The sequence below is a fragment of the Kosakonia sp. N21 genome (genome assembly GCF_050587465.1).
Lineage (GTDB): Bacteria > Pseudomonadota > Gammaproteobacteria > Enterobacterales > Enterobacteriaceae.
Window position 1 is genome coordinate 173,015 of sequence record NZ_JBOBHR010000003.1, and the last position, 56,475, is coordinate 229,489.

Below are 56,475 nucleotides of genomic sequence, written 5' to 3' on the forward strand. Positions count from 1 at the left end.
CCGTCGATTTTGCCGTTAGCACCGGTGCGACGATAGCGGTTGTTCGGGGGATCAGCGATATAAACGGCAAAGCCATGGCAAAAGCGACCAGTCTGCATGCCGGGATCTATACGGTGACGGCGACTGTTGCCGGAACCTCTGCCAGCAAGACGATGCACTTTGTCGGCGATGTGGCGACGGCCTCGCTGGTCTCGGTCTATCTGGAGGGGGCTGACGTTGATAAAGTGGCCAATTCAACAGATGCTTTTACGTTTAAAGCCGTCGTTAAAGACGTTCACGATAATCCGGTCCCTGGCGCAACAGTGAAATGGCGACACGATAACGGTGTGGCGGCAACCATCAGCAATCTGAGCGTGACGGACGCCGACGGAATTGCCAGCGCTATGCTCCAAAGCACACAGATGGAGGCAACGGCGATCCGCGTTTCTGCCTCACTGGATGGCGTCACGCAACTCAACGCCGACAAGACCGTGAGTTTTAATACGCCGCTGGTGAATCTTAGCGGGGTATCCTGGGCGCTCAAATCGGAATGGGGAAGTGCCAGGCAGGTGCTCCTTTCCGGCGTTGTGGTGAAGCTATTCAATGCAAAAGGCGATGCGCAACCGGTCTATTCGACCACAACGAGCAGCAACGGCAGCTACCGACTTAATGTCAGGCCGGGAAGGTATTATGTTGAGGCGACGTCAAAAGCATATCTCGCGCAGAGTCTGACGCTGGATGTGCCCAATGTGGCGAGCTATGCCCTGGATGTGACGTTAACGCACCGTCTGGAGGGAGCATCGGCGCGTATCTCCCTGACGTGGGATGCCACCCCCAGAAATCTGGATGCGCATATCGTGGTTCCTCCGCCCTCTACCAATCCCGGCGGGCAGCGGATTCATGTGTATAACGCAAGCAAGGCGCCCGCCAATGCAGACGCCTTTCTGAATCAGGATGTCGAAAAGGGGTATGGTCCTGAAATCATGATCATCAAGCGTATGCATCCGGGCGCATATTGTTATTCGGTCAATAACCACCGTCCGGATTTGGGGCCGTTAATGGTCGGGGCAAAAGTAAAAGTCGAGCTCCCGGATGGCAGAGCCTACACTTGGGCGGTGGAGAGCGCATCCGGGGCACCGTCGGACCTGCTCTGGCATGTTTTTAAAATCAATGTCGATCAGAATGGCGACGCTGCAATACAGCCGGTCAACAAAATCGTTCCCGGTTCGACATTCAATTACGACGGATGTTAACCCTCATGTAACCCTGCCGCTCGCGGTGGGGTTTCCCGCCTTATTTTTCCTGATTTGTGCGACCTGCGATGACGGCGTGTTTCTTTTGGTCATCTTTTTAGTATAAGGTTTACACACGGGCGACATGCGTCCAGCTCATTGATTATGGGGAATAACATGTACGTAAAACATTTAGCAGGGATCGTGGGTGCCGCGATACTGTTGGCCGGATGTAGCAGTAGCAACGATTTGAGCGCTGGCGGGCAGAGCGTGCGCTTTGTTGAAGAGAAGCCGGGCGCACAGTGCCAGTATCTCGGCACCGCCACCGGTAAACAGAGCAACTGGCTTTCCGGGCAACACGGTGAAGAGGGTGGTTCCATGCGCGGTGCGGCAAATGCCCTGCGCAACCAGGCGGCAGCAATGGGCGGCAACGTACTTTATAGCGTAAACAGTCCGACTCAGGGCTTTTTGTCCAGTTTTGTTCCGACCGCCAGTGAAATGAGCGGTCAGGTTTATAAATGCCCGAATTGATCTTATTTTTGTACTCCCGTCAGTGATGGCGGGAGTTGCTCGGTTTACTCTTTTCTCTGTTATTTTTTTTATGATTTAAAATTCATGCAATCTATATTTCCGCTGCGTTAATAAAACCCCTGAATATAAATTATCGCGAAATATTGACCTGCGTCGTTATATTGTTCTCTTTGCGTTTTTTTATAGCGTAAAGCGTAAAGCATTATCGCTGCGTGCCGATAGTCCCGACAGGATTCATTGCAAGATGGATTTTACGGCGTGTTATTTTAATTATGATGGCGTTGGGAGCTTGTCATGAATATTACAAAGCGATTGTTGCTTGCTTTTTCGTTACTAATAGCCAGCCTGATTGGTACGAACCTCATTGCTATGATGTCGTTATCAGAAATAGGAAGTTCGCAAAAAGTCTTCCAGGAAAATACGTTACCCAGTCTCGATGAGATAAATGCTGAGATGCTGAAGGTGACGAGTGTCCGCGCTCAGCTCTTTTTGCATGCCCTGACGGAGGATGCAACACAAATGGCGGAAATAAAACAGAATGCGTTGAAAATTTTCGATGAGCTGTACAGTATGCACCAACATTATACTCAGCAGCTTACCGTGGATCAGAAAGATCTCGAGCAGTCTAAAAAAACACTTGCCGACCTGGAAAAATTCCGTGTGGTAATGGACAGCTATTTTAAATTATCTGAAGCGAACGATCGTATGGCTGCATCTAATGCTATGCGTAGTGGCGGTATGGTAGCGGATAATATTACGACACTGATTAAGGACTTTTCCGATCAGGTCGCTTATAACACCTGGTTAGTCGACGAGGCGCAAAATAAGAGTGACAGCTTAATTTCCCGTTCAATGGTGTTGTCTATTTCTGCAACGTTGGTTGCGACAATATTATTGGGCCTGTTTGGTTTAATAACGGTGCTGAATATTCGACGCCGCCTGAATGAAATGAAAGATGGCATGGTGAATATCAGTGAAAACCTGGATCTCAGCTATGCCATTCCCATCGGGCGTATGGACGAAATCGGCCAGGCCGCCAATGCGTTTAATCAGTTAATAGGACGCATGGCGGAGTCCCTGAAAATGGTGCGTTCTGCCTCCTCTTCCGTGAATACAGCCGCCAATGAGATAGCATTGGGTAACAACGAACTTTCCGCCCGCACGGAACAGCAATCGGCTGCAGTTGTTGAAACAGCTGCCAGCATGGAGGAACTCAACTCCACGGTGAAACAGAATGCGAGCAACGCGCACCAGGCCAGCCAACTCTCTATCGCTGCTTCTCAGGCAGCAACACAGGGCGGCGAGGTGGTTAGTGCAACGGTTAATCGCATGAAAGACATTATCGGAAGTTCGAATAAAATTTCCGAAATAACCTCGGTGATCAACGGCATTGCTTTCCAGACGAATATCCTGGCGCTTAATGCCGCGGTAGAGGCTGCAAGAGCGGGGGATCAGGGGAGAGGCTTTGCTGTTGTAGCGGGGGAAGTCCGTTCGCTGGCCCAGCGCAGTGCGCAAGCGGCAAAAGAGATCGAAACCCTGATCAATGAGTCCGTTAACTATGTTGAAGACGGTGCCCGCCAGGTTGATCTGGCAGGCGAAGCCATGAGTGGCATTGTGCATTCTGTTATGCAGGTAAAAGATCTGATGCAGGAAATTGCCGCAGCGTCAGACGAGCAGGACCGCGGGATCACGCAAATCGCTCAGGCGATGTCTGAACTGGATACCACAACACAACAGAATGCGGCTTTAGTTCAGGAATCTTCGGCTGCCGCAGGCAGTCTTGAAGACCAGGCGACGAAACTGCAGCAACTGGTTGATGTTTTTCGTCTGCCGGGGCAAAACGTTGCACATAAACCCGCGCCAGCCGCTAAGCACACCCAGATGAATCCGACAGTCGTCAGTGAAGATGATGGTTGGGAAAAATTCTAAACAGTAGTTTGAGTCTGCTGTCATCAGACTCGCAGATTTTCACGGCTATGCTCTGTCTCGTGGCATAGCCGTGTTTTTTAGCTCTGACGTAATTGCAGATCTAACGGCGTCTTGCTGGGTTCACCGCCAATTTCACGAGCCAGTTTCGGCACCATATAGCCTGAAACCTGCTTCAGCAATTCGCGCATGATATTCCGCGCTTCCTCATCGCTCACCATAAAATGCGCAGCGCCCTGAACTTTATCCAGCACGTGCAGGTAATAAGGCATCACTCCCGCGTCGAACAGTGCATTGCTCAGGTCCGCCAGCGTTTGTGCGTTATCATTCACTCCGCGCAGCAACACACTTTGGTTCAGCAGCGTTACGCCGGCCTGACGTAGTCTGGCCATCGCCGCGCAGAAATCATCATCGATCTCCCTGGCGTGGTTAATATGATTAACCAGCAGGATCTGCAACGACGAGCGCGCGAAACGGGCCGTCAGCGTGTCGGTGATACGCGCCGGGATCACTATTGGCAGACGGCTATGGATGCGCAAACGCTTGATATGGGGGATTGCTTCCAGTTGTTCAATCAGCCAGTCCAGCTCATGATCTTTCGCCATCAGCGGATCGCCGCCGGAAAAAATAATCTCATCCAGCTCCGTGTGCGTGGCGATATAGTCCAGCGCACCTTGCCAGTTGCGTTTGTTGCCCTGGTTATCGGCGTACGGAAAGTGGCGGCGGAAGCAGTAACGGCAATTTACGGCGCAACCGCCTTTTACCAGCAGCAGGGCGCGGTTGCGGTATTTGTGCAGTAACCCCGGCACCACACTGTGTTGTTCTTCCAGCGGATCGGCGCTGAAGCCTGGCGCTGCAATAAACTCTTCGGCAGCGGTAAGTACCTGACGTAGCAGAGGATCGTTCGGGTTCCCTTTCTCCATTCTCGCCACAAAAGCCCGTGGTACGCGCAAGGGAAAAAGGCGTTTTGCTTCGCGTCCGGCCAGCATTTGCGCATCCGGGTCTACATTTAAAATACGTAACAGTTCATCGGGATCGGTTATTACATCGGCAAGTTGCAATAACCAATCTTCTCTGGAAGGGGTTTTTAGGGTTACAATGTGTGCCATTTTTTTGGCTAAGCTACCAGTTAACAATTTCAGAGGGCCTTATGGCGACTTACTATAGCAACGATTTTCGTGCCGGTCTTAAAATCATGATGGACGGCGAACCGTACGCGGTTGAAGCCAGTGAATTCGTGAAACCAGGTAAAGGCCAGGCATTTGCGCGCGTTAAGCTGCGTCGCCTGCTGACCGGTACCCGCGTAGAGAAAACCTTCAAGTCTACTGACTCTGCTGAAGGCGCGGACGTTGTCGATATGAACCTGACTTACCTGTACAACGACGGTGAGTTCTGGCACTTCATGAACAACGAAACTTTCGAGCAACTGTCCGCAGACGCGAAAGCGATTGGCGACAGCGAAAAATGGCTGCTGGACCAGGCTGAGTGCATCGTGACCCTGTGGAACGGTCAGCCGATCTCCGTGACTCCGCCGAACTTCGTGGAACTGGAAATCATTGAAACCGATCCGGGTCTGAAAGGTGATACTGCGGGTACTGGCGGCAAACCGGCAACCCTGAGCACTGGCGCAGTGGTTAAAGTTCCGCTGTTCGTGCAGATCGGTGAAGTGATTAAAGTGGATACCCGCTCTGGCGAATATGTATCTCGCGTGAAATAATCCTCACGACTTCGGCGTAGCGCCGTGCTACGCCGCTGAATTTCTCAGGGCCGGGATGATGAAACGTTTTGCGAAACTTGTCTCACTGATACTTCTTGGTTGTGCTCTTCTGTCTGGCTGCAATACCGCGCGCGGCGTCGGTGAAGATATCCAGAGTCTTGGTCATGTTATTTCCCGCGCGGCCAACTAAAACTTCACATCTTCTTAAAAATGCCTCTGTTCCGGTAACGTTCCGGAATCTTGTCTATGCTTAAGTGGCTAACAATATTGGTCACAAAAGGAAGATATTATGGTTAAGAAGACAATTGCTGCGATCTTTTCTGTACTGCTCCTTTCCTCTGCTCTGACGGCCTGTAATACCACTCGAGGTGTAGGTCAGGATATCTCTGAAGGCGGTAGCGCGATCTCTGGCGCGGCAACCAAAGCACAGCAGTAACCTCTATCGGTACGGCGTTCGTCGTACCGTTAATTTGAGCTTTCTGGTAGCGACAGGAACGGTGTAAATCGGTTCCCCATGCCCAGTTTCATTCTGATATTGCGCTTATAGGTGTAGACGGTTTTGCCGTTGATACTCAGTTTGGCGGCAATCGTCTGATTGCTTCTGCCTTCCATCCACAGCGTTAATACTTTCTCTTCCTGCTTTGTCAGTAAAGGCGTGGCAACATGCGGTATTGCGCGCACAGGACGGGCGAGCACGAGGGCATCAATGGCTTGCGCTAACGTGTCCAGTGGTGCTGTTTTCAGCAACGTTGTTTTAACCCTGAATTGCGCATAGATTTCTGAGAGTTGCGCATCTTCGCCGGATTCCAGCAGCATCACCTGAGTATCTTCACCGCAGGCAGAAAAAAGAGAGGCAAGTTGTTGACTATGATGGATTTCATTCTTAAAACCGTGAAGGTCGGCGATCACTAAATCTGGCTGCCATTGCACAATATGCTCTCTCGCCAGCATCAAATTATGCAGTGCGGTTACAAGGAATGATGCGGGGAACAAATCATTTTGATTGAGCCAGGATTCCATCCCTGAACGGGTGAAGTAACAACGGTCAATCACGAGAATCTTGAACATATTTTTCTTCGCAGTCAGGAGGTGGCGCACAACTTCCTGTATTCAGGAAAGCGATTCATCATAGGGTGTATATATGCTGAATAAATGACTGAATTCCGCTGCGAACAGTGGCTATTTCTTGCTTTAACCTCCTAAAATTAGGTAAGCACAAAAATGTTGAAATAATAAACTGAAATGGTCAGAATCGACCCTCTTCAAACGCCTGACGGGACGACCCGCCAGTGTGCATGTTCAACGGGGACGGCCCCGCACCGGAGCCAATAATGTCCTGGTTTATTCTTCTTGTTGCAGGTCTTCTGGAAGTGGTTTGGGCCGTCGGCCTGAAATACACTCATGGATTCACACGCTTAACCCCCAGCATTGTCACCGTCACGGCCATGGTCGCCAGTATTGTGCTGCTCTCATGGGCAATGAAAACCCTGCCGGTTGGTACAGCATATGCCATCTGGACCGGGATTGGCGCCGTCGGCGCGGCGATTGCCGGCATTGTATTGCTTGGCGAATCCGCAAGTCTGGCGCGCGTTTTCAGTCTGTGTCTGATCGTTGCGGGGATTGTTGGTCTGAAACTCAGCGCCCATTAAGGCGCTTGTTTAATCCAGAGTAATTTTTCCACGGCGAAACCCTGTCGCGACGCGATCTCCAGCATCTGTTGTTTAACATTTGCGGGGAGGGATGGCGTGCGCGACAGGATCCACAGGTAGTCACGATCCGGCCCGCAGACCAGCGCATAGCGGTAATTATCATCCAGCGCGATAACATTGTATCCACCGTAGAAGGGACCGAAAAACGAGACTTTCAGCGCCGCAGTGCGGGGGTTTCCGGTGAAATACGCTTCACCCGTTGATTGCTGCCACATACCGCGATCCGGGTTATAGCCACGGTTTATCACGTTTAATCCCCCGTCATCGCGCAGGCTGTAAGTGGCGGTGACCTGCTCCAGACCGCTCTCGAAGCGGTGATCAAAACGGGCAATCTCGTACCATTTTCCCAGGTAGCGTTGCGCATCAAAATTTTGAACAACCTGAACGCCGTCGGGAGGTGTGGGGGAACTACAGGCAGAAAGTAAAAACGCGGCTGCAACAGCGAGGAGAAAACGCATAAGATTTTCCTTCCAGCATTTTCTTTCAGGTATAGACGCTGGGGGAAAATTTGCTCTCCCGCTTGCGCAGGAGAGCGACAGGTATCAAATAAAAATCACGCCGACCAGTGTCACCACGGTCAGAATGGCGGCAAGGCCGTAGAATACCCATTTACCGCTAGGCACGTGGATTTTTAAGTCATGCATCATATGGTGGATACGGTGCAAGCCGCACCACACCGGCAATACAATCATCAAAAAGATAAAGGCGCGGCCAATAAAGCTTTGCGCAAACGCCAGTACGCGCTCATAGCTGAGTGCTTCTGCGGGGTAGAGCCCCAGCGGCAGCAACACACCCACCAGCAGGATAATCACCGGAGCAACAATTGCGCTCCACATACCGCCTGCGCCAAACAAGCCCCAGAATACGGGTTCGTCGGAACGTTTTGGATTCGGGTTAATCACCTTGGCCTCCTTACCAGAACAGTGCGACAAACAGGATCACGACAGTGACCACCGCTGTAACCGCCCAGAGCGCTTTCAGCACTGGCTCTGGCCCCATTTTTTCATCTTTCACGATGATGATCGTCGCTTTCGGCGCCAGTTCGAACCAGGTTTTCGTGTGCAGCAGTGCTGCCGCCAGCGAAATCAGGTTAAGAACTACCACAATCGGGTTTTGCAGGAAGTCTACAAAACCGGTCCAGCTTTCCGGGCCGTGTTTGAGGGCAAAGAGCCCGTAAATCAGCACGATGCTGAACCAGACTGCTGGCACCGCCGTTCCTTCACGCAGCATATAGAAGCGATAAAACGGCAGTTGTTTCCACCAGCTTGCGGGTACAGGACGAACCCAGGCTTTGCGTTTAGTCGTCATAATGCACTCCTTAGCGTGGTTTCAGAGTGGCGATAAGAAAGTCTTTCGAGCTTTCCACCTTGCTCTGCTGAATAGCGGCAGCGGGATCGACATGCTTCGGACACACTTCCGAGCAATAGCCGACAAAAGTGCAGCTCCACACGCCGTTCTGGCCGTTCAGTTGCCCCATACGCTCTGCTTTACCCTTATCGCGGTTGTCCAGATTGTAACGATGCGCCAGCGTGATCGCCGCCGGGCCAATGAACTCAGGGTTCAGGCCAAACTGAGGACACGCGGCATAGCACAAACCACAGTTGATGCAGCCGGAGAACTGGTGATATTTCGCCATTTGCGCCGGTGTCTGTTTCCCCGGCCCCTGATCGGGTGTACGCGTATTGCCGATGACATAAGGCTTAATCGCCTCGAGGCTCTCGATAAAGTGGGTCATGTCGACCACCAGATCGCGCTCGATCGGGAAGTTCGCCAGCGCTTCCACCTTCATCCCTTTCTCATAGTCACGCAGGAAGGTCTTACAGGCCAGTTTGGGCACCTTGTTGATCATCATCCCGCATGAGCCGCAAATCGCCATACGGCACGACCAGCGATAGCTCAGGTCAGGCGCAAGGTTGTCTTTGATATAGCTCAGCGCGTCGAGCAGCGAGGTTGCTTCGTCGTAGGGCACATCGTAAAAGGCGCTGTGCGGTGCGTTGTCAACTTCCGGGTTATAGCGCACGATCTCGACTTTCAGATTTTTCATCTCAGCCATTGTTCGTCTCCTTCTTCTCGGTCGCTTCCGCCTCTGCACCGTAAACGCGTTTTGCCGGTGGCAGCGTGGTGATTTTCACGTCGCTGTATTCCAGCCGTGTTGCGCCGTCAGCGTCGCGGAAGGCAAGGGTATGCTTGAGGAAGTTGACGTCATCGCGTTCGGTACAGCCTTCGTCCAGACGTTGATGGGCACCGCGGGACTCTTTACGCGCCAGCGCGGAGTGCGCCATACATTCCGCCACGTTCAGGCCATGACCCAGTTCAATGGTGTAGAGCACATCCGTGTTGAACACGCTGGAGGTATCGGTGATACGCACGCGTTTAAAGCGCTCCTGCAGCTCCGCCAGTTTATCCACGGTTTTCTGCATCAGTTCCGGCGTACGGTAAATACCGCAGCCTTCTTCCATGGATTCGCCCATTTCATCACGGATTTTCGCCCAGCTTTCGTTACCTTGCTGGTTAACCAGCTTTTTCAGACGCTGTTCGACATCCGCCGCCTGCGCATTCAGCGCATCGTCATTGGCGTGGCTTGCGGTGGCAGAACGCTCCATCGCGCGTTCACCGGCCAGGCGACCAAACACCACCAGTTCCGCCAGTGAGTTCGAACCAAGGCGGTTGGCGCCGTGCAGGCCGACAGAAGAGCACTCGCCCACGGCAAACAGCCCGGTGATGCGGGATTCGCAGTTCTGATCGGTTTCGATACCGCCCATGGTGTAGTGTGCAGTCGGGCGCACCGGGATCGGTTCTTTGATCGGATCGACCCCAACGTAGGCTTTCGCCAGTTCGCAGATAAACGGCAGACGTTCCTTGATCTTTTTCTCGCCAAGATGACGCAAGTCGAGGTGCACCACATCGCCGCGCGGCGTGGAGATGGTGTTGCCTTTGCGCCACTCATGCCAGAACGCCTGCGATACTTTATCGCGCGGACCCAGCTCCATATATTTGTTTTTCGGTTCTCCCAGGGGCGTTTCCGGTCCCATGCCGTAATCCTGCAAATAGCGATAGCCATTTTTGTTGACGAGGATCCCGCCTTCACCACGGCAGCCTTCCGTCATCAGAATGCCGGAACCGGGCAGACCGGTCGGGTGATACTGCACAAATTCCATATCACGCAGCGGTATACCGTGCGCCAGCGCCATGCCCATACCGTCGCCGGTGACAATGCCACCATTGGTGTTGTAACGGTAAACGCGACCCGCGCCGCCCGTTGCCATTACCACGGCATTCGCACGGATTTGCACCAGTGTGCCTTCCATCATGTTCATCGCCACCAGGCCACGAGCATGGTTGTCGTCGACCAGAATATCCAGCACAAAATGTTCATCGAAGCGTTGGATTTGCGGAAACTGAAGGGAGGTTTGAAACAGCGTATGCAACATGTGGAAGCCGGTTTTATCGGCCGCGAACCAGGTACGTTCGATCTTCATCCCGCCGAAGCGGCGCACGTTGACCGAACCGTCGGGTCGGCGACTCCACGGACAACCCCACTGTTCAAGTTGGGTCATCTCTGTCGGGCAATGGTGCACAAAATAGTCGACGACATCCTGTTCGCAAAGCCAGTCACCGCCAGCAACGGTATCGTGGAAATGGTACTCGAAGCTGTCATGATCCTGGGCGACGGCGGCAGAACCGCCTTCTGCAGCAACCGTATGGCTGCGCATGGGATAGACTTTTGAAATCAGTGCGATTTTAGCGTTAGGGTTGGCTTGCGCCGCAGCGATCGCGGTGCGTAATCCTGCTCCGCCTGCGCCAATCACAGCGATATCGGCTTGAAAGGTTTGCACGACATTCCTCCAGATTATTGTTGTTCCGCAACGATAAGCCTGAAGCGCTTGAGGTAGTTGCGGAAATGTTCCACTGCTCCTTTTTGGGTAAGCGCAGTATAACCGTAGGGATGGAAGGGAAATTTGATGTGTTCGATTTTTTTGCCGTTCTTTAGTGTGATGCATCATCGATATTGACAGATATCAGCACATAAATGCCCCTCATTATTTATAGACGACATAAGTGAAAATTTTTTGTGCAAAATTTGTCTCTGTGGATCGATGCGGGTAGACTTCGTGCCCTTGTCTGAATTCGGAGAAAGCACCATGAGCGAGACGGCAACCTGGCAGCCGAGCGCATCCATCCCTAATCTATTGAAACGAGCAGCCATTATGGCTGAGATCCGTCGTTTCTTCGCCGATCGCGGCGTGCTCGAGGTGGAAACGCCCTGTATGAGCCAGGCAACGGTAACAGACATTCATCTGTTCCCGTTTGAGACCCGTTTTGTCGGGCCGGGCCACTCTCAGGGGCTTAATCTCTATCTGATGACCAGCCCGGAATACCATATGAAGCGCTTGCTGGCTGCGGGTTGCGGGCCAGTATTCCAGTTGTGCAGAAGCTTTCGTAACGAAGAGATGGGGCGTCATCACAACCCGGAATTCACCATGCTTGAGTGGTATCGTCCGCATTACGATATGTACCGCTTAATGAATGAAGTGGATGATTTATTGCAGCAGGTGCTGGAGTGCCCGGCAGCGGAATCGATCTCTTACCAACAAGCGTTCCAGCGTTACCTGGAGGTGGATCCGCTCTCTGCCGATAAAACCCAACTGCGCGAAGTGGCGGCAAAGCTTGATCTGAGCAATATTGCCGACACCGAAGAAGATCGCGATACGCTGCTGCAACTGCTGTTTACGATGGGCGTGGAGCCGCAGATCGGTAAAGATCGTCCGACTTTTGTTTACCACTTCCCGGCAAGCCAGGCCGCGCTGGCGCAGATCAGCACCGAAGATCACCGCGTTGCTGAGCGTTTTGAGGTGTACTTCAAGGGGATCGAGCTGGCGAATGGTTTCCATGAACTCACCGACGCTCGCGAGCAGCAGCAGCGTTTCGAGCAGGACAACCGCAAACGCGCGGCGCGCGGTCTGCCGCAGCAGCCGGTGGATGTGAACCTGCTGGAAGCTCTGAAAGCGGGCCTGCCGGACTGCTCCGGCGTGGCGCTGGGCGTTGATCGTCTGGTGATGCTGGCATTGCAGGCAGAAAGCCTGGCGGATGTTATTGCCTTTACCGTCGACCGGGCTTGAATATCATCTTTGCCGGGAGGCAGTTGCGCCGACCCGGCTCACAACCCCCTGTTCTGATGAATCCACAAGTCTGATAAGCATAGCGCCATCAGGCGCTGAATATTCTGCTCTACAAACTTCCCGCTGGCCTGCTGTTTTTGCCTGCTGATGTCAGCGTTCGCGCTGTGCGTTTACCGTCGAGACTTTCAAGGCGCATCTGGAACGGTGGGAACGGCAAATCGATACCGTGCTCACGGAAGCCTGCCAGAATTAACTGGTGGATTTCGTGGCGCAGCGGCATACGGTGTCCCATCTCCGCAGCGTAAATACGCAGCTCAAACAGTTGCAGCCCTTGTTGCAGATCGACCAGGAACACTTCCGGCGCCGGGTTATCAATCACCAGCGAGCAGCGTGCGGCTGCAGTGTAAAGGATCTGTGTGACCTCTTCGCTGTTAGCGTCTGCTGGCGCCGGAACCGTCAGCACCACACGGGTCACGGAGTCCGACAGCGACCAGTTGATAAACTGCTCGGTGATAAAGGCCTTGTTCGGCACGATGATCTCTTTGCGATCCCAGTCGCTGATGGTGGTGGCGCGGGTGTTGATCTTTGTGATGCTGCCGGTCAGATCGCGGATCGTCACGGTGTCGCCGATGCGGATCGGTTTTTCAAACAAAATGATCAAACCGGAGATAAAGTTGGCGAAGATCTCCTGCAAACCAAAGCCGAGACCGACGCCCAGAGCAGCCACCAGCCACTGCAGTTTTGCCCACTCAATACCGATCATCGAGAACCCCACCAGCCCGCCAAACAGCATCAGCAGATATTTGGTAATGGTGGTAATGGCATAACCGGTGCCTGGCGCGAGTTCAAGGTGCTGCAACAGCGCCAGCTCCAGTAACGCCGGGAGGTTGCGTACCAGCTGCGTGGTGATGATAAACACCAGAATGGCAATCAGCACCGCGCCCAGCGTAATCGGCTCCAGACTTTCCACGCCCTGCACAGTCGAGGTGACGTCCCACAGGGTGATATTTTCAAGGAAGCCGAAAGCGGAATGAATTTCTGACCACAGCACAATGACCGACAGTAACGCGATCAGCATCAGAATAGAGCGCACCAGCCGCAAGGACTGCACGCTGATGGCATCAAGATCGACTTCTGCCTCATCGACGTCGGCAACCCCTTCGGTGCTGGTTTGATGCGGCGGCTCATCTTCGCCGCGTGCACGTTGGGCGAGGATTTCCGCGCGGCGGTGGCGGGCGCGTTCGAAGGCCAGACGGCGGCGCTGAATCAGCATCCAGCGGCGGATGATGTGATAAACCACCAGCAACAGGAACCAGATGGCGACGGAGGTTTCCAGCCTGGCCAGCAGCGCCTGCGACGTGGCCAGATAGCCGACAGATGCTGCGAGAATGGCAATCAACGGCGCGCTCATCAGCAGGTTCCACAGCAGGCGGTTTGGCATATTGTCGCTGTTGCCGGCTTTATCCACGTACAGTGGGATCCCGGCGCGTTTCAGACTCAGCGTCACCAGCGCCAGTGCACCGCAGATAAGGATAAAACAGAGTCTGCCCAGCGATCCGGAGAACTCCCGATCGTTGAGGTTATCAAACATGATCAACGCCATGATCAACGGTACGATCAGGCCAATGCTCATCAGGTAGTAACGCATACCGCGCGCGACGCGATTGCGCGGCCAGCCAAAGTGCGCGACGAACAACCCGGTAGGTCGGGCAAAGGTGGCGCAAATCATCACCACCCACAGTAGCGGCACTGTGGCAGTCACACCGTCGCCAACGGCGACCGCCAGGGGATAAGGCCAGGCTTCCTGTAAACCATAACCCAGCGTTGCCCATAGCACCGGTAAAGGAGAGGCGACGAGAATGGACCAGAACACCGTGCGCATAGTGAGCCAGAAGTGATCCTGGGTGACTTTACCGACACGGGCGCTGGAACGCTCCAGAAAGCGGGTAAAGTGCCGGCGCGAGTAAATGCTGAATCCCACCAGAATCAAGGCGCCAAACAGCGGGAATAACGTCTCTTTGCTGGTGAGCATCATGGCGCTGGCCTTGCCCAACTGGCTGGCAGTATCCAGAGACAGCAGACGGCGCAGATCCTGGACGATTTCAATCGGCCATGCGAAGGTGACAGGGCTGACATCTGCCGTCCAGAACAGATAGCGGTGGGTCGCCTCATTCACCTCTTTCAGCGCATCTTCCAACTGGCTATTGGAAACTTTCAACTTGGTCAGCTCAAGGATCAGCGTATCGCCGCCCTGTAATAACGAGTTCAGTAACTCGCGCTGAGTGCGCAGCTGTGCTTCCAGAATACGGTTCTGCTCGTTTGTGAGCGGCTGGCCGTCCGCCTGGCGTATTTGCCGTAGTTGCGGTTGCTTGTTCAGCAGATCTTCGTAACGCATGCGGTGCACGCGCAACTGCGCCATTTCGGTGTCCAGTTGCTGCGGTTTGGGCATTTCCGGTAAACGGGCAACCTGTGCGCGCAACGCTTCACCGAGCATATTTGATGCGCCCAGCCACTGGGATTGTTCACGCAGCGTATTGAGCGCCTGGCGCACCTGCAACGTCTGCCCGGTAGCCTGGCGCTGCTGAGATGCCACCAGATCCATACGCTGCGCCTGTTGGTTAAGCGCCTGCGACAGCTCGCGGTTGATTCGGAACTGTTCAACAATACCGACAGGGAGATTATCGCTGTTCTCCGCCAGAAGTTCGGTGCTTTCCAGCGCCTGCTCGGCTTCACGCTGACGCTGACTATTAAGCTGATTGCGCAAGGCTTGCAGGTAGGCATCCAGTTGCTGGCTCTGCTTTTGCGCCAGTTCGGAACGCATGCGCGACAATTCCTGGCGGTTATTGGCCGACAGTTGCGCCAGCTCCAGTTCATCCACCAGCGCTTTCAGTTTCGCCGATTCTGCCTGTGCGCTGAGATTTTGCGCCTGCGCCAGCGGTGTTGTCGCATTTTGCGCCCCCAGGCGGCGTTCCACTTCGGTTACCTGGCGACGCGCGTCGGTTTGCTGCTGTGGAAGCTGGTTTAAGGAATCACTGATTTCCCGTGCGCGCTCTTGTTCCTGTTGCGCCTGGCGGGTCTTCTCCAGTAACTGGCTGCTGACTTGCAGGATTTCCTGGTTCAGCGCGTCGCTGCTCATGCCCGCCGGGACGGATTTGGGGTCGTCGCGCAGGTTGTCCAGTTGAGAACGCAGGGTGCGGGAAAGTTTAGGGAAATTATCAATGACTTGTTGGTACTGCTGAGCGCGCTCAAGTGAACCTTTACGTTCTTCAAGCGCGTTGAGCGCAGCCTGGAGCAGCTCGACAGTTTCCGCCTGGTCAGGCGTGTTCTTCGCCGCTTTGGCTTGCTCCAGTTCCTGCGTAATTTGTCTGGCATCGGGGGCCGATGCCGCCATGGCCCCCAGGCTGAGGCACCAGGCCATCAGAAATGTGATAATCAGGCGCACATCAGTCTTCCTGTTTTGGGGATTAACCTTCGTCTTTCCTGGCGTCCACCAGCGGGCTGGCGTCGTGTTCGGCGTTGATTTCCGCTTCCGGCAAAGACGCCTGTTCAGTTTCGACAGGGGCGAACGTTTCGGTGGACACTGCCAGCGGTTGACCAATTTTGGTGACCGACAGACTTTGCAGCTGTTCCGCCAGCGTCACTTTGCCCGGTGCAAACAGGTTAATCACGGTGGAGCCCAGCTTGAAGCGGCCCATTTCCTGACCTTTCAGCAATGCAACCGCGCCTTCGCTTTCGCCAGCAGGCCAGGTCCAGCGCTTGATGATCCCTTCGCGCGGCGGCGTAATGGTTCCTGCCCAGACGGTCTCGATACTGCCGACAATGGTCGCGCCGACGAGAATTTGCGCCATCGGGCCGAACTCTGTATCAAACAGACAGATCACGCGTTCGTTACGGGCAAACAGGTTCGGCACGTTTTGCGCTGTCAGGTGGTTAACGGAGAAGAGATCGCCCGGCACGTAAATCATTTCACGCAGAATGCCGTTACACGGCATATGAACACGATGATAGTCACGCGGAGAGAGATAGGTGGTGACAAAACTGCCGTTGCGGAACAGATCGGCCATCAGGTAGTTGCCTGCCAGCAGGGCTTCAAGGCTGTAGTTATGGCCTTTGGCCTGCAGGATCTTATCTTCTTCGATAGCGCCAAGCTGGCTCACCACGCCGTCTGCCGGCATCACCAGCACATTAGGGTCGGTATTCAGCGGGCGAACGTCGTCGCGCAGCGGGCGTACAAAAAAGTCATTAAAGGTGCGGTAGCTGGCGGTATCGGGCTTCTGCGCCTCTTTCATATCGACCTTGTAGTATTTCACAAACAGATCGATAACCAGTTTGGTCAGCCAGCCCGCGCGTTTGCTTGCGCCCCAGCCCGCCAGGCGAGTGAGCCACAGTTTCGGCAGAATGTATTGAAGCGAAAGTTTAAATGCGTTTAACAAGGTAGCCTCCAGGCCATTGTTTTTGTCGTTCCTGATCCGCCGCCGGGCGTCGGATCCTTTTCTAAAAAGGGGACGATTCTAGCGATGCTTAGCTTAGTTGTCAGTCATCTGATTCAGAAAAGCTTTTACGCGTTTTTACTTGCGACATGCTTTCCAGGATGCGGTGATAATTTTCGAAACGGCTTTCAGCAATTTCGCCTTTATCGACCGCTTCGCGAATGGCGCAACCCGGGTCCGTGTCGTGTTTGCAATCCCGGTATTTGCACTGGCCCAGATAGTCATGGAATTCGACAAAACCGTTGAAGATTTGTTCCGGTTCAAGGTGCCAGAGGCCAAATTCGCGAACGCCAGGAGAATCAATCACATCGCCGCCGTGCGGGAAGTGATAAAGGCGAGCGGCGGTGGTGGTGTGCTGCCCGAGACCGGAGACGTCGGAAACGTCGTTGGTGAGGATCTGCTCCTCTTGCAACCCGAGCAACGTGTTAAGCAGGCTCGATTTCCCCACGCCGGACTGCCCGGCAAAGATACTGATGCGGTTGGTCAGCGCCTCAATCAGCGGATTAAGGCCATTCTGTGCATGACTGGAAACCATGAGCACGCGATAGCCGATATTGCGGTAGATATCCATCTGCTCATTGACGAAATTCATACCGTCATCGTCCAGCAGATCGATTTTGTTCAGCACGATCAGTGGCTCAACCTGCAAGGCTTCGCAGGCGACAAGGTATCGATCGATAATGTTCAGCGACAACTCTGGCAGGATCGCCGACACCACCACAATTTGATCGATATTGGCGGCGATGGGTTTTACGCCATCATAAAAATCGGGGCGCGTAAGTACCGTGGTGCGTTCGTGTACGGCTTCGACAATGCCTTTTACCGTGACGCCTTCTGCCGCTTCTTTGCCAGGACGCCAGACCACCCGGTCGCCGGTGACCAGCGAACGGATCGTGCGACGAATATTACAGCGATGCACTTCGCCGTCGGCGGATTCCACATCGGCATGCATGCCAAAGCGGCTGATCACAACGCCTTCGGACGGATCGCCGAACAGGTTGTCATCATAGTCAGCTTTCTCCGTAGAGGTTTTCAACCGGCGCTGGTGGTTCTCTTTGACGCGGCGCTGCTGCCCTTTGGAGAGTTTATTTTTACTCAATCGTGCTGGCTCCTGGTCGCCCTGGATGGGCAAAACAACTATGATACACGCAATTCTAGATGAATATAGTTACGCGAGAAGGGTGGAAAATAGCATGAGCGCAAATGAAAACAACCTCATTTGGATCGATCTGGAAATGACGGGGTTAGATCCCGAGCGCGATCGCATTATTGAGATCGCGACGCTGGTGACCGATGCAAACCTGAACATTCTGGCGGAAGGGCCGGTCATCGCCGTGCATCAAACCGACGCACAACTGGCGTTAATGGATGACTGGAACGTGCGTACGCATACCGGCAGCGGGCTGGTGGATCGCGTGAAGGCCAGTCAACTGGATGATCGCGCCGCGGAGCTGGCTACCCTCGCGTTCTTAAAAGAGTGGGTGCCGGAGGGGAAATCGCCCATTTGCGGCAACAGCATCGGTCAGGACCGCCGTTTTCTGTTTAAGTACATGCCGGAACTGGAGGCTTACTTCCATTATCGCTACCTGGACGTCAGCACGCTGAAAGAGCTGGCTCGCCGCTGGAAACCGGAAGTGCTGGAAGGACTGAAAAAACAGAATACGCATCAGGCGCTGGATGACATTCGCGAATCCGTGGCTGAGCTGGCCTGGTATCGCGAACATTTTATTAAGTTGTAATGTTCATGCGCGCAGGGTCGGTTTTTTTCTGGCCCTGTAAGCCAGTGCTGGCGTGGGTTTGCTGTAAAAATGTGCACTTTGTCGATTAAATCGGCATTTAAACAAAAAAAGCGAAAATTTGCTTTCAGGGGCTTGCAGCAGGAAGGATTTCTCGTATAATGCGCCTCCCGTGAAGACACAGAAATGTGAAACACGGCATCACGAAATTTCAGTAAAAAGTAGTTCTAACTTACTGAAAAATCGATGATAAGCGGGAATAGCTCAGTTGGTAGAGCACGACCTTGCCAAGGTCGGGGTCGCGAGTTCGAGTCTCGTTTCCCGCTCCAAAATTTGAAATGCACCATCCAAATTTACTGGCGTCGGCAATGAAGCTGAAACCAGATAAATATGCGGGAATAGCTCAGTTGGTAGAGCACGACCTTGCCAAGGTCGGGGTCGCGAGTTCGAGTCTCGTTTCCCGCTCCAAATTTGAAATGCCGAAAGGCACGCACCATCCAGATTTACTGGCCCCGGCAAGCAAGCTGGTCCAGATAAGTATGCGGGAATAGCTCAGTTGGTAGAGCACGACCTTGCCAAGGTCGGGGTCGCGAGTTCGAGTCTCGTTTCCCGCTCCAAATTTTCACATCAAAAAATTATCCACAGCGGAATGCTTCGCTGGGGACGTTTTTTATTTCCTTCAGGAAAGTGTTGTAAACAGACTTATCCACAGGCCAGTCTTTCATTCGCAACATAATGATTACTTTGAAGGGTGAATAATATTTTTTTAACTGCCTGTAAAATAAAAACAAAATAACATATCAAATTGTTAATGTGATCACTTGACGAATTTGTGGTCATTGAATCGCAATGTGTTTTTTATTTTATTCACAAGCTGTGGATGGCTCAGGCGTCGCGCGGCAGACCTTTTTCCACCACCCTGACCAGCCGCTGCTGTTTCGGCATCTGTACCTCAACGCGGCAGGCGTTTCGCTTCTCTTTTTGCTGCGCAATCGCCCACTGTATGTGTTCATCGAGAAGTGGGTGCTCACCAAGACGCTGCTCCAGCGCCTGAATAGTGGCTTCTTCCCACGGGGCATTGCCCAGGGCGACGGCAATATTACGCAGCCAGCGTAAATGACCAATGCGGCGAATCGCCGACCCTTCTGTCACTTTCAGAAAATGCGCCTCGTTCCAGGCGAACAGATCGATCAACGCGGGCGCATGCAGCGCTTTACGTGGGCTGAAATCGTCCTCGTTGGTCAGTTGCGAGTAGCGATTCCATGGGCAAATGAGTTGGCAATCATCGCAACCATAGATACGGTTGCCGATCAGGGGGCGCAACGCTTCCGGAATAGCGCCTTCAAGCTCAATCGTGAGATAAGAGATACAGCGGCGGGCATCGACAGTATACGGCTCGACAATCGCGCCGGTAGGGCAAATCGTCATGCAAGCCACGCAACGCCCACAGCCTTCTTCCACCGGCTTATCGACAGGCAGGGGCAAATCAATCAGCAATTCGCCCAGAAAGAAAAATGAGCCCGCATCGCGGCTTAAGATAAGTGAGTGCTTACCTGTCCAGCCAAGCCCGGCTTTTTCTGCCAGTGGGCGCTCAAGAATAGGCGCGGAATCCACAAAAGGTCTAAAATTCAGCGAAGCACATTGCTGCGAAATAATCTCGCCGAGCTTTTTAAGCCGGTTACGCAGCAGCTTATGATAATCGCGGCCCAGCGCATAACGGCTGACATAGCCGAGCGTTGGGTTTTTCAGCGTGCTGGCGAAAGCGGCCTGCGCAGGAAGGTAATTCATGCGCACACTGATCACGCGCAGCGTGCCGGGGAGAAGCTCGTGGGGACGGGCGCGCATCATACCGTGACGCGCCATCCACTCCATCTCGCCATGATATTGTTTATCCAGCCACGCCTGCAGCTTCGGTTCGCTGGCGCTGAGATCGGTATCGGTAATACCGACATGCTGAAAACCCAGTTCAGAGCCCCACTGTTTGATTTGTTGCGCTAACTGATTGAGATCGAGGGGCTGTGACATGACGGACCATAAAAATGAAGAAAATCGCAGCAAGTATACCACACTCCATCTGGCCTGCTGATGACCTTAAACGCGCTGAAAAAGAGGCGGCGGACAGCTTCGGCATTACGCTTTACGAGCTGATGTTACGTGCAGGCGAAGCCGCTTTTACTGTGGCGCGGGAGCAGTTTCCCGACGCGCGTTGCTGGCTGGTGCTCTGTGGGCACGGCAATAACGGCGGCGATGGTTATGTGGTTGCCAGGCTTGCCGCCGCAGCGGGAATACAGGTGACATTGCTGGCGCTGGAGAGCAACAAACCGCTGCCGGAAGAGGCTGCGCAGGCGCGGGATGCCTGGCTTAACGCGGGTGGCGTGATCCATGCCCCTGACATTCTCTGGCCGGAACAGGTGGATTTGATTATCGATGGCCTGCTGGGCACCGGGCTCGCCAGTGCGCCGCGCGACAATGTCGCACAATTGATCGACCACGCTAACGCCCATCCGGCTCCGGTATTGGCGCTGGACATTCCTTCCGGTCTTAATGCACAAACGGGCGCCGCGCCGGGCGCTGTTATTCAGGCTCATCACACCATCACCTTTATCGCCCTTAAACCTGGCTTGTTGACAGGCAAGGCGCGGGATGTCGTAGGGCAGCTTCATCATCATGCGCTGGGACTGGAATCCTGGTTAAGCGGGCAAGAGACAGCACTGACCCGGTTTGATGCCAGCCAGCTTTGCCGCTGGTTTACGCCGCGTCGCCCGACGTCACATAAAGGCGATCATGGCCGCCTGCTGATCATTGGCGGCGATCACGGTACCGCCGGGGCGATTCGCATGGCTGGCGAGGCAGCACTGCGCGCAGGCGCTGGCCTGGTGCGTGTGCTGACGCGCAGCGAGAATATCGCGCCGCTGCTTACCGCCCGCCCGGAATTGATGGTTCATGAGCTGACCAGCGCCTCGCTGGATGAGAGCCTTGAATGGGCGGATGTAGTGGTGATCGGCCCGGGACTTGGGCAGCAGGAGTGGGGCAAAAAAGCGCTGCAAAAGGTAGAGAATTTCCGTAAACCGATGCTATGGGATGCGGATGCGTTGAACCTTCTGGCAATCAATCCCGATAAACGTCACAATCGCGTACTGACGCCGCACCCTGGCGAGGCTGCGCGCATGCTGAATTGCAGCGTGGCGGAGATCGAAAGCGATCGCCTGCTCGCCGCGCAGCGCCTGGTAAAACGGTACGCCGGTGTGGTTGTGCTGAAAGGCGCGGGTACTGTCGTTGCCAGTGCAGAGGGCGAAATGGCCATTGTTGATGCCGGTAACGCCGGTATGGCGAGCGGCGGCATGGGGGATGTTTTGTCAGGCATTATTGGCGCGCTACTCGGGCAGAAATTGACGCCCTGGGATGCGGCCTGCGCGGGATGTGTTGCTCATGGCGCTGCGGCAGACAGGCTGGCGGCGCAATTCGGTATGCGCGGTATGCTGGCTACCGATCTATTTACGGCGCTTTGGCGTGTTGTTAACCCGGATGTAGTTGATACAAAAGATGATTAATCGAGTTATTCCTTTACCTGACGAGCAAGCAACACTGGATCTCGGCACGCGTGTGGCGCAGGCTTGCGTCGGTGCGACGGTGATTTATCTGTATGGCGATCTCGGCGCGGGTAAAACCACCTTCAGCCGGGGATTTTTACAGGCCCTGGGTCATCACGGGAATGTCAAAAGCCCGACCTATACCCTCGTTGAACCGTACACTCTCGACTCGCTGACGGTGTATCACTTCGACCTGTATCGTCTTGTGGATCCTGAGGAGCTGGAATTTATGGGCATCCGCGATTATTTTGCCAATGATGCCATTTGCCTGGTTGAGTGGCCGCAACAAGGTGCGGGTGTACTGCCTGACCCGGATGTCGAAATCCATTTAGATTACCAGGCTCAGGGGCGTGAGGCGCGCATTCGCGCGGTATCCTCATCTGGCGATTCGTTACTGGCGCGTATGGCCGGTTGACAGGAAGGATAACGTGATGATCTCTCGCGTTAAAGGTTGGTTGGCGGCTGCGTTCTTACTGCTTTGTACGCAGGCGGGGGCGGCAAGCCTGGCGGATATTCAGGTCTCCAATGGCGACAGCCAGGCGCGTATCACTTTCAGCTTTATGGGCGATCCTGAATATGCGTTTACGCAGCAGGATAAGCGTAGCGTCGCGCTGGATATCAAACAGACCGGCATTATCCAGGGCCTGCCGCTGCAGTTTAGCGGCAACAATCTGGTCAAAAGTATCCGTGCCGGGACGGCAAAAGATAATCAGTCGATCCGTCTGGTGGTGGATTTAACGCAAAATGGCAAAACCCGGGCGGTGAAGCAGCAAAGCGGCGCGGGTTACAACGTGGTCTTTACGATTGATGCCGATGTGCCGCCACCACCACCTAAAGCAGTGGTGCAGCGTAACGATACGCCTGTTTTTACCTCTCGTCCTGCACAGCCTTCAACGCCTGCGCGCAATCCGTTTAAAGCGGATAACGATCGCATTACCAGCGTGACCAGCAGTAATACGGTGACTCGCCCGGCGGTGCAGACACGCGCTGTATCCGGTGACAAAGTGGTTATCGCCATTGATGCCGGACACGGTGGTCAGGATCCCGGTGCGATTGGCGCAGGCGGAACGCAAGAGAAAAACGTGACCATCTCCATCGCCCGTAAATTGCGTGCGTTGTTGAATGATGACCCGATGTTCAAACCGGTGATGACCCGCGACGGCGACTATTTTATTTCGGTGATGGGGCGTTCCGATGTGGCGCGTAAGCAGAACGCTAATTTCCTGGTTTCTATCCATGCGGACGCTGCGCCGAATCGCGATGCAACCGGTGCCTCGGTATGGGTACTGTCAAACCGCCGTGCAAACAGTGAAATGGCGGGCTGGCTGGAACAGCATGAGAAACAATCGGAACTGTTGGGAGGTGCCGGGGATGTGCTGGCCAATAGCCAGTCTGACCCCTATCTGAGCCAGGCGGTGCTGGATTTACAATTCGGCCATTCCCAGCGCGTCGGTTATGATGTCGCCACCAGTATGCTGGGCCAGCTTGAGCGTGTGGGCGCGTTACATAAGCGTCGCCCGGAACACGCCAGCTTAGGTGTGCTGCGCTCCCCGGATATCCCTTCTGTGCTGGTTGAAACGGGCTTTATCAGTAATTCCGCAGAAGAGCGTTTGTTGGGGAGCGACAATTACCAACAACAGATCGCTGAAGCGATATACGGCGGTCTGCGTAACTATTTCCTCGCACATCCGTTGCAGTCCGCGCCACAAAGCGGAGGCGGGCAGACAGCCAGCGCCGCGGCGCCTGCGAACGGTCTGCTTAACTAAGGATATTTTCATGCCGATACAGGTTCTGCCGCCGCAGCTTGCGAACCAAATCGCCGCTGGCGAAGTGGTGGAGCGCCCTGCGTCGGTGGTGAAAGAGCTGGTTGAAAACAGTCTTGATGCAGGCGCTACGCGAATCGATATTGATATTGAACGCGGCGGCGCCAAGCTTATCCGTATCCGCGATAACGGCTGCGGCATCAACAAAGAGGAACTGGCACTGGCGCTGGCGCGTCACGCCACCAGTAAAATTGCCTCGCTGGACGATCTCGAGGCCATTATTAGCCTCGGGTTCCGTGGCGAAGCGCTGGCCAGTATCAGCTCTGTTTCCCGTTTAACGCTCACCTCCCGTACTGCGGAACAGCAAGAAGCGTGGCAGGCCTACGCCGAAGGGCGTGATATGGCAGTGACGGTCAAACCTGCCGCGCACCCGGTGGGCACCACGCTGGAAGTGCTGGATCTGTTCTACAACACGCCGGCGCGCCGTAAATTTATGCGTACGGAAAAAACCGAATTCAACCATATCGATGAGGTTATCCGTCGTATTGCGCTGGCGCGTTTTGATGTCGCTATCAATCTCACGCATAACGGTAAGCTGGTGCGTCAGTATCGCGCGGTCGCTGAAGGCGGGCAAAAAGAACGCCGTCTTGGGGCGATTTGCGGCACCGCCTTTCTGGAACAAGCGCTGGCCATTGAGTGGCAGCATGGCGACTTATCCCTGCGCGGCTGGGTGGCGGACCCTAAACAGACCACGACGGCTTTTGCTGAGATCCAGTATTGCTATGTGAACAGCCGAATGATGCGCGACCGGTTGATCAATCACGCAATCCGACAGGCCTGTGAAGATAAACTGGGCGCCGATCAGCAACCCGCTTTCGTGCTCTATCTGGAGATCGATCCGCATCAGGTGGACGTCAATGTGCACCCGGCGAAGCATGAAGTGCGCTTCCATCAATCGCGACTGGTGCATGATTTTATCTACCAGGGGGTGCTCAGCGTGCTGCAACAGCAGCTCGACGCACCCTTGCCGCTAACAGACGAACCTGCGCCACGAGCGTTGCCGGAGAACCGAGTGGCGGCAGGACGTAACCAGTTTTCTCAACCGCTGGTCGCTCGTGAACCGGATGCCCCGCGCATGCCAACCAACACCGCTCCGGCTCCCCGCAACAGCAGCAGTACGGGCACAACGCCCACCTGGCCGCATGCGCAACTGGGTTACCAAAAGCAGCAGGGCGCGCTGTATCGTCAGTTGCTGGATACGCCTGTCGTGGAGCGCAAAAATGAAGCGCCACAGCCCGCAGCGCCCGCGCTGGAAGGGCACAGCCAGAGTTTTGGCCGCGTTTTAACGCTGATCGCGCCGCACTACGCACTGCTTGAGCGTAACGGGCTGCTGGCATTGCTGGCGCTTCCCGTCGCGGAGCGTTGGTTACGCCATGCTCAGCTTTCTCCTGCCAATGCGCCCGCCTGCGGTCAGCCGTTGCTGATTCCGGTGCGTTTAAAAATTTCGGCGCAAGAGAGCGCGGCGTTGAAACAGGCGCAGCCGGTGTTGGCAAAAATGGGCATTGAATTTGTACCGGATGGCCAGCACGTGACCATTCGTGCCGTGCCTTTACCCTTGCGCCAACAAAATTTACAAATCTTGATTCCTGAACTGATAGGCTACCTGGCGCAGCAGACAAGCATTGATGCGGTGAATATTGCCCAGTGGCTGGCTCGTCATCTGGCGAGCGATCATCCGCAATGGAGTGTGGCGCAGGCTATTACCCTGCTGGCCGACGTCGAACGGCTTTGTCCGCATCTGGTGAAGTCCCCACCGGATGGTTTATTACAACCTGTTGATTTACAAACGGCAATGAACGCCCTGAATGATGAGTGAAGTGAGTAAGGCTGGCCTGCCTAAGGCTATTTTTCTGATGGGGCCGACGGCCTCGGGTAAAACGGCGTTAGCCATTGCGTTGCGTAAAGTTTTGCCTGTTGAGTTGATAAGCGTGGATTCTGCCCTTATCTATCAGGGCATGGATATCGGTACCGCAAAGCCGAACGCGGAAGAGTTACACGCCGCACCGCACCGGTTGTTGGATATTCTCGACCCGGCGCAGGCGTATTCCGCAGCGGATTTCCGCCGCGATGCGTTGGCGGAAATGCGTGCGATCACCGAAGCAGGACGCATTCCGCTGCTGGTGGGCGGTACGATGCTCTACTTCAAGGCGCTGCTGGAGGGGTTATCGCCCTTGCCATCCGCGGATGCAAAAGTCAGAGCAGAGATTGAAAAACAAGCGGCAGAGCGTGGATGGGAAGCGTTGCACCAGCAGTTGCGGGAGATCGATCCGGTTGCTGCAGCGCGGATTCATCCAAATGATCCGCAAAGGCTTTCCCGGGCACTGGAAGTTTTTTTCATTTCGGGTAAAACTTTAACAGATCTGACGCAAACGTCGGGAGACGCTCTGCCTTACCAGGTGCATCAGTTCGCCATCGCCCCGGCGAGCCGTGAACTGCTCCATCAACGCATTGAGCAGCGGTTTCATCAGATGTTGGCTTCAGGTTTTGAAGCAGAAGTGCGGGCGCTTTTTGCTCGCGGAGATTTGCATACGGAGATGCCTTCCATTCGTTGTGTGGGATACCGCCAGATGTGGTCGTATCTTGAAGGTGAGATTTCATACGATGAAATGGTTTATCGAGGTATTTGCGCCACGAGGCAGTTAGCCAAGCGACAGATGACATGGCTGCGCGGCTGGGATGGCGTCCACTGGTTAGAGAGTGAAAAGCCAGAAAAGTCTTACCAGGACGTGTTACAGGTTGTTCGTGCTATCGCAGGGTGAATGTGTACAATTAAGTCGTATCGTGCGCGAATTTTTTACGCAGTTTTCAGAGCCTTCGGGTTCTAAGTACAAAACAAGCATATAAGGAAAAGATAGAATGGCTAAGGGGCAATCTTTACAAGATCCGTTCCTGAACGCACTGCGTCGGGAACGTGTTCCAGTTTCAATTTATTTGGTGAATGGTATTAAGCTGCAAGGGCAAATTGAGTCTTTCGATCAGTTCGTGATCCTGTTGAAAAACACGGTCAGCCAGATGGTCTATAAGCACGCGATTTCTACTGTTGTTCCATCTCGTCCGGTTTCTCATCACAGCAACAATGCCGGCGGCGGTACCAGCAGTAACTACCATCATGGTAGCAACGCGCAGGGCTCTGCACAGCAGGACGGCGAAGAAACCGAATAAGGTTTTTGCTGTTTATCTACATCGGGGAGCCAGAAAATCTGCGTTCCCCGCTGATCTTTTTTGAGGGTTTACGCTTGTTTGACCGTTATGAAGCCGGTGAGCAGGCGGTACTGGTACACATCTATTTTTCGCAAGACAAAGATATGGAAGACCTCCAGGAGTTTGAATCTCTGGTCTCTTCCGCCGGTGTCGAAGCAATGCAGGTGATTACCGGTAGCCGTAAAGCACCGCACCCTAAGTATTTCGTTGGCGAAGGTAAAGCAGTTGAAATTGCGGATGCCGTAAAAGCCGTGGGTGCTTCCGTTGTGCTCTTTGATCATGCGCTGACCCCAGCCCAGGAACGTAACCTGGAAAGACTGTGCGAGTGCCGTGTTATCGATCGCACCGGTCTGATTTTGGATATTTTTGCCCAGCGTGCTCGTACGCACGAGGGGAAATTGCAGGTTGAACTGGCGCAGTTGCGCCACCTGGCGACGCGTCTGGTGCGTGGCTGGACCCACCTTGAACGACAAAAAGGCGGGATTGGTTTACGCGGTCCGGGTGAAACCCAGCTCGAAACCGACCGTCGTTTGTTGCGTAATCGTATTACCCAGATCCTGGCGCGCCTTGAGAAGGTTGAAAAGCAGCGTGAACAAGGGCGTCGCTCCCGCACGAAAGTCGATATCCCAACGGTTTCGCTGGTGGGTTATACCAACGCCGGCAAGTCGACGCTGTTTAACCACATCACTGAAGCGCAGGTGTATGCGGCAGACCAACTGTTCGCAACGCTGGATCCCACGCTGCGTCGTATTGATGTGGCGGATGTCGGGGAAACGGTGCTGGCGGATACCGTAGGGTTTATCCGCCATCTGCCACACGACCTGGTGGCGGCATTTAAAGCGACCTTGCAGGAGACGCGTCAGGCGACGCTGCTGATGCATGTGATCGACGCCGCCGATGTCCGTGTGCAGGAAAACATTGACGCAGTGAATACGGTGCTTGAAGAAATTGAAGCGCACGAGATCCCGACGCTGCTGGTCATGAACAAGATCGATATGCTGGAAGACTTCGAGCCGCGTATCGACAGGGATGAAGAGAATAAACCAATCCGTGTCTGGCTCTCAGCGCAGACCGGTGTTGGCGTACCACTGTTATTCCAGGCTTTGACGGAGCGTCTTGCCGGGGAAGTGGCGCAGCACACGCTGCGTTTGCCTCCGCAGGAAGGGCGCCTGAGAAGTCGGTTTTATCAGCTTCAGGCAATAGAAAAAGAGTGGATGGAAGACGATGGCAGCGTAGGTATGCAGGTGCGTATGCCGATTGTCGACTGGCGTCGACTCTGTAAACAAGAACCGGCACTCGAAGAGTACGTCGTCTGACCGGCACAGGCCTGAAAATTTTTCCCCTTTGGGGGTGCCCGCCAGTTCGGGCATACACCGCACGATAGACATATATGGAGCACATACATGGCGTGGAATCAGCCCGGTAACAACGGACAAGACCGCGACCCGTGGGGAAGCAGCAAACCAGGCGGCAACTCTGAGGGAAATGGAAACAAAGGCGGTCGCGATCAGGGGCCACCTGATCTGGATGATATCTTCCGCAAACTGAGCAAAAAACTCGGTGGTTTGGGCGGGGGTAAGAGCTCAGGCGGCGGCAATCCAGGTTCTGCTGGCCCGCGCGGTAATATGGGCGGGCGCGTTGTCGGTATCGTTGCCGCAGCCGCCGTGATTATCTGGGCTGCTACCGGTTTCTACACCATCAAAGAAGCGGAACGTGGCGTGGTTACCCGCTTTGGTAAGTTCAGCCACTTGGTGGAGCCGGGTCTGAACTGGAAGCCGACCTTCATTGATAATGTCACCGCCGTCAACGTCGAGTCCGTGCGTGAACTGGCCGCGTCCGGCGTCATGCTCACCTCTGATGAGAACGTGGTTCGCGTTGAGATGAACGTGCAATACCGCGTGACCGATCCGGAGCGTTACCTGTTCAGCGTGACCAGCGCCGACGACAGCCTGCGTCAGGCGACGGACAGCGCCCTGCGCGGTGTGATCGGTAAATACGTGATGGATCGTATTTTGACCGAAGGCCGTACCGTTATTCGTAGCGATACCCAGCGTGAGCTGGAAGAGACCATTCGTCCGTATAACATGGGTATCACACTGCTGGACGTTAACTTCCAGGCTGCTCGTCCGCCGGAAGAGGTGAAAGCCGCGTTTGATGATGCTATCGCCGCCCGTGAAAACGAGCAGCAATATATTCGTGAAGCGGAAGCGTACACCAACGAAGTTCAGCCGCGTGCTAATGGTCAGGCGCAGCGTATCCTCGAAGAGGCGCGCGCCTATAAAACGCAGACCATTCTGGAAGCACAGGGTGAAGTGGCTCGCTTTGCGAAGCTGCTGCCGGAATACAAAGCCGCGCCGGAAATTACCCGCGAGCGTCTGTATATCGAGACCATGGAAAAAGTGCTGAGCCATACCCGCAAAGTGCTGGTTAACGACAAAGGCGGCAACCTGATGGTGCTGCCGCTGGACCAGATGCTGAAAGGTGGCAATGCGCCTGCGGCAAAGAGTGACAGCAGTGGCGCGAACAACTTGCTGCGCCTGCCGCCTGCGTCTAACTCTGGCAGCAGTGCGAACAGCGCCCCCGCAACGTCTGCGGGAGACATCATGGACCAACGCCGCGTTAACGCGCAGCGTAACGACTACCAGCGTCAGGGGGAATAACGATGCGTAAGTCAGTTATCGCGATCATCATCATCGTGCTGGTAGTGCTCTACACCTCAATTTTTGTGGTGAAAGAAGGTGAGCGCGGCATTTCACTGCGCTTTGGTAAAGTCCTGCGCGACGATGACAACAAACCGTTGGTGTTTGCGCCAGGCCTGCACTTCAAACTGCCGTTTATTGAATCGGTTAAAATGCTGGATGCCCGTATCCAGACCATGGATAACCAGGCGGACCGCTTTGTCACCAAAGAGAAGAAAGATCTGATCGTCGACTCCTACATTAAGTGGCGCATCAGTGATTTCAGCCGCTACTATCTGGCGACCGGCGGCGGTGACATCTCCCAGGCGGAAGTTCTGCTGAAACGTAAGTTCTCTGACCGTCTGCGTTCTGAAATCGGTCGTCTGGATGTGCGTGACATCGTGACCGACTCCCGTGGTCGTTTGACGCTGGAAGTGCGCGATGCGCTGAACTCCGGTTCCGCAGGCACCGAAGATGAAGTGTCGACCCCGGCGGCGGATGATGCGATTGCCAAAGCCGCTGAACGCGTGACCGAAGAAACGAACGGCAAAGTACCGGTCATTAACCCGAACAGTATGGCGGCGTTAGGTATTGAAGTGGTGGATGTGCGTATCAAGCAGATCAACCTGCCGACCGAAGTGTCCGAGGCGATTTACAACCGTATGCGCGCTGAGCGTGAAGCGGTAGCCCGTCGTCACCGTTCGCAAGGTCAGGAAGAGGCGGAAAAACTGCGCGCCACCGCGGATTACGAAGTGACCAAAACGCTGGCGGAATCTGAGCGTCAGGGGCGTATCCTGCGCGGTGAAGGCGATGCGGAGGCTGCGAAGCTGTTCGCCGATGCCTTTAGCCAGGATCCGGACTTCTATGCCTTTATCCGTAGCCTGCGCGCGTATGAAAGCAGCTTCGAGAGCAACCAGGATGTGATGGTGCTCAGCCCGGACAGCGATTTCTTCCGTTATATGAAGACACCGAGTTCCGCGACACGCTAAGATAGCGTCAGCGGTTTTCATGATAAAAAACCACCGCCCGACTTAAGGCGGTGGTTTTCTTTTTGGAAGGATCAGGAATGAATTCAACAATCTGGCTTGCCCTGGCGCTGGTACTGGTGTTTGAAGGCCTTGGCCCGATGTTCTATCCGCGCGCATGGCGTCGCATGATTGCCTCCCTGAGTCTGCTGCCGGATCATATTTTGCGTCGTTTTGGCGGTGGGCTTGTGGTTGCGGGAGTGGTGATCTACTACATGTTGAGGAAAACGATTGGCTGAGGCAAAAGAGGGCATTTTGCTGCCATTTTGCCCGGAAAAAGTGCTGAATCTGAAAAAAAGCGGTGGTAGAATCCATTTTTAAGCAAACGGTGATTTTGAAAAATGGGTAACAACGTCGTCGTACTGGGCACCCAATGGGGTGACGAAGGTAAAGGGAAGATTGTCGATCTTCTGACTGAACGGGCTAAATATGTTGTGCGCTACCAGGGCGGTCACAACGCAGGCCATACTCTCGTAATCAACGGTGAAAAAACCGTCCTCCATCTTATTCCATCAGGCATTCTTCGTGAAAACGTCACCAGCATCATCGGTAACGGTGTCGTGCTGTCTCCAGCTGCGCTGATGAAAGAGATGAAAGAACTGGAAGACCGTGGTATCCCGGTTCGTGAACGTCTGCTGCTGTCTGAAGCATGCCCGTTAATCCTCGATTATCACGTTGCGCTGGACGTTGCGCGTGAAAAAGCGCGTGGAGCGAAAGCCATCGGCACCACTGGCCGTGGTATCGGGCCAGCATACGAAGACAAAGTTGCTCGTCGCGGTCTGCGCGTTGGCGACCTGTTCGATAAAGCGACTTTCGCCGATAAACTGAAAGAAGTGATGGAATATCACAACTTCCAGTTAGTGAACTTCTACAAAGTGGAAGCGGTTGACTACCAGAAAGTGCTGGACGATGTGATGGCGATTGCCGACATCCTGATCGCGATGGTCGTCGATGTTTCCGATCTGCTGGACCAGGCGCGCAAACGCGGCGACTTCGTGATGTTTGAAGGTGCACAGGGTACGCTGCTGGATATCGACCACGGTACTTATCCGTACGTAACGTCTTCTAATACCACCGCAGGCGGCGTCGCCACCGGTTCTGGCCTTGGCCCACGTTATGTCGATTACGTACTGGGTATCATCAAAGCTTACTCTACGCGTGTGGGTGCGGGTCCGTTCCCGACCGAACTGTTCGACGATATCGGCGAGTTCCTGTGCAAACAGGGTAACGAATATGGCGCGACCACCGGTCGTCGTCGTCGCACTGGCTGGCTGGATACCGTTGCGGTACGCCGCGCGGTGCAGATCAACTCCCTGTCTGGCTTCTGCCTGACCAAGCTGGACGTGCTGGATGGTCTGAAAGAAGTGAAAATCTGCGTGGGCTACCGCATGCCGGATGGCCGCGAAGTGACCACTACGCCGCTGGCGGCAGACAACTGGGAAGGTATCGAGCCGATTTACGAATCTATGCCTGGCTGGTCTGAATCGACGTTTGGCGTTAAAGAACGCAGCGGTCTGCCACAGGCAGCGCTGAACTACATCAAACGTATTGAAGAACTTACCGGCGTGCCGATCGATATTATCTCTACCGGCCCGGATCGTACGGAAACGATGATCCTGCGCGACCCGTTCGACGCATAATGCTGTTCCGGGGCGTGTTGATCGCGCCCCGTTTCCTCGCTTTTTTTACCCTTCTGTTCAAATAAATTAGCGGCCTGACAGCTGGCTGGTTTATCATCAATAGAGTTAATACCTGTGGGTATCTCACCCTTTCCCATTTATTGAGGTTGATGTGCAGTTAACAAGCTTTACCGATTACGGTTTACGCGCCCTGATTTACATGGCGTCGCTGCCGGAAGGGCAAATGACCAACATTACTGAAGTAACGGAAACGTATGGTGTGTCCCGTAATCATATGGTTAAGATAATCAATCAGCTCAGTCGTGAAGGCTATGTCGCGGCTGTCCGTGGGAAAAACGGCGGGATTCGCCTGGGTAAACCGGCGCAGGATATTCGTATTGGTGATGTTGTGCGCTCCCTCGAACCCCTTTCGCTGGTCAATTGCAGCAGTGAATTCTGCCATATCACCAGCGCCTGTCGCCTTAAAATGGCGCTTTCCAAAGCCGTGAAAAGTTTTCTCAAGGAGCTGGATAACTACACGCTTGCCGATTTGGTTGAAGAGAATCAACCGCTTTACAAATTATTGCTGGTGGAATGACGAAAATTTCCGCCAGAGCTGACAACGGAGGAACCGCAATGTCACAAGATCCTTTCCTCGAACGCGAATCTGAAAAATACACCAACCCCATTCCCAGCCGCGAATTCATCCTCGATCACTTAGCAAAACGCGAAAAACCCGCCAGCCGGGACGAACTGGCCATTGAGCTGAACATCGAAGGCGAAGAACAAAACGAAGCGCTACGCCGCCGTCTGCGCGCCATGGAGCGCGACGGACAACTGGTCTTTACCCGCCGCCAGTGCTATGCCTTACCGGAACGCCTGGACCTGCTGAAAGGCGTGGTCATTGGCCACCGCGACGGTTACGGCTTCCTGCGTGTAGAAGGGCGTAAAGACGATCTCTATCTCTCCAGCGAACAGATGAAAACCTGCATCCACGGCGATCAGGTACTGGCGCAACCGCTCGGTGCGGATCGCAAAGGCCGCCGCGAAGCGCGCATTGTGCGTATTCTGGTGCCGAAAACCAGCCAGATTGTTGGCCGCTACTTTACCGACGCCGGCGTGGGTTTTGTGGTGCCGGACGACAGCCGATTGAGCTTTGATATTTTAATCCCGCCGGAAGAGATCATGGGCGCGCGCATGGGCTTTGTGGTGGTGGTTGAGCTGACGCAGCGACCGACCCGTCGCACCAAAGCGCTGGGGAAAATCGTCGAAGTACTTGGCGATAATATGGGAACCGGCATGGCTGTGGATATGGCGCTGCGCACCCACGAAATCCCCTACCTGTGGCCGACAGAAGTTGAAAAACAGATTGCCGGGCTGAAAGAGCAAGTGCCGGAAGAAGCGAAAGTGGGTCGCGTGGATTTACGCGATCTGCCGCTGGTCACCATCGACGGCGAAGATGCCCGCGACTTTGATGACGCCGTGTTCTGCGAGAAGAAACGCGGCGGTGGCTGGCGCTTATGGGTAGCCATTGCTGATGTCAGTTACTACGTGCGCCACGGCACCGCGCTGGATAACGAAGCGCGCAACCGCGGCACGTCGGTCTACTTCCCGTCGCAAGTGGTGCCGATGCTGCCGGAAGTGCTCTCTAACGGTTTGTGTTCCCTGAACCCGCAGGTGGATCGCTTGTGCATGGTCTGCGAAATGACCATCTCAGCAAAAGGCCGTTTAACCGGCTTTAAATTCTACGAAGCGGTGATGAGTTCGCATGCGCGTCTGACCTATACCAAAGTGTGGCATATCCTGCAGGGCGATCAGGATCTGCGCGAGCAGTATGCGCCGCTGGTGAAGCACATCGAAGAGCTGCATAACCTGTATAAAGTCCTCGACCAGGCGCGTGCAGAGCGTGGCGGTATCTCGTTTGAGAGCGAAGAAGCGAAGTTTATCTTCAATGCTGAGCGTCGCATTGAACGTATTGAGCAGACCCAGCGCAACGATGCGCACAAACTGATTGAAGAGTGCATGATCCTCGCCAATATCTCCGCCGCACGCTTTGTGGAGAAAGCCAGCGAGCCTGCGCTGTTCCGTATTCACGATAAACCTTCTAACGACGCGATCACGGCGTTCCGCAGTGTGCTTGCTGAGCTGGGTCTGGAGCTGCCTGGCGGCAACAAACCGGAGCCGCGCGACTATGCAGAGCTGCTGGAGTCCATCGCCGATCGTCCGGATCATGAGATGCTGCAAACCATGCTGCTGCGCTCTATGAAACAGGCGATCTACGATCCGGAAAACCGTGGTCACTTTGGGCTGGCGCTACAATCCTACGCACACTTTACCTCGCCGATTCGCCGTTACCCGGATCTGTCGCTGCACCGCGCCATTAAATATCTGCTGGCGAAAGAGCAGGGGCTGAAGGGCAACAGCACCGAAACCGGCGGCTGGCATTATAGCATGGAAGAGGTGCTGCAACTGGGCCAGCACTGTTCGATGACCGAACGCCGCGCTGATGAAGCTACACGTGAAGTGTCGGACTGGCTGAAATGCGACTTTATGCAGGATCAAGTAGGCAACATCTTCCCGGGTGTGATCGCCAGCGTGACCGGCTTTGGTTTCTTTGTACGCCTGGATGATCTGTTTATTGATGGTCTGGTGCATGTCTCTTCGCTGGATAATGACTACTACCGCTTTGACCAGATTGGCCAGCGTCTGATTGGCGAATCCGGTGGGCAGACTTACCGTTTGGGTGACCGCGTGCAGGTGAAAGTTGAAGCGGTCAATATGGACGAGCGTAAGATCGACTTCTCGCTGATCTCCAGCGAACGCGGTCCGCGTAATGTCGGTAAAACCGAGCGTGAGCGCAGCAAGAAAGGCCCGGCAGGTAAAAAAGTCGCCGGGAAAAAACCGCCGCGCCGCCAGATGGGCAAAAAGGTGAACTTTGAGCCGGACAGCGCCTTCCGCGGCGAACCGGGGAAAGGCAAACCGAAAAAAGCCAAAAAACCGTCGGCGAAGACGCAAAAAATCGCCGCCGCCACCAAAGCAAAACGTGCGGCGAAAAAGAAAGTCGCGCAGTAATATTCCCGAACCCCTTCCCGTGAAGGGGTTTTTTATGGTTAGTTATTTTCTGCAAATCGATATTTAGTATTTATCGTTAGCCTGCGCAGCCAGATGTATATAGTGAATACCCATCTCTTATTCACCGAATAAAAACCGAAGCCTTTTCGCTTCGGCATATCTCTGTTTTGCAAGGAGCGATTATGCATCTGGCCCGTTTTCCCCGCCTGACATTAGGTCATTTCCCAACGCCGTTGGAACCGCTGAATAATTTAAGCGCGTTACTCGGTGGCCCTAAATTATGGATCAAACGCGACGACGCCACGGGTCTTGCGACCGGTGGCAACAAAACCCGCAAATTGGAGTTCTTACTGGCGGATGCGCTGGCGTCAAACGCCGACGTCATCATTACCCAGGGGGCGACGCAATCAAACCATGTGCGCCAGACTATCGCCGGGGCGGCGAAACTCGGGTTACCGACCAAAGTGCTGCTGGAAAAGCGGGTGACGGATTTTGGCGAAGAGTATCAGCGTTCCGGCAACATCCTGCTGGACGACTTGCTCGGCGGCGAGATTGTCGCGCATCTGCCGGGCGGTACGGACATGCAGCAGGCCATGGAAGAGCTGGCGCAACAGTTGCGCGAGCAGGGGCACAACCCGTACGTCATTCCCGGCGGCGGTTCCAACCCGATCGGTGCGCTGGGCTACGTTGCCTGTGCTGAAGAGCTGCTGTTCCAGTCCTCCCAGTTACGTTTGCGCATTGACAGCGTGGTGCACGCGACCGGCAGCACCGGTACACAAGCCGGGCTGGTGGCCGGGTTCAGCGCCACCAATAGCCAGGTGCCGGTACTGGGCATCAGCGTTCGCGCGCCGAAAGCGAAGCAGGAAGAGAACGTCTGGACGCTGGCATCGCGTACCCGCGAGCTGCTCGGCGTGAAGGGGGAGCTGCCGCGCGAAGCGGTGGTGGCTAACAGTGATTACGTTGGCGATGGCTACGGTCTGCCGACAGAAAGCATGCTGGAAGCGCTGACGCTGTTTGCCCGTCATGAAGGTATTTTGCTTGATCCGGTCTACTCCGGAAAAGGCGCGGCCGGGCTTATTGATTTGATCCGTAAAGGTCACTTTAGCCGTGACGAAAACGTGGTGTTTATTCACACGGGTGGTTCGGCCGGATTATTTGGTTATCGCCAGGTGCTGGAGGCGCACGCCCGCCATGGCTAAGCCCTTTTTGCTCGGCGTGTTGGGCGGCATGGGGCCGCTCGCCACGTTGGATTTCCAGCATAAATTGCTGGATGCCACTCCCGCCGACAGCGATCAGCAGCAACTGCCATCGGTAGTCTGGAATGTGCCGCAGGTTGCCGACAGGCAAAAAGCCCTCGCCGGGCTGGGGCCATCGCCGTTGCCGCAATTACTGCTCGGCATCGAAACGCTTAATCAGGCTGGTGCCAGCCATATTGTGATCCCCTGTAATACGGCGCATCACTGGTTTGATGAACTCAGCCGCGCCAGCGCGGCGCCGTTGCTGCATATTGTTGATGCCACTCTTGAAGGACTGGTGGCGCTGCCGCAAAAACCGCAGCGGGTAGGGCTGATAGCCACACAAGGCACGCTGGATGCGGGTTGGTACCAGCGTGCGCTGGCGCAGAAGGGCATTGAGGTGTTGCTGCCCACCGCAGACGAGTTGCAGCAGTGGTTTGTGCCCGGTTGTTATGCGGTGAAGCGCGGTGCGTTGCGTGAGGGCGGCGAGTTGCTGAGCTTACAGGCGCAGGCGCTGCTGGCGCGCGGCGCTGATCAATTGCTACTGGCTTGCACCGAGGTGCCGCTTGCACTGCATGCGGTAGCCGCACCGTTTCTTTCTCTGGCCCACGATCCGGCGCAATTACTGGCGCAGCGCTGCGCGGAAATATGGCTTGAATATCGTCATTCTTATTTTCCGCATACCCAAAGCAATAATTGGAATAAATAAAAGAGCCCCCAGTGGATATAGTGATTCAGCGCTAATAACGTCGTTTTTTAAAGGTTAAATAAAATGAAAAAAAGTCTCTGCTTATTATTGGCAGCGGGTAGCTTATGGGCCAACGCCAGCTTCGCCGCCACGCCGACGGAAGTCCGCATCGCGTATAGCGGCGGTTCACAGGTATTAATGCTGGCAAAGGCCGACGGCTCGCTGGATAAAGCCTTACACAGTCCGGTGAAATGGGTGCAATTTGCCTCTGGTGCCGATGCGTTAAGCTATTTCGCCAGTAACGCTATCGATATTGCCAATTTCGGCTCCAGCCCGGCGACTGCGGGTATTGTGCGAAAACTGCCGGTGGAAATTATCGGTGTATCGGGGGTGATTGCCAGTTATGAACGTTTAATTGGCAAAGATGGCATCAACACTATCCGTGATATCGAAGGTAAACGCGTGGCTTACCCGCCAAACTCCACTGCGCAATATGCGCTGGAAGCGGCGATAAGCGTTAACAAACTCGACCGCAGTAAAATAACGCTGTTGCCGCTGCGCCCGGCAGAGATGGTGGCGGCATGGAAACGCGGTGATATTGATGCCGGTTACGTTTGGGCACCGTTCGCTCAGGAACTGGAATCTTCTGGCGGTCATCAGGTGTTTGCCACCAAAGATCTGCAAAAAGAGGGCTACCTGATTTACAACAACTACGTGGTGCGTAAAGCCTTCGCGGAGCAATACCCGGACGCGGTGACGGCGTTCCTGCGTGTACATCAGCAAAAAGTGGATGAGTTCAAGAAAGATCCCGAACGTGCCGCTGCGATTGTCGCAAAAGAGGTGGGTGCGCCAGTGACCACTGCCGCAAACACCCTCGGCGGGCTGGAATACCCGTCGCTGAGCGAACAAGGGACGGCAGCGTGGCTGGGTAACGGCACGCACACCTCCGACAGCGGTATTGGTAAGGCGTTGAGCAAGACCTCCGATTTCCTTGCCGGGATCGGTGAGCTGCGTAAGCGCGATATCCCGGCCAACTGGGACGCGGCGATCGACTCCCGTTATATTCGTGATGCGGCGGCTACCGCGCAATGAAATTGAGTCAGCATATCGCCATTAGTGTGCTGTCGGTGGCGGTTTTCTTCGTGTTCTGGCAAGTGGCGGCGACCCGGCAGTGGGTCGATCCGCTGCTATTACCGTCATTGACCGACATTGGCCTCACGGCGGAAGAGCTGCTGGCGGATGGTTACCGGCAAGTGCCGCTGTGGCAGCATATTGTCGTGAGTCTGGCACGTGCGCTGAGCGCTTTTGCCGTCGCCATTGTGATTGGTATTCCGTTAGGGCTGTTGATGGGGTTATCCGACGGTCTGTCCGCTGTGCTTAACCCCTTCGTGCAGTTTCTGCGGCCACTGCCGAAAATCGCCCTGATCCCGCTGGCGGTGGTATGGCTGGGGATTGGTGAAGCCTCGAAATTTTTCCTGATCTTTATTGCCACCTTTTTAAGCGTAGTGGTCGGTGCCAGCGCGGCGGTAGAGCGCATCGGCCGGGCGCGTATCCGCGTCGCGCAAACCCTCGGCGCATCCAGGAGGCAGATTTTCCTGCGTGTGGTACTGCCGGATGCGCTACCGGAACTGTTTACCACCGTACGTCTGTCGATTGGCATCGGCTGGACCTCACTGATTGCCGCCGAAATGGTGGCGGCCAGTTCTGGCCTGGGGTGGATGGTGATCAACGCCAGCTCTTATCTGCGCACCGACATTGTGATGCTCGGTATTTTGCTGCTGGGCGGCATTGGCTATTTACTGGATTTATTACTGCTGGGGCTGCAACGGTGGTTAGCGCCCTGGGCGGGGAAAGAGTGATGACGGCACATATCGCACTGGAAAATGTCTCCCTGACGTTTGTCGCTAAACCACAGCCGTTTACGGTACTGGAAGATATTTCGCTGGCGTTGTCGCCAGGGGAATTTGTCGTGCTGCTTGGGCCATCCGGCTGTGGAAAATCCACCATCCTTAACCTGGTGGCGGGGTTTACAAAGCCAGACAGCGGCCAGGTGCTGGCGGGCGGTCAGACGGTGCAACAACCCGGCCCCTCGCGGGGGATGATTTTCCAGCAGCCGAACCTGTTTCCGTGGTTATCGGTGCTGGATAACGTCACCTTTGGCCCGAGGTTGGGAAAACATCACAAAGCGGAGGTGAACGCCCGGGCGCTGGAGTGGCTGGCGCGCGTTGGGCTCAAAGGGTTTGAACACCATGCACCATGGCAGCTTTCTGGTGGTATGAAACAGCGGGTGGCGTTGGCGCGCGCCTGGTTGCCCGGCCCGGATGTGCTGCTGTTGGATGAGCCGTTCGGCGCACTGGACGCACAAACGCGGCTGATGATGCAGGAGCTGTTGCGCGAAGCGTGGCTGGAAACCCGTACCACGCTGCTGTTTGTGACCCATGATGTGGAAGAAGCGCTGTTTCTCGCCGACCGCATTCTGGTTATGTCGGCGCGGCCGGGTAAGATCGTCGAGGAGATTACGCTGCCGTTTGGCCGTGACCGTGACATTGAAACCCTTGTCGGACATCCACAATACGGCGCTATCAAGCAGCATGTCCTGCATCGGGTCAGGCAGGAGGCGAAACGGCACCTGAGTTAGCGCGGGCGGGTGGTTCGTTCTGGGGCGCGTGTCGGGTATAATGGGGCCAGGTGATGACAATCACGGCCCAATAACGCGGCGCAAACCGCCCCAAATGAGTACCATCAATGAGTGAAATGATTTACGGCATCCACGCGGTGCAGGCCCTGTTGGAGCGCGCTCCGGAGCGTTTTCAGGAAGTTTTTATTCTGAAAGGCCGCGAAGACAAACGTCTGCTGCCGCTGATCCACGCGCTGGAAGCGCAAGGCGTGGTGATCCAGGTGGCGAGTCGCCAGTATCTGGATGAAAAAAGCGAAGGTGCGGTTCATCAGGGGATCATTGCACGCGTGAAGCCGGGGCGTCAGTATCAGGAAAACGATCTGCCGGATCTGATCGCCAGTCTCGATCAGCCGTTCCTGTTGATCCTCGATGGTGTCACCGATCCGCATAACCTTGGCGCATGCTTGCGTAGCGCCGATGCGGCGGGTGTGCATGCGGTGATCGTGCCGAAAGACAAATCTGCTCAACTGAATGCCACCGCGAAAAAAGTCGCCTGTGGCGCAGCAGAAAACGTACCGCTGATCCGCGTAACCAACCTTGCCCGCACGATGCGCGTGCTGCAGGAAGAGAATATCTGGATCGTTGGTACCGCCGGTGAAGCGGACCATACCCTGTTCCAGAGCAAAATGACCGGCCGTCTGGCGCTGGTGATGGGCGCTGAAGGCGAAGGTATGCGCCGCCTGACCCGCGAGCACTGCGATGAGCTGATCAGCATCCCGATGGCGGGTAGCGTTTCGTCGCTGAACGTCTCGGTCGCCACGGGCATCTGTCTGTTTGAAGCCGTGCGCCAACGCGGTCTGTAAGCGGCGAAGCGCAAAAAAACCACCCTTATTCGGGTGGTTTTTTTTACCGTTAACGCTGGTACTATTCGCGGGCAGGTATTTCACACTTATTGCGATGAAATGATCAGGATAGAAAAGATGGCATGGACTGTAGAAACACTGAGCGCAGCATTATTACAATCAGCAACGCTGGACGTAAATATTCAACGCGAAGCGGACGCCTTAATTCTGACGCTGGATGATTACGGCGACTTACAATTAAACGTGCTGTTGACCTCCCGGCAAATCATTATCGAAACCTATATTTGCCCGCTGAACGAAATTAAGCATCAGGATGCGTTTAATGCCTTCCTGCTGCGCAATCAAAAACTGTTACCTTTATCTTCTGTTGGCATCTCGCCTGTCGGCGGCGAAGAGTATTATGTCGCGTTCGGCGCACTGTCACTCAACTCGTCGATCGACGATATTCTGCTGGAAATCACCACGCTTGCTGAAAATGCGCTGGATCTCGCTGAATTAACAGATGATTTCACCCAATAACTGAGTCAGGGAGTGATGGTATGGGAATTTTAAAAAGCCTGTTTACGCTGGGTAAATCGTTTATTGCTCAGGCAGAAGAGTCGATTGAAGAGACGCAGGGCGTACGCATGCTGGAACAGCATATTCGCGATGCGCGCACGGAACTGGATAAGGCAGGAAAATCCCGCGTTGACCTGTTGGCGCGCGTGAAGCTGAGCAACGACAAGCTGGAGGATCTGCGCGAGCGTAAAGCCAGTCTTGAAGCGCGTGCGCTGGAAGCGATGGCGAAAAATGTCGATGCGGCGCTGCTCAACGAGGTGGCAACGGAAATCGCCCGTCTGGAAAACGCCATGACTGCGGAAGAGCAGGTGCTGAGCAACCTTGAAACGTCACGCGATGCGGTTGAAAAAGCGGTAACGGCGACGGCGCAACGTATTGAGCAGTTTGAGCAGCAGTTGGAAGTGATTAAAGCGACCGAAGCGATGCAGCGTGCGCAGCAGGCGGTGACGACGTCTACCATTGGCGCATCGAACAATGTGGCGACGGCGGCAGAATCGCTGAAACGTCTGCAGACGCGTCAGGCTGAACGTCAGGCGCGACTGGATGCGGCCACCCAGCTTGAAAAAGTGGCTGACGGGCGCGATCTGGATGAAAAACTCGCGCAGGCAGGCATTGGCGGCAGCGATAAAACCTCCGCGCAGGATGTGCTGGCCCGACTGCAACAGCAACAAAAACAGTGATGCTCTCTTTTCTTAAAAACCTGCTGGGGCGGCCTGATGCGGCGGCCCCGGTAAGAGGTCCGCTCGGATTGCATCTGCACGCCGGTTTCACCATCGATACGCTGCTGTTTCGCTTGTGCGAAGAGGCGTTGTTGGTCACGCTTCCCGGCGAAGAGTACACGATTGGCGCTTGCGGCAGCTTTGACCTGGGCGCGGGTTGTATGATTCACCGCTATTACACTACCGGCGATGAGTTCCTGCAAATCAGCACTTCTGGTGGTCTGGAAACCAGCAATATCGATGATATTAAGCTGTTCGTGTATGAAGAGAGCGCAGGCGTTTCCGGTGAGAAAAACTGGCGCGAGATGCTGAGCGCGAAAGTCATGGGCAAGCCATCGTTGCGCTGGCGCGACTGTCAGTGGCAGCGCGTGTTTAACGCGGAAGAGCGCGGCGATATCGAACCGATTTATACGCTGGAAACCGTCGACAACCCGGCTGGAGCACGCTGGGAAGTGCACAACTTTATGATGGCCTACCAGCGAGAAGTCACAGACGGCGTGTTTGAGTATCTATTGTTGAACGGCGAAGAGACGTTTAATGAACAAAATCAGCCCGAGTGGATCTATTCGCGCGCGCTGGGTGTTGATATTCCCCTGACATCATTAAAGGTCATAGGATAATTATGGGAACGGAAATTCATATTCTGGGTTCACTGCTGGCGTTTGGCTCGTATTTCTTTATTGGCGTCGCGATGGTGCTCTGTTTTCTTTTTGTTTATACGCGTATTACGCCCCATGACGAATGGCGGTTAATTAAAGAGAACAATATTGCCGCGTCGTTAGCATTCAGTGGTTCACTGTTGGGGTATATTATTCCTCTCTCCAGCGCAGCCATTAACTCTGTCAGTATTCCGGATTATTTAATCTGGGGCCTTATTGCACTGGTGGTGCAACTCATGGTCTACGGCGGCGTACGTCTGTATATGCCGAAGCTGAGTGACAAAATTATTCACAGTAATATTGCTGCCGGGTTATTTATGGGCGCGGCGGCGCTGGCGGGCGGGATTTTTAACGCCGCCTGCATGACATGGTAATGGATAATCATGGCCAGAAAGAGAAAGACCCGGCAAAAAAATTATACACTGTCGCCAGCGCAAAGCCGCAACCAGCGCCCGCTTTTTTCACCGCCGAAAGAGCGTAAGAGTGGGCAATACCTGACGCTGGCCATTATGGGGGGAGCCGCGTTCTTTGCGTTAAAAGGCTGTAGCGACCACAAAGATGATAATGATGGCGACGGCGTTTATTACACTTCCCAGCAGGATTGCGTCGACGACGGTAATACCGCGCAGGTGTGTAATGATGCGTGGAATAATGCGCGCATGAACTTTGAGCAAGAAATCCCGAATAATATGTCGCAGCCCTCATGCGTGCAGCAATATGATCATTGCTACTACGACAATATTGGCCAGCGCTGGATGCCAGTGCTCAGCGGTTTTTTACTCAGTAAAGCCATCAGAAAAGACCGCGATGAGCAGTATAGCTACAGCAGCGGCGGCTCAACATACTCTTCCCGCCCGGTGTGGCGTAACCGCGATGGCGACTATAGCTGGCGCTCTGGCGGCAGCACCAGCAACACCAGCGCGAGCAGCCATTATGGGTATACCACCAAAAAGGCGACCACCTTTTCCCGCGGTGGTTTCGGGCGCTCCTCCAGCGCACGTGGAAGCTGGGGAGGATAAGTATGCTACGTCATGATGTTGCCGTTCGCCCCGGGCTTGAACGGATCGCCCGCGATCATGGTTTCGACTTCCATATCATTGATAACGAAATCTACTGGGACGAGAGCCGGGCGTACCGTTTTACGCTGCGGCAAATTGAGGAGCAGATCGAAAAACCCACGGCAGAGCTGCATCAAATGTGCCTCGAGGTGGTGGATCGCGCCGTAGCCGACGAAGCCGTGCTGACACAACTGGCGATCCCGCCGCTGTATTGGGATGCCATTGCCGATAGCTGGCGCAGCCGCGATCCTTCGCTCTACGGGCGTATGGATTTTGTCTGGTGCGGCAAGGAGCCAGTCAAGCTGCTGGAATATAACGCCGACACGCCAACATCGCTGTACGAATCCGCTTACTTCCAGTGGCTCTGGATGGAGGATTCCCGGCGCAGCGGCGTTATCCCTCGCGATGCCGATCAGTACAATGCGATTCAGGATAAGCTGATCGCCCGTTTTGCCGAGATACAGGGGCGTCATCCACTCTATTTTTGTTGCTGTAAAGATACGGAAGAAGATCGTGGCACGGTGCTTTATCTGGAGGATTGCGCGCGTCAGGCGGGTCTGGATACACGCTTTATCTACATCGACGATCTCGGGCTGGGTCTTGGCGGCGTGTTGACGGATCTGGATGACAATGTCATTCGTCAGGCTTTCAAGCTCTATCCGCTGGAATGGATGATGCGCGACGAGAACGGCCCCTTGTTGTGTAAACGTCGTGAGCAGTGGCTGGAGCCGTTATGGAAGAGCATTCTCAGTAATAAGGGGCTGCTGCCGCTGCTGTGGCGTTATTTCCCTAATCATCCCAACCTGTTGCCCGCGTGGTTTGATGGCGAAAAGCCGCTGCTGGCGCCGGGTGCAAGCTATGTGCGTAAGCCGCTGTTTTCCCGCGAAGGGGGGAATGTCACTATTCTCGACGGTGCGCATAACGTCATTGATCACGAAGATGGCGATTATGGCCACGAGCCGATGATTTTCCAGGCTTTTCAGCCATTACCGCGTTTTGGCGACAGCTATACGTTGATTGGCAGTTGGGTGGTGGATGATGAAGCCGTTGGCATGGGCATCCGCGAAGACTGCTCGTTGATCACCAAAGATACCTCCCGTTTTATTCCGCATTATATCGCCGGGTAACGCCGCTTAGCCGCAGGCCCGGTGGCATCCGCGCCGCCGGGCGCATTGCGCTGACACTATTCCTGCATTATGTGAGTCGTTTCACGAATGTCGGGTGCAAAATCGTTGCCTTGTGACTCCACTCCCATGCAGTGTCCGCGCGGGCTGTCCATACTTACACCGACTGCCACTGACGGAGGGACACAGCATGCAATGGCAAACGCATACGGTTTTTAATCAACCGACTCCCTTACATAACAGCAACTTATTCCTTTCTGACCGCGCACTGTATGATGCTGTGCTGCGCGAAGGTGCGGCATGGGATGCTGAACTGCTTGCCAGCATCGGCCAGCAGTTGGGCACGGCGGAGTCGCTCGAACTTGGACGACTGGCTAACGCCAATCCTCCGGAATTACTCCGCTACGACGCCACCGGCGCGCGACTCGACGATGTGCGCTTTCACCCCGCCTGGCATTTGCTGATGCAGGGCATGTGCGCCAATCGTGTACACAATCTGGCATGGGAAGAGGATGCGCGCAGCGGATCGTTTGTCGCCCGCGCCGCGCGTTTTGTGCTGCATGCGCAGGTGGAATCCGGCACCCTTTGCCCCATCACCATGACGTTCGCCGCGATCCCCTTGCTGGCGCAGTCGCTACCAAAATCTTTTCACGGCTGGCTAAAACCGCTGCTCAGCGATCGTTACGATCCTCATCTGCTGCCTGGCGACCAGAAACGCGGATTGCTGATCGGCATGGGGATGACTGAGAAGCAGGGGGGATCCGATGTGCTGAGCAACACCACCCGGGCGGAAAAGAGCGGTGATTTGTACCGCCTGACCGGGCATAAATGGTTTTTCTCGGTTCCGCAAAGCGATGCTCACCTTGTACTGGCGCAGGCAAAAGGCGGGCTTTCCTGCTTCTTTGTTCCCCGTTTTTTACCCGATGGCCAGCGCAATAACGTTCGGCTGGAACGTCTGAAAGACAAGCTCGGTAACCGTTCCAACGCCAGCAGCGAGGCCGAGTTTTGCGATGCCAGCGGTTGGCTGCTGGGGGAAGAGGGCGAAGGGGTTCGGCAGATCCTCAAGATGGGCGGGCTGACGCGCCTTGACTGTGCGCTCGGCAGCCATGGTCTGATGCGTCGTGCATTTTCCGTGGCGTTGTACCATGCCCATCAGCGGCAGGCATTTGGCAAAAACCTTGTCGATCAACCGATGATGCGGGAAGTCCTCAGCCGTATGGCGCTGCAACTGGAAGGGCAAACCGCGATGCTGTTTCGCCTGGCCCGCGCCTGGGACAACCGCACTGATGAGCGGGAAGCATTGTGGGCACGGTTGTTTACGCCGGTGGCGAAATTCGCTGTCTGCAAAGCGGGCATTCCTTTTGTGGCGGAAGCGATGGAGGTGCTGGGCGGCATCGGTTACTGCGAAGAGAATGAACTGCCTCGCCTTTACCGCGAAATGCCGGTCAACAGCATCTGGGAAGGCTCCGGAAACGTCATGTGTCTGGACGTGCTGCGCGTGTTGAGTAAGCAACCGGGCGCCGTGGCGCTGCTGGTGGATGAATTTGGCGCGGTGAAAGGCCAGGATCGTCACTTTGATCGTGCGTGGCGGCAACTGCAACAACGGTTGCGTAAACCGGATGAGGCTCAGGGGCGCGAAGTAGCGCAACAGCTGTGGTTACTCGGTGCCGGGGCGCAGATGCTGCAATATGCATCGCCGCCGATGGCGCAGGCGTGGTGTCGGCTGATGCTGGATACCCGCGGCGTGTCGCCGGTTGACGGGCAGGTACAGAACGACCTGCTGCTACGCGCCACGGGTGGGGCCTGTTAGTCCATTTTCAGGCGGAACAGGCTCACCAGTTCCGTCAGATGCGCCCCTTTTTCCCGCAACGTCCGGGCGGTTTCCTCGCTCTGGGAAACCCGTCCGGCGTTGATGTGCGTGGCATCGCCGATATGCGTCATTGCCAGGTTCACCTGGTTGATCCCGGCGGATTGTTCATGTGAGGCCTGGTTAATTTCATGCACCAGCTGGTTGATATCGCCCATATGGCTGATGATCGACTGCATTGCCACACGGGTTGCCTCCGACTGCGCATGCCCTTCGCCCACCTTTTTCAGCGTGTCGCCAATCAGCGCTTCGATCTCTTTTACCGCATTGGCGCTGCGCGCGGCCAGCGCTCGCACTTCCTGCGCCACCACAGCGAACCCTTTGCCGTGCTCCCCTGCGCGGGCGGCTTCTACGGCGGCGTTCAGCGCCAGAATGTTGGTCTGGAAGGCGATGGATTCAATCACGTGGGTAATGTCTGCGATACGCTGTGACGCGCCGCGAATGTCTTCCATGGTCGCGACCGAGTGATCCACGGTTTCACCGCCTTTTTTCACTGCGTCGGTGGTTTCATTCACCAGATGCTGCGTTTGCTCCATATTGGCTGCATTCTGTTGCACCGTCGCAGTCAGTTGCTCGAGGCTGGCAGAGGTCTCTTCCACGCTGCTGGCCTGCTTGTTGATCTGCTCGCTAATCTCACCGCTGTCAGCGGCCAACGCAGTGGTGCCGAGATTGATCTCTGCTGCGGACTCACGTACCTGCAACACGATTTTATGCAGACCGTCGCCGATGCCGTTGATCGCCGCGATCAACTGACCCACTTCATCATGACGATCGACATTCAGCGTGGCGCGCAGATCGCCGTCGGCATAACGCTGAGCCAGATCGATCACACTGCGCAACGGGCGGGTCAGCCAGCGGCGAATAATCACCACAAAGAGCGCGGCAAAAAGCAGAGAAACCACAACGCCCGCCAGCAGGAATTGATCGCGCATGCGGGTCACATCGTTCAGCAAGACCTCTTTGTCGACTTCGCCGACCACCGTCCAGTTCCAGCCGGGCAAGGCCGTGTAGGACATCATCAACGTACGGCCTGTGGTATCCAGGCGTTCCAGTGTACCGTTGCTGTTTTTCAGCAGGGTTTGCAAATCCTTGTCGTCCCACTGCGGGCGCTTGCCTTCGTCAGTGTCGTGGAACAGATAATTACCGTAGTTCTTGCCTTCGTTACGGTCGATCACAAAGAAATGACCGCTGGCACCCAGCTTACGGCCGAGGATCTTATTACGCATCACATCCCAGGAGCGGGTTATATCCACACCGACAAACAGGATCGCAATGGTGTTGCCGCTGGCATCTTTGACCGGTTGATACTGGGTGATATAGCGTTTACCGAATAGCAGCGCCAGGCCGCGATAAAGCTCGCCTTTCATCAGCGAAGCGAATGCCGGGCTGGCGGGATCCAGTTTGGTGCCAATCGCGCGATCGCCATTCTCTTTGCGCAGTGAGGTTGCGACACGGACAAAGTCATTGCCGCTGCGTACAAACAGCGTGGCAATGGCGCCCGTACGGTTCAGGAAGTCATCAGGAATCGCGTTATTGTTGTGCAGTTCGGTGTTGCCGGCCTTGAGCAGCGGTACATCAATGCCGTTGATTTCGCGGCGCTGTTGTGTATCGATACTCAGCGGCTGCGGCAGAAAACTGCTAAACAAGCGTGTGTAGCTTTCCACCTCTTCACTGAGACTGCTGTTGAACATTTCCACCATATCCACCACACCGGTGGACTGGTTATGCAGGTCTTCCATGGCCAGCGTTTCCAGTTGTTGGCTGGCTTTATTGCTCATCAGAAAAGTGAATAAAAGGAAAAGCGTTGCAACGCTTGCGCCAGTCAGCAGTGACAATTTTGCACCAAGGCCGGTGCGACGAAAGAAGGCGCTCATAATTTGTCCGTTGATCTGTGGGTGAGGCTCCTTCAACGGCACAAAGTGGATAACATTTAGCACATCAATGTAACAAAATGTAACATTGATATTTCTTTACAATAACATAATCTTAGTGAATGTAGGGGAATAAAAAAAGCCACCAGATTTAGGTGGCTTTTTAGAGGGGTCAGGCGTACAGAATGGCCTGCACCCGCCAGTTGTCAACCTGTTGATCTTCCTGCATTCGGACGATGCGATACCAGGAAGCTCCCTGCTCATCCGCTTTTAAGGCGATAACACGCTCCACGTCTTGTAGGCTCCCTGAGACATTGTTGACGGAGATCAGGCCGATTTCATTCAGCCCCGTCACGCAGTCTGCGCTGGCGAACTCTGCGGGCTGCGCTGTTGTATTAAGCATTCCTGTAGAAAGCAACAGTGAGTTTAAGGCAAGAGATCGTTTCATTGTCAGCTCCATTTTACGTTACCCCGAGACATTGCAGGGCATTCCATCGCACAACGGATTCCATCTCATCCTATTGTGCACAGGAGAACATCAATGGACGCAAAGCAGTGTAAATATCCTGAAAATCAATGCCTCGCTACTGTCGGTACAACAGGGCGCGTCCGTACCAGCGGCCGGGAATTATGGTGTCATCCAGCATCTGAATAACGTAATAATTCGCGTCTGCGGCGGCGGCTTTGGCCTTGATTTCACGTTCCACATCCATAGGAGATCCCAATACGGCGGCGCTCACCGCGCCGATTTCCCGCAGTCCCTGCGTCTGGTTGCGACGAATTTCCTGCGGATGGTCGCTGACCGGCGGTGCGGGTTGCGGGTTGCCTTCCAGTACTGAACAGGCGCTTAACAACAGAACAAGCAGTACCGGCAGCAAGGCACGCATCGTTTTCTCCCTTCTCCTGATAGCCATAGTGTAGTTCCTGATAAATACCCCTTTTAGGGGAATGTTCCCGAACTGTTAGCTCGAGCACTAATTTCGAATGAAAGTATCCTGAAAGCGTAACCTATATCTCAACGTCGCTAAATCCATAGATGAATTCTGACTTGCACCGCGTGTTCGCGGGTGGCATACCTGCACTATAGATCAAGGAGAGTGCGATGATTGAGCTTCAGACTGAACAATTTGCGGGCGTGGAAGCGCTCCATGCTTTTCCGGCGGGGAAACATGCACAGCCGCTTCCCTGTGTGGTTTTTTACCACGGTTTCACCTCATCAAAGCTGGTCTACAGCTATTTCGCGGTGGCGCTGGCGCAGGCCGGTTTTCGCGTCATCATGCCGGATGCGCCGGCTCACGGTGCACGGTTTAGCGGCGACGCACAACATCGGCTTGGCCAGTTCTGGCAAATCCTCCGCGGCAATATTGAAGAGTTTGCGGCACTGCGGGATGCGCTGGAACAGCGGGAACTGATTGCGGGCCAGCGGTTAGCGGTAGGCGGAGCCTCCATGGGCGGCATGACGGCGCTGGGTATTATGACGCATCATCCGGAGGTACGCTGCGTCGCAAGCCTGATGGGGTCCGGCTACTTTACAACGCTCGCACACACGCTGTTTCCCCCGCTGGCGGCGACAGGTTCCGCGGGGCAGCATGAGTTTGACGCGATTATCGCACCGCTTGCCCGGTGGGATGTCTGCACCCAGCTTGCACGCGTTGCGGATCGTCCGCTGCTGCTGTGGCACGGCGAGCAGGATGACGTGGTTCCGGCAGCTGAATCTTTCCGTTTACAGCAAGCTTTACAAGATAACGGACTCGACAGTCATCTGACGTATTTGTGGGAGAGTGGGGTAACGCATCGCATTACCCCCCAGGCGCTGGACGCAACCGTCCGTTTTTTCCTTCGCCACCTCTAAACGCGCAGAATTTTAACGCCCTGGTCCTCCAGTTTCTGGAGGATCGCGGGATCGGCATTTTTACCGGTGATCACCATATCTATCTGTTCGGCGCGACTAAACAGCATACCGGCGCGCTCACCCACTTTGCTGCTGTCGACCAGTACCACCAGTTTACCCACGACATTCAGCATGTTCTGTTCCGCCATGGCCGTGAGCATGTCGGTCTTATATAAGCCCTCCGCGGTCAGCCCTTTGCCACTGGTAAACATCCAGTGCCCGGCATAGAGCGTGTTTTCGCTATCCTGTGGACTTAGCGTGATGGACTGCGTTTTATTGTACTGACCGCCCATGATCACCACGCTTTCATGCTCCTGATCGATAAGGTAATTCGCCAGAGGCAGATAGTTAGTGATGATTTGTACGGGTTTACCGCACATCTCGCGCCCCAACAGAAATGCCGTGGAGCCGCAGTTGATCACCACGCTTTCACCGGGGCTAATCAGTTGCGATGCGGCTCTGGCGATGCGTACTTTCTCGTCGTGATTCTGCGCTTGATGGATATTCATCGGCGTCCAGCGCTGGCGCTGCTGGCTGACGGCTTCTGCGCCATTACGCACTTTCTTGAGTTTGCCGCTTTCATCCAGTTTGTTGATATCGCGACGAGCCGTTGCCGGAGAAATTCCTAGCCGGGCAATGACTTCTTCAACGGTGACAAACCCGGTTTGCGCCAGCTGCTCCAGCAATATTTGATGTCGTTGCGCTTCCGTCATGAGCTATTCCGATAAAAATTGATTTGAAAAGATGATATTTGAAATAGCCTGAAATTACTAAAGAAAAGAGCAAGCGCCAGGCAACATACGCCCGACGCTTGCGGGTAACCATTACAGAAATGCTTTAAAGGGCAGGTCCGGTTCATGGGTAAAGCAATCATCGAACCCACGCGGATAGTGATACTCAAATTTATCTTTATCCAGCGGCCAGGTGAACTTGCCGCCGACCTGCCAGATAAACGGCTTAAAGCCGTAACCCAGACGATCCTTTTTCATCTCCCACAACACACGAATTTCCTGCGGATCGGCCTGGAAATTTGACCAGATGTCGTGATGGAAGGGGATCACCACTTTGGCGTTCAATGCTTCCGCCATACGCAGCATATCGGCGCTGGTCATTTTGTCGGTGATGCCGCGTGGGTTTTCACCATAGGAACCGAGCGCAACATCAATCTGATGCTCGTTGCCATGTTTGGCGTAATAGTTGGAGTAGTGAGAATCGCCACTGTGGTACAGGGTGCCGCCCGGGGTTTTAAACAGGTAATTCACCGCGCGTTTATCCATGCCGTCGGGCAATATTCCTGCGGCCTTCTGATCGGCAGGCAAGGTGATCAACGCGGTGCGATCAAAGGCATCCAGCGCGTGAATTTCAACGTCTTTGATTTTCACCACATCCCCGGGTTTCATCACAATGCAACGTGCTGCCGGCACACCCCAGCCGATCCATAAATCCACACAGGTTTGCGGCCCGATAAACGGCACCGTATCCGGGCAATTTTGCAGTACTGCCGCAGCGACGTTGACGTCGATATGATCGTTGTGATCGTGCGTAGAGAGGACGGCGTCAATCTGGCGAATGGCGAACGGATCGAGCACAAACGGCGTCGTGCGCAGGTTGGGCTGAAGCTTTTCCACCCCGGCCATTCGCTGCATCTGATGGCCTTTTTTCATCAGCGGGTTCCCGTGAGATTGTTTACCGGTCCCGCACCAGAAGTCGACGCAGATATTGGCGCCTTCCTCCGATTTCAGCCAAATCCCGGTACACCCAAGCCACCACATGGCAAAGGTGCCTGGCGCGACCTTTTCCTGTTCGATCTCTTCATTGAGCCAACTTCCCCACTCGGGGAAGGTGCTGAGGATCCAGGATTCGCGGGTGATCGTCTCTACTTTACTCATCGTTTAGTCCCCTTCTTGAGTCATAATGAATCATTTTGTGATTTATTATGATTTATACTGTCACCGTTTAATCAGCAAAGCAATAACCAGAATGCACGAGGATCGATAGCCAGACGTGCGCTTTGTGGAGAGTGAATCCGCGTATCACGAATGATTTTGTTTTTAACTTATTGATTTTAAAAAATTAAATATTTATGTGAGGATGTGATGAAAATCCATATCATCGCAAGGGAAATAATTTGCGTAATGCGTCACAAATAATCATATTTAATCTTGTGGTGATTGTTTGTGATTAATAGAGTGAGTGGCACTTACTGCACGAGATCGTTTCTCGTGTTCTCACCTTCTGGAGAGTGCTATGGAGATCCTCTACAGCGTATTTACCGTTTTTTTTAATCAGGTAATGACCAATGCTCCGCTGCTGTTGGGTATCGTTACCTGTCTGGGTTACATCCTGCTGCGCAAAAGCGTGAGCGTGATTATCAAAGGCACCATCAAAACCATTATCGGTTTTATGCTGCTGCAGGCAGGGTCCGGCATCCTGACCAGCACGTTTAAACCGGTTGTTGCCAAAATGTCGGAAGTGTATGGCATTAATGGCGCGATTTCTGACACTTACGCGTCAATGATGGCGACTATCGAGCGTATGGGGGCGGCCTATAGCTGGGTGGGGTACGCGGTATTGCTGGCACTGGCGCTGAACATCCTTTACGTCTTGCTGCGCCGCATCACCGGTATCCGCACCATCATGCTTACCGGCCACATTATGTTCCAGCAGGCCGGGCTTATTGCGGTGTTCTTCTTTATCTCCGGCTATTCGATGTGGACCACCATCATCTGTACGGCGGTTCTGGTGTCACTCTATTGGGGAATCACCTCCAATATGATGTACAAGCCAACGCAGGAGGTGACCGATGGCTGCGGTTTTTCTATCGGGCATCAGCAGCAGTTCGCGTCATGGCTGGCCTGGAAATGCGCGCCGTGGCTGGGGAAGAAAGAGGAGAGCGTTGAAGACCTGAAATTGCCCGGATGGCTCAACATTTTCCATGACAACATCGTGTCTACCGCCATCGTCATGACCCTCTTTTTTGGCGCGATTTTGCTCTCTTTTGGTATCAATACCGTACAGACGATGGCCGGGAAAACGCACTGGACGGTCTATATCCTGCAAACAGGTTTCCAGTTTGCCGTGGCGATCTTCATCATTACCCAGGGCGTGCGTATGTTCGTCGCTGAACTGTCCGACGCGTTCAATGGCATCTCCCAGCGCTTGATACCCGGCGCCGTGCTGGCGATCGACTGCGCGGCTATTTATAGCTTCGCGCCGAACGCCGTCGTGTGGGGCTTTATGTGGGGCACCATTGGCCAGCTTATCGCTGTCGGCATCCTCGTCGCCTGTGGCTCGTCCATTCTGATTATCCCCGGTTTTATTCCGATGTTTTTCTCTAACGCCACCATTGGCGTGTTTGCCAACCATTTCGGCGGCTGGCGCGCGGCGCTCAAGATCTGTCTGCTGATGGGCATGATTGAAATCTTCGGCTGCGTGTGGGCGGTCAAGCTGACCGCTATGAGCGCGTGGATGGGCATGGCTGACTGGTCCATTCTGGCGCCGCCGATGATGCAGGGCTTTGCTTCTCTCGGCATCGTGTTTATGGCCGTCATTATTCTCATTTCTCTGGTTTATATGGTCTTCGCCGGGCGCGCATTGCGTGCTGAAGAAGACGCGGACAAACAGCGGGCAGAAGCCTCTGCTTAATAAGGAGTTCCGATTATGACCGTACGTATCCTGGCTGTATGTGGTTGTGGGCAGGGCAGTTCCATGATCATGAAGATGAAAGTCGACCAGTTTCTGAGTCAACAAAACGTGGCGCACAGCGTGAGCAGTTGCGCAGTGGGGGAGTACAAAAGCGAGCTGAATAATGCGGACATCATTATTGCCTCGACCCATGTTGCCAGTGAAATCGAGGTGTCCGGCAACAAATATGTGGTCGGCGTGCGCAACATGCTGTCACCAGCGGATTTCGGCCCGAAGCTGATGGAAGTGATCGCTGCACATTTCCCGGCTGACGTGAAATAGGGAGATGCCATGAAATTACGTGATTCGCTGGCGCAGAACCATTCAGTGCGCGTGCAGGCTGAAGCCAGTTGCTGGCAAGACGCGGTGAAAATCGGCGTCGATCTGCTGGTTGCCGCCGACGTGGTGGAACCCCGTTATTACCAGGCCATTCTGGATGGAGTGGAACGGTTCGGCCCCTATTTTGTGATTGCGCCAGGGCTTGCTATGCCGCATGGGCGACCGGAAGAGGGGGTGAAAAAGAATGGTTTTGCGCTGGTGGTGCTGAAGACGCCGCTGCCGTTTAACCATGAAGAGAACGACCCGGTGGATATCCTGATCACGCTGGCGGCGGTGGATGCGCGGACGCATCAGGAAGACGGCATCATGCAAATCGTTAATTTATTTGAAGATGAGGCCAATTTTGACCGTTTGCGCGCCTGCCGCAGCGAGCAGGATGTTCTGGATTTAATCGATAACGCCACTGCGGCGGCTGTTTAAGAGGGAGTTGATATGTCTCAGTTACCAATGTTACAGGTCGCGCTGGATAACCAGACGCTGTCTCACGCTTATGAAACCACCCGTTTAATTGCCGAAGAGGTGGACATTATCGAAGTCGGCACCATTCTGTGCGTCGGAGAAGGCGTACGGGCGGTGCGCGACCTTAAGGCGCTCTATCCGCACAAAATCGTGCTGGCGGACGCCAAAATTGCCGATGCCGGGAAAATTCTTTCACGGATGTGTTTTGAAGCCCATGCCGATTGGGTCACCGTGATTTGTTGTGCCGACATTAACACGGCCAAAGGGGCGCTGGACGTCGCGAAAGAGTTTAACGGCGACGTGCAGATTGAACTGACCGGTTACTGGACCTGGGAGCAGGCAAAAGAGTGGCGCGATGCGGGGATCCAACAGGTTGTATACCACCGTAGCCGCGATGCGCAGGCAGCAGGCGTCGCGTGGGGCGATGCAGATATTAGCGCCATTACTCGGCTGGCGGAGATGGGCTTTAAAGTGACCGTCACGGGCGGGCTGGCGCTGGACGATCTGCCGCTGTTCAAGGGTATCCCTATTCATGTCTTTATTGCCGGTCGCAGTATCCGTGATGCTGCCGACCCGGTTGCTGCCGCGCGTCAGTTTAAGCGTTCAATTGCTCAACTGTGGGGCTAAGGAGCGGCCGATGTTGTTCAAACAGGTTCCGCTTGGCATCTATGAAAAAGCCCTCCCGTCAGGGGGGGACTGGCGCGAGCGACTGCGGATTGCCAAAAAGCTCGGGTTTGATTTTGTTGAAATGTCGGTGGATGAAACAGACGCGCGTCTTGCTCGTCTTGACTGGAGCCGTGACGAGCGACTGGCGCTGGTGAACGCAGTCGCTGAAACGGGCGTCCGGGTATCGTCCATGTGCCTGAGCGCGCACCGTCGTTTCCCGCTCGGTAGCGAAGATGAGGTGGTTCGTCAGCATGGGTTAACCATCATGCGTAAAGCGATTCAATTTGCGCAGGATGTGGGTATCCGCGTGATCCAACTGGCTGGCTACGATGTGTACTACCAACAAGCCAACGATGAGACGCGCCGCCTTTTTCGCGAGGGGTTGAAAGCGAGCGTTGAAATGGCGAGCCGCGCGCAGGTCACGCTGGCGATGGAGATCATGGACTATCCATTAATGAACTCCATCAGTAAGGCGCTGGGTTACGCCCACTACCTGAATAACCCGTGGTTCCAGCTTTACCCGGATATCGGCAACTTATCCGCCTGGGACAACGATGTGCAAATGGAGTTGCAGGCCGGTATCGGGCACATCGTTGCCGTGCATGTAAAAGATACCCGACCGGGCATGTTCAAAAATGTGCCTTTTGGTCATGGTGTGGTGGATTTTGAACGCTGCTTCCGCACGCTCAAACAGAGCGGTTATTGCGGCCCCTACCTGATTGAGATGTG

Annotated in this window: 56 protein-coding genes, 3 tRNA genes and 1 pseudogene (2 of these 60 only partly in view); 44 read left to right on the plus strand and 16 right to left on the minus strand. The window is 54.7% G+C overall.

The genetic code is table 11. From position 1 onward, the window contains the following. The 3 genes from ACQ3G7_RS07920 to ACQ3G7_RS07930 all read left to right on the plus strand — a co-directional run. Positions 1-1,232, plus strand: partial view of an Ig-like domain-containing protein gene (locus tag ACQ3G7_RS07920; protein ID WP_430889449.1) — the 3' portion only. 2,710 nt of this gene lie to the left of the window's left edge; only the last 1,232 of its 3,942 coding nucleotides appear in the window; the start codon falls outside the window, past its left edge; it ends in the stop codon at positions 1,230-1,232. A gap of 156 nt (positions 1,233-1,388) precedes the next feature. Further along, positions 1,389-1,742 (plus strand): DUF4156 domain-containing protein, encoded by a 354-nt coding sequence (locus tag ACQ3G7_RS07925; protein WP_430889450.1) that lies wholly within the window; start codon positions 1,389-1,391, stop codon positions 1,740-1,742. A 294-nt stretch (positions 1,743-2,036) separates the two neighbouring features. Further along, positions 2,037-3,671: a methyl-accepting chemotaxis protein gene (locus ACQ3G7_RS07930; RefSeq protein ID WP_430889451.1), complete on the plus strand. Its 1,635-nt coding sequence runs from the start codon at positions 2,037-2,039 to the stop codon at positions 3,669-3,671. A gap of 77 nt (positions 3,672-3,748) precedes the next feature. Here the strand turns inward: ACQ3G7_RS07930 and epmB are convergent, their stop codons facing one another. Continuing rightward, positions 3,749-4,777, minus strand: a complete 1,029-nt coding sequence (epmB, locus tag ACQ3G7_RS07935) for an EF-P beta-lysylation protein EpmB (RefSeq protein WP_430889452.1) — start codon at positions 4,775-4,777, stop codon at positions 3,749-3,751. 41 nt (positions 4,778-4,818) lie between these two features. Here epmB and efp point away from each other — a divergent pair, with 41 nt between their 5' ends. The 3 genes from efp to ecnB all read left to right on the plus strand — a co-directional run bounded on the left by efp (position 4,819) and on the right by ecnB (position 5,821). Beyond that, positions 4,819-5,385, plus strand: coding sequence for an elongation factor P (efp, locus tag ACQ3G7_RS07940; RefSeq protein ID WP_131407187.1), 567 nt, complete (start codon positions 4,819-4,821; stop codon positions 5,383-5,385). Between the two features lie 58 nt (positions 5,386-5,443). Then, on the plus strand, positions 5,444-5,575 hold the full coding sequence (locus tag ACQ3G7_RS07945; protein WP_430889729.1) for an entericidin A/B family lipoprotein: 132 nt from the start codon (positions 5,444-5,446) through the stop codon (positions 5,573-5,575). Between the two features lie 99 nt (positions 5,576-5,674). After that, on the plus strand, positions 5,675-5,821 hold the full coding sequence (ecnB, locus tag ACQ3G7_RS07950; RefSeq protein WP_061498526.1) for a lipoprotein toxin entericidin B: 147 nt from the start codon (positions 5,675-5,677) through the stop codon (positions 5,819-5,821). A gap of 29 nt (positions 5,822-5,850) precedes the next feature. On the opposite strand, the gene ACQ3G7_RS07955 is transcribed toward ecnB, so the two are convergent. Next, the gene (locus ACQ3G7_RS07955) at positions 5,851-6,453 is read right to left on the minus strand and encodes a helix-turn-helix transcriptional regulator (RefSeq protein ID WP_430889453.1); all 603 of its coding nucleotides are present in this window, start codon (positions 6,451-6,453) and stop codon (positions 5,851-5,853) included. Between the two features lie 263 nt (positions 6,454-6,716). Here ACQ3G7_RS07955 and sugE point away from each other — a divergent pair, with 263 nt between their 5' ends. Then, positions 6,717-7,034, plus strand: coding sequence for a quaternary ammonium compound efflux SMR transporter SugE (gene sugE / locus ACQ3G7_RS07960; protein ID WP_430889454.1), 318 nt, complete (start codon positions 6,717-6,719; stop codon positions 7,032-7,034). On the opposite strand, the gene blc is transcribed toward sugE, so the two are convergent. The 5 genes from blc to frdA form a co-directional block, all read right to left on the minus strand. Then, entirely contained in the window at positions 7,031-7,552 is a 522-nt protein-coding gene (gene blc, locus ACQ3G7_RS07965; RefSeq protein ID WP_430889455.1) for an outer membrane lipoprotein Blc, read from the minus strand. The two genes, sugE and blc, sit on opposite strands and share 4 nt — an antisense overlap. Before the next feature lie 84 nt (positions 7,553-7,636). Beyond that, complete coding sequence (gene frdD / locus ACQ3G7_RS07970) at positions 7,637-7,996, minus strand: fumarate reductase subunit FrdD (protein ID WP_263098348.1); 360 nt, start codon at positions 7,994-7,996, stop codon at positions 7,637-7,639. Between the two features lie 10 nt (positions 7,997-8,006). Continuing rightward, positions 8,007-8,402 (minus strand): fumarate reductase subunit FrdC, encoded by a 396-nt coding sequence (gene frdC, locus ACQ3G7_RS07975; protein ID WP_263098347.1) that lies wholly within the window; start codon positions 8,400-8,402, stop codon positions 8,007-8,009. Between the two features lie 10 nt (positions 8,403-8,412). Then, entirely contained in the window at positions 8,413-9,147 is a 735-nt protein-coding gene (locus ACQ3G7_RS07980) for a succinate dehydrogenase/fumarate reductase iron-sulfur subunit (protein ID WP_263098346.1), read from the minus strand. Continuing rightward, positions 9,140-10,930, minus strand: a complete 1,791-nt coding sequence (frdA, locus tag ACQ3G7_RS07985; protein WP_263098345.1) for a fumarate reductase (quinol) flavoprotein subunit — start codon at positions 10,928-10,930, stop codon at positions 9,140-9,142. The genes ACQ3G7_RS07980 and frdA overlap by 8 nt, the downstream gene beginning before the upstream one ends. A 306-nt stretch (positions 10,931-11,236) precedes the next feature. On the opposite strand from frdA, the gene epmA reads away from it, so the two are divergent. Beyond that, a complete protein-coding gene (gene epmA, locus ACQ3G7_RS07990) occupies positions 11,237-12,214 on the plus strand; it encodes an elongation factor P--(R)-beta-lysine ligase (protein WP_263098344.1) in 978 nt (325 codons plus the stop codon). A gap of 109 nt (positions 12,215-12,323) precedes the next feature. Here epmA and mscM read toward each other — a convergent pair whose 3' ends face one another. The 3 genes from mscM to rsgA form a co-directional block, all read right to left on the minus strand. Further along, positions 12,324-15,656, minus strand: a complete 3,333-nt coding sequence (mscM, locus tag ACQ3G7_RS07995; protein WP_430889456.1) for a miniconductance mechanosensitive channel MscM — start codon at positions 15,654-15,656, stop codon at positions 12,324-12,326. 22 nt (positions 15,657-15,678) lie between these two features. Then, positions 15,679-16,647, minus strand: a complete 969-nt coding sequence (gene asd / locus ACQ3G7_RS08000; RefSeq protein WP_430889457.1) for an archaetidylserine decarboxylase — start codon at positions 16,645-16,647, stop codon at positions 15,679-15,681. A 100-nt stretch (positions 16,648-16,747) separates the two neighbouring features. Beyond that, the gene (rsgA, locus tag ACQ3G7_RS08005) at positions 16,748-17,803 is read right to left on the minus strand and encodes a small ribosomal subunit biogenesis GTPase RsgA (protein WP_430889458.1); all 1,056 of its coding nucleotides are present in this window, start codon (positions 17,801-17,803) and stop codon (positions 16,748-16,750) included. A 94-nt stretch (positions 17,804-17,897) separates the two neighbouring features. On the opposite strand from rsgA, the gene orn reads away from it, so the two are divergent. The 4 genes from orn (at position 17,898) to ACQ3G7_RS08025 (ending at position 19,057) form a co-directional block, all read left to right on the plus strand. Continuing rightward, positions 17,898-18,443, plus strand: a complete 546-nt coding sequence (gene orn, locus ACQ3G7_RS08010) for an oligoribonuclease (protein WP_430889459.1) — start codon at positions 17,898-17,900, stop codon at positions 18,441-18,443. A gap of 250 nt (positions 18,444-18,693) precedes the next feature. Next, a tRNA-Gly gene (locus ACQ3G7_RS08015) sits at positions 18,694-18,769 on the plus strand. A 63-nt stretch (positions 18,770-18,832) separates the two neighbouring features. Next, positions 18,833-18,908, plus strand: a tRNA-Gly gene (locus ACQ3G7_RS08020). Positions 18,909-18,981: 73 nt separating this feature from the next. After that, positions 18,982-19,057, plus strand: a tRNA-Gly gene (locus ACQ3G7_RS08025). Between the two features lie 268 nt (positions 19,058-19,325). On the opposite strand, the gene queG is transcribed toward ACQ3G7_RS08025, so the two are convergent. Then, positions 19,326-20,465 (minus strand): tRNA epoxyqueuosine(34) reductase QueG, encoded by a 1,140-nt coding sequence (gene queG, locus ACQ3G7_RS08030; protein ID WP_430889460.1) that lies wholly within the window; start codon positions 20,463-20,465, stop codon positions 19,326-19,328. Between queG and nnr the strand changes: the two are divergent. From nnr to ACQ3G7_RS08160, 26 genes and pseudogenes are all read left to right on the plus strand, one after another. Beyond that, positions 20,464-21,991 (plus strand): annotated as a pseudogene (gene nnr / locus ACQ3G7_RS08035) (bifunctional ADP-dependent NAD(P)H-hydrate dehydratase/NAD(P)H-hydrate epimerase). The gene queG and the pseudogene nnr sit on opposite strands and share 2 nt — an antisense overlap. Then, entirely contained in the window at positions 21,984-22,445 is a 462-nt protein-coding gene (tsaE, locus tag ACQ3G7_RS08040) for a tRNA (adenosine(37)-N6)-threonylcarbamoyltransferase complex ATPase subunit type 1 TsaE (RefSeq protein WP_430889461.1), read from the plus strand. Before nnr ends, tsaE begins: the two are co-directional and overlap by 8 nt. A gap of 16 nt (positions 22,446-22,461) precedes the next feature. Next, positions 22,462-23,796 carry an N-acetylmuramoyl-L-alanine amidase AmiB gene (amiB, locus tag ACQ3G7_RS08045; protein WP_430889730.1) on the plus strand — a complete coding sequence of 445 codons (1,335 nt, stop codon included), beginning with the start codon at positions 22,462-22,464 and terminating at the stop codon, positions 23,794-23,796. A gap of 10 nt (positions 23,797-23,806) precedes the next feature. After that, the gene (mutL, locus tag ACQ3G7_RS08050; RefSeq protein WP_430889462.1) at positions 23,807-25,669 is read left to right on the plus strand and encodes a DNA mismatch repair endonuclease MutL; all 1,863 of its coding nucleotides are present in this window, start codon (positions 23,807-23,809) and stop codon (positions 25,667-25,669) included. After that, complete coding sequence (gene miaA, locus ACQ3G7_RS08055; RefSeq protein WP_430889731.1) at positions 25,662-26,612, plus strand: tRNA (adenosine(37)-N6)-dimethylallyltransferase MiaA; 951 nt, start codon at positions 25,662-25,664, stop codon at positions 26,610-26,612. Before mutL ends, miaA begins: the two co-directional genes overlap by 8 nt. A 97-nt stretch (positions 26,613-26,709) precedes the next feature. After that, complete coding sequence (gene hfq, locus ACQ3G7_RS08060) at positions 26,710-27,015, plus strand: RNA chaperone Hfq (RefSeq protein ID WP_007372739.1); 306 nt, start codon at positions 26,710-26,712, stop codon at positions 27,013-27,015. A 74-nt stretch (positions 27,016-27,089) separates the two neighbouring features. Next, complete coding sequence (gene hflX / locus ACQ3G7_RS08065) at positions 27,090-28,370, plus strand: ribosome rescue GTPase HflX (RefSeq protein WP_430889463.1); 1,281 nt, start codon at positions 27,090-27,092, stop codon at positions 28,368-28,370. A gap of 87 nt (positions 28,371-28,457) precedes the next feature. Beyond that, positions 28,458-29,714 (plus strand): FtsH protease activity modulator HflK, encoded by a 1,257-nt coding sequence (gene hflK / locus ACQ3G7_RS08070; protein ID WP_430889464.1) that lies wholly within the window; start codon positions 28,458-28,460, stop codon positions 29,712-29,714. Between the two features lie 2 nt (positions 29,715-29,716). Beyond that, positions 29,717-30,721: a protease modulator HflC gene (gene hflC / locus ACQ3G7_RS08075; RefSeq protein ID WP_430889465.1), complete on the plus strand. Its 1,005-nt coding sequence runs from the start codon at positions 29,717-29,719 to the stop codon at positions 30,719-30,721. Positions 30,722-30,798: 77 nt separating this feature from the next. Continuing rightward, a complete protein-coding gene (locus ACQ3G7_RS08080) occupies positions 30,799-30,996 on the plus strand; it encodes a DUF2065 domain-containing protein (RefSeq protein WP_061498457.1) in 198 nt (65 codons plus the stop codon). Between the two features lie 102 nt (positions 30,997-31,098). After that, on the plus strand, positions 31,099-32,397 hold the full coding sequence (locus tag ACQ3G7_RS08085) for an adenylosuccinate synthase (protein WP_430889466.1): 1,299 nt from the start codon (positions 31,099-31,101) through the stop codon (positions 32,395-32,397). Positions 32,398-32,548: 151 nt separating this feature from the next. Beyond that, positions 32,549-32,974: a nitric oxide-sensing transcriptional repressor NsrR gene (gene nsrR, locus ACQ3G7_RS08090; RefSeq protein ID WP_061498452.1), complete on the plus strand. Its 426-nt coding sequence runs from the start codon at positions 32,549-32,551 to the stop codon at positions 32,972-32,974. Positions 32,975-33,012: 38 nt separating this feature from the next. Next, positions 33,013-35,448, plus strand: coding sequence for a ribonuclease R (rnr, locus tag ACQ3G7_RS08095; RefSeq protein WP_430889467.1), 2,436 nt, complete (start codon positions 33,013-33,015; stop codon positions 35,446-35,448). Positions 35,449-35,630: 182 nt separating this feature from the next. Beyond that, complete coding sequence (gene cuyA / locus ACQ3G7_RS08100; RefSeq protein ID WP_430889468.1) at positions 35,631-36,647, plus strand: D-cysteate sulfo-lyase; 1,017 nt, start codon at positions 35,631-35,633, stop codon at positions 36,645-36,647. Next, complete coding sequence (gene cuyB / locus ACQ3G7_RS08105; protein ID WP_430889469.1) at positions 36,640-37,392, plus strand: cysteate racemase; 753 nt, start codon at positions 36,640-36,642, stop codon at positions 37,390-37,392. The genes cuyA and cuyB overlap by 8 nt, the downstream gene beginning before the upstream one ends. 63 nt (positions 37,393-37,455) lie before the next feature. After that, positions 37,456-38,463 carry a taurine ABC transporter substrate-binding protein gene (locus ACQ3G7_RS08110; RefSeq protein WP_263098328.1) on the plus strand — a complete coding sequence of 336 codons (1,008 nt, stop codon included), beginning with the start codon at positions 37,456-37,458 and terminating at the stop codon, positions 38,461-38,463. Beyond that, complete coding sequence (locus tag ACQ3G7_RS08115; RefSeq protein WP_430889470.1) at positions 38,460-39,230, plus strand: ABC transporter permease; 771 nt, start codon at positions 38,460-38,462, stop codon at positions 39,228-39,230. The genes ACQ3G7_RS08110 and ACQ3G7_RS08115 overlap by 4 nt, the downstream gene beginning before the upstream one ends. Continuing rightward, positions 39,230-40,009, plus strand: coding sequence for an ABC transporter ATP-binding protein (locus ACQ3G7_RS08120; RefSeq protein WP_430889471.1), 780 nt, complete (start codon positions 39,230-39,232; stop codon positions 40,007-40,009). Before ACQ3G7_RS08115 ends, ACQ3G7_RS08120 begins: the two co-directional genes overlap by 1 nt. Before the next feature lie 107 nt (positions 40,010-40,116). Continuing rightward, positions 40,117-40,851 (plus strand): 23S rRNA (guanosine(2251)-2'-O)-methyltransferase RlmB, encoded by a 735-nt coding sequence (rlmB, locus tag ACQ3G7_RS08125; RefSeq protein ID WP_430889472.1) that lies wholly within the window; start codon positions 40,117-40,119, stop codon positions 40,849-40,851. 117 nt (positions 40,852-40,968) lie between these two features. Then, on the plus strand, positions 40,969-41,370 hold the full coding sequence (locus tag ACQ3G7_RS08130; protein WP_061498428.1) for a YjfI family protein: 402 nt from the start codon (positions 40,969-40,971) through the stop codon (positions 41,368-41,370). 20 nt (positions 41,371-41,390) lie between these two features. Further along, positions 41,391-42,089 carry a PspA/IM30 family protein gene (locus tag ACQ3G7_RS08135; RefSeq protein WP_430889473.1) on the plus strand — a complete coding sequence of 233 codons (699 nt, stop codon included), beginning with the start codon at positions 41,391-41,393 and terminating at the stop codon, positions 42,087-42,089. Further along, entirely contained in the window at positions 42,089-42,748 is a 660-nt protein-coding gene (locus ACQ3G7_RS08140) for a DUF2491 family protein (RefSeq protein ID WP_430889474.1), read from the plus strand. Before ACQ3G7_RS08135 ends, ACQ3G7_RS08140 begins: the two co-directional genes overlap by 1 nt. Before the next feature lie 14 nt (positions 42,749-42,762). Continuing rightward, entirely contained in the window at positions 42,763-43,161 is a 399-nt protein-coding gene (locus ACQ3G7_RS08145; protein ID WP_263100980.1) for a DUF350 domain-containing protein, read from the plus strand. A 9-nt stretch (positions 43,162-43,170) separates the two neighbouring features. Further along, a complete protein-coding gene (locus ACQ3G7_RS08150) occupies positions 43,171-43,806 on the plus strand; it encodes a DUF1190 domain-containing protein (RefSeq protein WP_430889475.1) in 636 nt (211 codons plus the stop codon). 2 nt (positions 43,807-43,808) lie between these two features. After that, complete coding sequence (locus tag ACQ3G7_RS08155; RefSeq protein WP_430889476.1) at positions 43,809-44,972, plus strand: glutathionylspermidine synthase family protein; 1,164 nt, start codon at positions 43,809-43,811, stop codon at positions 44,970-44,972. A gap of 187 nt (positions 44,973-45,159) precedes the next feature. Continuing rightward, a complete protein-coding gene (locus ACQ3G7_RS08160; RefSeq protein WP_430889477.1) occupies positions 45,160-46,779 on the plus strand; it encodes an isovaleryl-CoA dehydrogenase in 1,620 nt (539 codons plus the stop codon). Here ACQ3G7_RS08160 and ACQ3G7_RS08165 read toward each other — a convergent pair. From ACQ3G7_RS08165 to bsmA, 3 genes are all read right to left on the minus strand, one after another. Then, entirely contained in the window at positions 46,776-48,710 is a 1,935-nt protein-coding gene (locus ACQ3G7_RS08165) for a methyl-accepting chemotaxis protein (protein WP_430889478.1), read from the minus strand. The two genes, ACQ3G7_RS08160 and ACQ3G7_RS08165, sit on opposite strands and share 4 nt — an antisense overlap. 169 nt (positions 48,711-48,879) lie before the next feature. Then, positions 48,880-49,167 (minus strand): DUF1471 family protease activator YjfN, encoded by a 288-nt coding sequence (gene yjfN / locus ACQ3G7_RS08170; protein WP_061498404.1) that lies wholly within the window; start codon positions 49,165-49,167, stop codon positions 48,880-48,882. Positions 49,168-49,291: 124 nt separating this feature from the next. Beyond that, the gene (gene bsmA, locus ACQ3G7_RS08175; protein WP_430889479.1) at positions 49,292-49,621 is read right to left on the minus strand and encodes a biofilm peroxide resistance protein BsmA; all 330 of its coding nucleotides are present in this window, start codon (positions 49,619-49,621) and stop codon (positions 49,292-49,294) included. 188 nt (positions 49,622-49,809) lie between these two features. Here bsmA and yjfP point away from each other — a divergent pair, with 188 nt between their 5' ends. After that, positions 49,810-50,559: an esterase gene (gene yjfP, locus ACQ3G7_RS08180; RefSeq protein ID WP_430889480.1), complete on the plus strand. Its 750-nt coding sequence runs from the start codon at positions 49,810-49,812 to the stop codon at positions 50,557-50,559. Here yjfP and ulaR read toward each other — a convergent pair. Next, on the minus strand, positions 50,556-51,311 hold the full coding sequence (gene ulaR / locus ACQ3G7_RS08185; RefSeq protein WP_263098316.1) for an HTH-type transcriptional regulator UlaR: 756 nt from the start codon (positions 51,309-51,311) through the stop codon (positions 50,556-50,558). The genes yjfP and ulaR overlap by 4 nt on opposite strands. 111 nt (positions 51,312-51,422) lie before the next feature. Continuing rightward, positions 51,423-52,487: an L-ascorbate 6-phosphate lactonase gene (gene ulaG / locus ACQ3G7_RS08190; RefSeq protein WP_430889481.1), complete on the minus strand. Its 1,065-nt coding sequence runs from the start codon at positions 52,485-52,487 to the stop codon at positions 51,423-51,425. A gap of 358 nt (positions 52,488-52,845) precedes the next feature. Between ulaG and ulaA the strand changes: the two genes are divergently transcribed. The 5 genes in view from ulaA to ACQ3G7_RS08215 are tightly spaced (at most 15 nt apart) and all read left to right on the plus strand, a layout consistent with a single transcriptional unit that may run on beyond the window. After that, positions 52,846-54,243 (plus strand): PTS ascorbate transporter subunit IIC, encoded by a 1,398-nt coding sequence (gene ulaA, locus ACQ3G7_RS08195; protein ID WP_263098314.1) that lies wholly within the window; start codon positions 52,846-52,848, stop codon positions 54,241-54,243. Positions 54,244-54,258: 15 nt separating this feature from the next. Then, positions 54,259-54,564, plus strand: coding sequence for a PTS ascorbate transporter subunit IIB (gene ulaB / locus ACQ3G7_RS08200; protein ID WP_263098313.1), 306 nt, complete (start codon positions 54,259-54,261; stop codon positions 54,562-54,564). Between the two features lie 9 nt (positions 54,565-54,573). Beyond that, positions 54,574-55,041 carry a PTS ascorbate transporter subunit IIA gene (ulaC, locus tag ACQ3G7_RS08205; protein ID WP_430889482.1) on the plus strand — a complete coding sequence of 156 codons (468 nt, stop codon included), beginning with the start codon at positions 54,574-54,576 and terminating at the stop codon, positions 55,039-55,041. Between the two features lie 12 nt (positions 55,042-55,053). Beyond that, positions 55,054-55,707, plus strand: coding sequence for a 3-keto-L-gulonate-6-phosphate decarboxylase UlaD (locus ACQ3G7_RS08210; RefSeq protein WP_263098311.1), 654 nt, complete (start codon positions 55,054-55,056; stop codon positions 55,705-55,707). Positions 55,708-55,717: 10 nt separating this feature from the next. Further along, positions 55,718-56,475 carry the 5' portion of an L-ribulose-5-phosphate 3-epimerase gene (locus ACQ3G7_RS08215; protein ID WP_430889483.1) on the plus strand. The gene runs 109 nt beyond the window's last position, so the window shows 758 of its 867 coding nt (coding positions 1-758); its start codon is at positions 55,718-55,720; its stop codon lies off the right edge, out of view.

Excerpts from the sequence above, each read along its gene's own strand:
- ACQ3G7_RS07925 (WP_430889450.1), top strand. The coding sequence starts at position 1,389 with ATGTACGTAAAACATTTAGCAGGGATCGTGGGTGCCGCGATACTGTTG.
- ACQ3G7_RS07930 (WP_430889451.1), top strand. The coding sequence starts at position 2,037 with ATGAATATTACAAAGCGATTGTTGCTTGCTTTTTCGTTACTAATAGCC.
- epmB (WP_430889452.1), bottom strand. The coding sequence starts at position 4,777 with ATGGCACACATTGTAACCCTAAAAACCCCTTCCAGAGAAGATTGGTTA.
- efp (WP_131407187.1), top strand. The coding sequence starts at position 4,819 with ATGGCGACTTACTATAGCAACGATTTTCGTGCCGGTCTTAAAATCATG.
- ACQ3G7_RS07945 (WP_430889729.1), top strand. The coding sequence starts at position 5,444 with ATGAAACGTTTTGCGAAACTTGTCTCACTGATACTTCTTGGTTGTGCT.
- ecnB (WP_061498526.1), top strand. The coding sequence starts at position 5,675 with ATGGTTAAGAAGACAATTGCTGCGATCTTTTCTGTACTGCTCCTTTCC.
- ACQ3G7_RS07955 (WP_430889453.1), bottom strand. The coding sequence starts at position 6,453 with ATGTTCAAGATTCTCGTGATTGACCGTTGTTACTTCACCCGTTCAGGG.
- sugE (WP_430889454.1), top strand. The coding sequence starts at position 6,717 with ATGTCCTGGTTTATTCTTCTTGTTGCAGGTCTTCTGGAAGTGGTTTGG.
- blc (WP_430889455.1), bottom strand. The coding sequence starts at position 7,552 with ATGCGTTTTCTCCTCGCTGTTGCAGCCGCGTTTTTACTTTCTGCCTGT.
- frdC (WP_263098347.1), bottom strand. The coding sequence starts at position 8,402 with ATGACGACTAAACGCAAAGCCTGGGTTCGTCCTGTACCCGCAAGCTGG.
- ACQ3G7_RS07980 (WP_263098346.1), bottom strand. The coding sequence starts at position 9,147 with ATGGCTGAGATGAAAAATCTGAAAGTCGAGATCGTGCGCTATAACCCG.
- epmA (WP_263098344.1), top strand. The coding sequence starts at position 11,237 with ATGAGCGAGACGGCAACCTGGCAGCCGAGCGCATCCATCCCTAATCTA.
- orn (WP_430889459.1), top strand. The coding sequence starts at position 17,898 with ATGAGCGCAAATGAAAACAACCTCATTTGGATCGATCTGGAAATGACG.
- queG (WP_430889460.1), bottom strand. The coding sequence starts at position 20,465 with ATGTCACAGCCCCTCGATCTCAATCAGTTAGCGCAACAAATCAAACAG.
- tsaE (WP_430889461.1), top strand. The coding sequence starts at position 21,984 with ATGATTAATCGAGTTATTCCTTTACCTGACGAGCAAGCAACACTGGAT.
- amiB (WP_430889730.1), top strand. The coding sequence starts at position 22,462 with ATGATCTCTCGCGTTAAAGGTTGGTTGGCGGCTGCGTTCTTACTGCTT.
- mutL (WP_430889462.1), top strand. The coding sequence starts at position 23,807 with ATGCCGATACAGGTTCTGCCGCCGCAGCTTGCGAACCAAATCGCCGCT.
- miaA (WP_430889731.1), top strand. The coding sequence starts at position 25,662 with ATGAGTGAAGTGAGTAAGGCTGGCCTGCCTAAGGCTATTTTTCTGATG.
- hfq (WP_007372739.1), top strand. The coding sequence starts at position 26,710 with ATGGCTAAGGGGCAATCTTTACAAGATCCGTTCCTGAACGCACTGCGT.
- hflK (WP_430889464.1), top strand. The coding sequence starts at position 28,458 with ATGGCGTGGAATCAGCCCGGTAACAACGGACAAGACCGCGACCCGTGG.
- hflC (WP_430889465.1), top strand. The coding sequence starts at position 29,717 with ATGCGTAAGTCAGTTATCGCGATCATCATCATCGTGCTGGTAGTGCTC.
- ACQ3G7_RS08080 (WP_061498457.1), top strand. The coding sequence starts at position 30,799 with ATGAATTCAACAATCTGGCTTGCCCTGGCGCTGGTACTGGTGTTTGAA.
- ACQ3G7_RS08085 (WP_430889466.1), top strand. The coding sequence starts at position 31,099 with ATGGGTAACAACGTCGTCGTACTGGGCACCCAATGGGGTGACGAAGGT.
- rnr (WP_430889467.1), top strand. The coding sequence starts at position 33,013 with ATGTCACAAGATCCTTTCCTCGAACGCGAATCTGAAAAATACACCAAC.
- cuyA (WP_430889468.1), top strand. The coding sequence starts at position 35,631 with ATGCATCTGGCCCGTTTTCCCCGCCTGACATTAGGTCATTTCCCAACG.
- cuyB (WP_430889469.1), top strand. The coding sequence starts at position 36,640 with ATGGCTAAGCCCTTTTTGCTCGGCGTGTTGGGCGGCATGGGGCCGCTC.
- ACQ3G7_RS08110 (WP_263098328.1), top strand. The coding sequence starts at position 37,456 with ATGAAAAAAAGTCTCTGCTTATTATTGGCAGCGGGTAGCTTATGGGCC.
- ACQ3G7_RS08115 (WP_430889470.1), top strand. The coding sequence starts at position 38,460 with ATGAAATTGAGTCAGCATATCGCCATTAGTGTGCTGTCGGTGGCGGTT.
- ACQ3G7_RS08120 (WP_430889471.1), top strand. The coding sequence starts at position 39,230 with ATGACGGCACATATCGCACTGGAAAATGTCTCCCTGACGTTTGTCGCT.
- rlmB (WP_430889472.1), top strand. The coding sequence starts at position 40,117 with ATGAGTGAAATGATTTACGGCATCCACGCGGTGCAGGCCCTGTTGGAG.
- ACQ3G7_RS08130 (WP_061498428.1), top strand. The coding sequence starts at position 40,969 with ATGGCATGGACTGTAGAAACACTGAGCGCAGCATTATTACAATCAGCA.
- ACQ3G7_RS08135 (WP_430889473.1), top strand. The coding sequence starts at position 41,391 with ATGGGAATTTTAAAAAGCCTGTTTACGCTGGGTAAATCGTTTATTGCT.
- ACQ3G7_RS08140 (WP_430889474.1), top strand. The coding sequence starts at position 42,089 with ATGCTCTCTTTTCTTAAAAACCTGCTGGGGCGGCCTGATGCGGCGGCC.
- ACQ3G7_RS08150 (WP_430889475.1), top strand. The coding sequence starts at position 43,171 with ATGGCCAGAAAGAGAAAGACCCGGCAAAAAAATTATACACTGTCGCCA.
- ACQ3G7_RS08155 (WP_430889476.1), top strand. The coding sequence starts at position 43,809 with ATGCTACGTCATGATGTTGCCGTTCGCCCCGGGCTTGAACGGATCGCC.
- ACQ3G7_RS08160 (WP_430889477.1), top strand. The coding sequence starts at position 45,160 with ATGCAATGGCAAACGCATACGGTTTTTAATCAACCGACTCCCTTACAT.
- ACQ3G7_RS08165 (WP_430889478.1), bottom strand. The coding sequence starts at position 48,710 with ATGAGCGCCTTCTTTCGTCGCACCGGCCTTGGTGCAAAATTGTCACTG.
- yjfN (WP_061498404.1), bottom strand. The coding sequence starts at position 49,167 with ATGGAGCTGACAATGAAACGATCTCTTGCCTTAAACTCACTGTTGCTT.
- bsmA (WP_430889479.1), bottom strand. The coding sequence starts at position 49,621 with ATGGCTATCAGGAGAAGGGAGAAAACGATGCGTGCCTTGCTGCCGGTA.
- yjfP (WP_430889480.1), top strand. The coding sequence starts at position 49,810 with ATGATTGAGCTTCAGACTGAACAATTTGCGGGCGTGGAAGCGCTCCAT.
- ulaR (WP_263098316.1), bottom strand. The coding sequence starts at position 51,311 with ATGACGGAAGCGCAACGACATCAAATATTGCTGGAGCAGCTGGCGCAA.
- ulaG (WP_430889481.1), bottom strand. The coding sequence starts at position 52,487 with ATGAGTAAAGTAGAGACGATCACCCGCGAATCCTGGATCCTCAGCACC.
- ulaA (WP_263098314.1), top strand. The coding sequence starts at position 52,846 with ATGGAGATCCTCTACAGCGTATTTACCGTTTTTTTTAATCAGGTAATG.
- ulaB (WP_263098313.1), top strand. The coding sequence starts at position 54,259 with ATGACCGTACGTATCCTGGCTGTATGTGGTTGTGGGCAGGGCAGTTCC.
- ulaC (WP_430889482.1), top strand. The coding sequence starts at position 54,574 with ATGAAATTACGTGATTCGCTGGCGCAGAACCATTCAGTGCGCGTGCAG.
- ACQ3G7_RS08210 (WP_263098311.1), top strand. The coding sequence starts at position 55,054 with ATGTCTCAGTTACCAATGTTACAGGTCGCGCTGGATAACCAGACGCTG.